Annotated in this window: 49 protein-coding genes, 2 tRNA genes and 1 pseudogene (2 of these 52 running past the window's edge); 26 read left to right on the top strand and 26 right to left on the bottom strand. The window is 64.5% G+C overall.

The genetic code is table 11. The annotated features are described in order from the left end of the window. A protein-coding gene (locus T8K17_RS25290; protein WP_322332473.1) for a DUF4041 domain-containing protein crosses the window boundary here: on the top strand, positions 1-1,123 show its 3' portion. Its footprint begins 353 nt before the window's first position; the window shows 1,123 of its 1,476 coding nt (coding positions 354-1,476); its start codon lies off the left edge, out of view; the stop codon is at positions 1,121-1,123. A gap of 13 nt (positions 1,124-1,136) precedes the next feature. Here T8K17_RS25290 and T8K17_RS25285 read toward each other — a convergent pair whose 3' ends face one another. From T8K17_RS25285 to T8K17_RS25245, 9 genes are all read right to left on the bottom strand, one after another. Next, positions 1,137-2,216, bottom strand: coding sequence for a hypothetical protein (locus T8K17_RS25285; RefSeq protein WP_322332472.1), 1,080 nt, complete (start codon positions 2,214-2,216; stop codon positions 1,137-1,139). Positions 2,217-2,284: 68 nt separating this feature from the next. Further along, a complete protein-coding gene (locus T8K17_RS25280) occupies positions 2,285-4,039 on the bottom strand; it encodes a Fic family protein (protein ID WP_322332471.1) in 1,755 nt (584 codons plus the stop codon). A 160-nt stretch (positions 4,040-4,199) separates the two neighbouring features. Continuing rightward, entirely contained in the window at positions 4,200-5,072 is an 873-nt protein-coding gene (gene istB / locus T8K17_RS25275; protein ID WP_028793182.1) for an IS21-like element helper ATPase IstB, read from the bottom strand. Next, positions 5,069-6,337, bottom strand: a complete 1,269-nt coding sequence (istA, locus tag T8K17_RS25270) for an IS21 family transposase (protein ID WP_028793183.1) — start codon at positions 6,335-6,337, stop codon at positions 5,069-5,071. Before istA ends, istB begins: the two co-directional genes overlap by 4 nt. A 986-nt stretch (positions 6,338-7,323) precedes the next feature. Then, complete coding sequence (locus tag T8K17_RS25265) at positions 7,324-8,199, bottom strand: HNH endonuclease signature motif containing protein (protein ID WP_322332470.1); 876 nt, start codon at positions 8,197-8,199, stop codon at positions 7,324-7,326. Positions 8,200-8,210: 11 nt separating this feature from the next. After that, positions 8,211-9,818: an ATP-binding protein gene (locus T8K17_RS25260; protein ID WP_322332469.1), complete on the bottom strand. Its 1,608-nt coding sequence runs from the start codon at positions 9,816-9,818 to the stop codon at positions 8,211-8,213. A 310-nt stretch (positions 9,819-10,128) separates the two neighbouring features. Beyond that, the gene (locus tag T8K17_RS25255; RefSeq protein WP_322332468.1) at positions 10,129-10,872 is read right to left on the bottom strand and encodes a recombinase family protein; all 744 of its coding nucleotides are present in this window, start codon (positions 10,870-10,872) and stop codon (positions 10,129-10,131) included. Between the two features lie 434 nt (positions 10,873-11,306). Beyond that, positions 11,307-12,008, bottom strand: coding sequence for a hypothetical protein (locus T8K17_RS25250; RefSeq protein WP_322332467.1), 702 nt, complete (start codon positions 12,006-12,008; stop codon positions 11,307-11,309). Positions 12,009-12,164: 156 nt separating this feature from the next. Beyond that, a complete protein-coding gene (locus T8K17_RS25245) occupies positions 12,165-12,488 on the bottom strand; it encodes a hypothetical protein (RefSeq protein WP_322332466.1) in 324 nt (107 codons plus the stop codon). Between the two features lie 350 nt (positions 12,489-12,838). Between T8K17_RS25245 and T8K17_RS25240 the strand changes: the two genes are divergently transcribed. The 4 genes from T8K17_RS25240 to T8K17_RS25225 all read left to right on the top strand — a co-directional run bounded on the left by T8K17_RS25240 (position 12,839) and on the right by T8K17_RS25225 (position 16,929). Continuing rightward, a complete protein-coding gene (locus T8K17_RS25240) occupies positions 12,839-13,855 on the top strand; it encodes a hypothetical protein (protein ID WP_322332465.1) in 1,017 nt (338 codons plus the stop codon). Between the two features lie 935 nt (positions 13,856-14,790). Next, a complete protein-coding gene (locus tag T8K17_RS25235) occupies positions 14,791-15,090 on the top strand; it encodes a hypothetical protein (protein ID WP_322332464.1) in 300 nt (99 codons plus the stop codon). 19 nt (positions 15,091-15,109) lie between these two features. After that, positions 15,110-15,259, top strand: coding sequence for a hypothetical protein (locus T8K17_RS25230; RefSeq protein WP_322332463.1), 150 nt, complete (start codon positions 15,110-15,112; stop codon positions 15,257-15,259). Between the two features lie 74 nt (positions 15,260-15,333). Next, positions 15,334-16,929: a type IV secretory system conjugative DNA transfer family protein gene (locus T8K17_RS25225; RefSeq protein WP_322332462.1), complete on the top strand. Its 1,596-nt coding sequence runs from the start codon at positions 15,334-15,336 to the stop codon at positions 16,927-16,929. Positions 16,930-17,139: 210 nt separating this feature from the next. Here the strand turns inward: T8K17_RS25225 and T8K17_RS25220 are convergent, their stop codons facing one another. Next, on the bottom strand, positions 17,140-17,265 hold the full coding sequence (locus T8K17_RS25220; RefSeq protein WP_322332461.1) for a hypothetical protein: 126 nt from the start codon (positions 17,263-17,265) through the stop codon (positions 17,140-17,142). 144 nt (positions 17,266-17,409) lie between these two features. Here T8K17_RS25220 and T8K17_RS25215 point away from each other — a divergent pair, with 144 nt between their 5' ends. The 3 genes and pseudogenes from T8K17_RS25215 to T8K17_RS26340 all read left to right on the top strand — a co-directional run. Next, entirely contained in the window at positions 17,410-17,853 is a 444-nt protein-coding gene (locus tag T8K17_RS25215) for a hypothetical protein (RefSeq protein ID WP_322332460.1), read from the top strand. Between the two features lie 127 nt (positions 17,854-17,980). Continuing rightward, on the top strand, positions 17,981-18,352 hold the full coding sequence (locus T8K17_RS25210; RefSeq protein ID WP_322332459.1) for a hypothetical protein: 372 nt from the start codon (positions 17,981-17,983) through the stop codon (positions 18,350-18,352). Next, a pseudogene (locus tag T8K17_RS26340) lies at positions 18,345-19,391 on the top strand (recombinase family protein); the annotation flags it as partial. The gene T8K17_RS25210 and the pseudogene T8K17_RS26340, both read left to right, overlap by 8 nt. Positions 19,392-19,881: 490 nt before the next feature. On the opposite strand, the gene T8K17_RS25205 reads toward T8K17_RS26340, so the two are convergent. After that, a tRNA-Thr gene (locus T8K17_RS25205) sits at positions 19,882-19,956 on the bottom strand. Positions 19,957-20,176: 220 nt separating this feature from the next. Between T8K17_RS25205 and T8K17_RS25200 the strand changes: the two genes are divergently transcribed. From T8K17_RS25200 to T8K17_RS25170, 7 genes are all read left to right on the top strand, one after another. Next, positions 20,177-20,377: a hypothetical protein gene (locus T8K17_RS25200; RefSeq protein ID WP_322332458.1), complete on the top strand. Its 201-nt coding sequence runs from the start codon at positions 20,177-20,179 to the stop codon at positions 20,375-20,377. 111 nt (positions 20,378-20,488) lie between these two features. Next, positions 20,489-21,772 carry a UDP-N-acetylglucosamine 1-carboxyvinyltransferase gene (murA, locus tag T8K17_RS25195; protein WP_322332457.1) on the top strand — a complete coding sequence of 428 codons (1,284 nt, stop codon included), beginning with the start codon at positions 20,489-20,491 and terminating at the stop codon, positions 21,770-21,772. A 4-nt stretch (positions 21,773-21,776) separates the two neighbouring features. Further along, a complete protein-coding gene (locus T8K17_RS25190) occupies positions 21,777-22,280 on the top strand; it encodes a DUF2948 family protein (protein ID WP_322332456.1) in 504 nt (167 codons plus the stop codon). 49 nt (positions 22,281-22,329) lie between these two features. Next, positions 22,330-22,992, top strand: a complete 663-nt coding sequence (hisG, locus tag T8K17_RS25185) for an ATP phosphoribosyltransferase (RefSeq protein WP_322332455.1) — start codon at positions 22,330-22,332, stop codon at positions 22,990-22,992. After that, the gene (gene hisD, locus T8K17_RS25180; protein WP_322332454.1) at positions 22,982-24,277 is read left to right on the top strand and encodes a histidinol dehydrogenase; all 1,296 of its coding nucleotides are present in this window, start codon (positions 22,982-22,984) and stop codon (positions 24,275-24,277) included. Before hisG ends, hisD begins: the two co-directional genes overlap by 11 nt. A 17-nt stretch (positions 24,278-24,294) precedes the next feature. Further along, positions 24,295-24,807, top strand: coding sequence for a UPF0262 family protein (locus T8K17_RS25175; protein ID WP_322332453.1), 513 nt, complete (start codon positions 24,295-24,297; stop codon positions 24,805-24,807). A 4-nt stretch (positions 24,808-24,811) separates the two neighbouring features. Beyond that, complete coding sequence (locus tag T8K17_RS25170; RefSeq protein ID WP_416153160.1) at positions 24,812-25,285, top strand: low molecular weight phosphatase family protein; 474 nt, start codon at positions 24,812-24,814, stop codon at positions 25,283-25,285. Positions 25,286-25,338: 53 nt separating this feature from the next. Here the strand turns inward: T8K17_RS25170 and T8K17_RS25165 are convergent, their stop codons facing one another. Then, positions 25,339-25,692: a DUF4326 domain-containing protein gene (locus tag T8K17_RS25165; RefSeq protein WP_322332452.1), complete on the bottom strand. Its 354-nt coding sequence runs from the start codon at positions 25,690-25,692 to the stop codon at positions 25,339-25,341. A gap of 127 nt (positions 25,693-25,819) precedes the next feature. Here T8K17_RS25165 and infA point away from each other — a divergent pair, with 127 nt between their 5' ends. From infA to T8K17_RS25145, 4 genes are read left to right on the top strand one after another with little or no spacing between them, the layout of a single operon-like run. Then, positions 25,820-26,038 carry a translation initiation factor IF-1 gene (gene infA / locus T8K17_RS25160; protein ID WP_028795326.1) on the top strand — a complete coding sequence of 73 codons (219 nt, stop codon included), beginning with the start codon at positions 25,820-25,822 and terminating at the stop codon, positions 26,036-26,038. A 22-nt stretch (positions 26,039-26,060) separates the two neighbouring features. Then, positions 26,061-26,690 (top strand): nucleoside triphosphate pyrophosphatase, encoded by a 630-nt coding sequence (locus tag T8K17_RS25155; protein WP_322332451.1) that lies wholly within the window; start codon positions 26,061-26,063, stop codon positions 26,688-26,690. Between the two features lie 47 nt (positions 26,691-26,737). Continuing rightward, positions 26,738-27,955 (top strand): ribonuclease E/G, encoded by a 1,218-nt coding sequence (locus tag T8K17_RS25150; RefSeq protein WP_322332450.1) that lies wholly within the window; start codon positions 26,738-26,740, stop codon positions 27,953-27,955. 13 nt (positions 27,956-27,968) lie between these two features. Next, positions 27,969-28,187: a DNA gyrase inhibitor YacG gene (locus T8K17_RS25145; RefSeq protein WP_028795329.1), complete on the top strand. Its 219-nt coding sequence runs from the start codon at positions 27,969-27,971 to the stop codon at positions 28,185-28,187. An 18-nt stretch (positions 28,188-28,205) separates the two neighbouring features. On the opposite strand, the gene T8K17_RS25140 is transcribed toward T8K17_RS25145, so the two are convergent. Both T8K17_RS25140 and T8K17_RS25135 read right to left on the bottom strand, forming a co-directional pair. Further along, positions 28,206-30,128 carry a methyltransferase domain-containing protein gene (locus tag T8K17_RS25140; RefSeq protein WP_322332449.1) on the bottom strand — a complete coding sequence of 641 codons (1,923 nt, stop codon included), beginning with the start codon at positions 30,126-30,128 and terminating at the stop codon, positions 28,206-28,208. Further along, positions 30,125-31,369 (bottom strand): putative 2OG-Fe(II) oxygenase, encoded by a 1,245-nt coding sequence (locus T8K17_RS25135; protein ID WP_322332448.1) that lies wholly within the window; start codon positions 31,367-31,369, stop codon positions 30,125-30,127. Before T8K17_RS25135 ends, T8K17_RS25140 begins: the two co-directional genes overlap by 4 nt. Positions 31,370-31,483: 114 nt before the next feature. Here T8K17_RS25135 and T8K17_RS25130 point away from each other — a divergent pair. Both T8K17_RS25130 and T8K17_RS25125 read left to right on the top strand, forming a co-directional pair. After that, positions 31,484-31,559, top strand: a tRNA-Phe gene (locus tag T8K17_RS25130). A gap of 167 nt (positions 31,560-31,726) precedes the next feature. Continuing rightward, a complete protein-coding gene (locus T8K17_RS25125; RefSeq protein ID WP_322332447.1) occupies positions 31,727-32,362 on the top strand; it encodes an exopolysaccharide biosynthesis protein in 636 nt (211 codons plus the stop codon). Positions 32,363-32,380: 18 nt separating this feature from the next. Here the strand turns inward: T8K17_RS25125 and T8K17_RS25120 are convergent, their stop codons facing one another. From T8K17_RS25120 to T8K17_RS25090, 7 genes are all read right to left on the bottom strand, one after another. Then, the gene (locus T8K17_RS25120; protein WP_322332446.1) at positions 32,381-33,742 is read right to left on the bottom strand and encodes a mechanosensitive ion channel family protein; all 1,362 of its coding nucleotides are present in this window, start codon (positions 33,740-33,742) and stop codon (positions 32,381-32,383) included. 140 nt (positions 33,743-33,882) lie between these two features. Then, the gene (locus tag T8K17_RS25115) at positions 33,883-34,056 is read right to left on the bottom strand and encodes a YqaE/Pmp3 family membrane protein (RefSeq protein ID WP_322332445.1); all 174 of its coding nucleotides are present in this window, start codon (positions 34,054-34,056) and stop codon (positions 33,883-33,885) included. 83 nt (positions 34,057-34,139) lie between these two features. Then, positions 34,140-35,789: an ABC transporter ATP-binding protein gene (locus T8K17_RS25110; protein ID WP_322332444.1), complete on the bottom strand. Its 1,650-nt coding sequence runs from the start codon at positions 35,787-35,789 to the stop codon at positions 34,140-34,142. Positions 35,790-35,792: 3 nt separating this feature from the next. Next, positions 35,793-36,728: an ABC transporter permease gene (locus T8K17_RS25105; RefSeq protein WP_322332443.1), complete on the bottom strand. Its 936-nt coding sequence runs from the start codon at positions 36,726-36,728 to the stop codon at positions 35,793-35,795. Further along, positions 36,725-37,666 carry an ABC transporter permease gene (locus T8K17_RS25100; RefSeq protein ID WP_322332442.1) on the bottom strand — a complete coding sequence of 314 codons (942 nt, stop codon included), beginning with the start codon at positions 37,664-37,666 and terminating at the stop codon, positions 36,725-36,727. The genes T8K17_RS25105 and T8K17_RS25100 overlap by 4 nt, the downstream gene beginning before the upstream one ends. Positions 37,667-37,719: 53 nt before the next feature. Further along, positions 37,720-39,204 (bottom strand): ABC transporter substrate-binding protein, encoded by a 1,485-nt coding sequence (locus T8K17_RS25095; RefSeq protein ID WP_322335002.1) that lies wholly within the window; start codon positions 39,202-39,204, stop codon positions 37,720-37,722. Positions 39,205-39,540: 336 nt separating this feature from the next. Next, entirely contained in the window at positions 39,541-41,586 is a 2,046-nt protein-coding gene (locus tag T8K17_RS25090) for a methyl-accepting chemotaxis protein (RefSeq protein ID WP_322332441.1), read from the bottom strand. Between the two features lie 265 nt (positions 41,587-41,851). Here T8K17_RS25090 and T8K17_RS25085 point away from each other — a divergent pair, with 265 nt between their 5' ends. From T8K17_RS25085 to T8K17_RS25075, 3 genes are all read left to right on the top strand, one after another. After that, positions 41,852-43,015 carry a phosphoserine transaminase gene (locus tag T8K17_RS25085; RefSeq protein WP_416153159.1) on the top strand — a complete coding sequence of 388 codons (1,164 nt, stop codon included), beginning with the start codon at positions 41,852-41,854 and terminating at the stop codon, positions 43,013-43,015. A 182-nt stretch (positions 43,016-43,197) separates the two neighbouring features. Continuing rightward, positions 43,198-44,775 carry a phosphoglycerate dehydrogenase gene (gene serA / locus T8K17_RS25080; RefSeq protein WP_322332439.1) on the top strand — a complete coding sequence of 526 codons (1,578 nt, stop codon included), beginning with the start codon at positions 43,198-43,200 and terminating at the stop codon, positions 44,773-44,775. 305 nt (positions 44,776-45,080) lie between these two features. Next, positions 45,081-50,288, top strand: coding sequence for an Ig-like domain-containing protein (locus tag T8K17_RS25075; protein WP_322332438.1), 5,208 nt, complete (start codon positions 45,081-45,083; stop codon positions 50,286-50,288). Between the two features lie 16 nt (positions 50,289-50,304). On the opposite strand, the gene T8K17_RS25070 is transcribed toward T8K17_RS25075, so the two are convergent. Further along, positions 50,305-50,709, bottom strand: coding sequence for a hypothetical protein (locus T8K17_RS25070; protein WP_322332437.1), 405 nt, complete (start codon positions 50,707-50,709; stop codon positions 50,305-50,307). Between T8K17_RS25070 and T8K17_RS25065 the strand changes: the two genes are divergently transcribed. Next, complete coding sequence (locus T8K17_RS25065) at positions 50,708-51,748, top strand: RluA family pseudouridine synthase (protein WP_322332436.1); 1,041 nt, start codon at positions 50,708-50,710, stop codon at positions 51,746-51,748. The two genes, T8K17_RS25070 and T8K17_RS25065, sit on opposite strands and share 2 nt — an antisense overlap. A gap of 120 nt (positions 51,749-51,868) precedes the next feature. Then, positions 51,869-52,768: an RNA polymerase sigma factor RpoH gene (rpoH, locus tag T8K17_RS25060; protein ID WP_322332435.1), complete on the top strand. Its 900-nt coding sequence runs from the start codon at positions 51,869-51,871 to the stop codon at positions 52,766-52,768. Between the two features lie 140 nt (positions 52,769-52,908). On the opposite strand, the gene T8K17_RS25055 is transcribed toward rpoH, so the two are convergent. From T8K17_RS25055 to T8K17_RS25040, 4 genes are all read right to left on the bottom strand, one after another. After that, on the bottom strand, positions 52,909-53,412 hold the full coding sequence (locus T8K17_RS25055; RefSeq protein WP_322332434.1) for a hypothetical protein: 504 nt from the start codon (positions 53,410-53,412) through the stop codon (positions 52,909-52,911). A gap of 40 nt (positions 53,413-53,452) precedes the next feature. After that, the gene (locus T8K17_RS25050; RefSeq protein WP_322332433.1) at positions 53,453-55,453 is read right to left on the bottom strand and encodes a hypothetical protein; all 2,001 of its coding nucleotides are present in this window, start codon (positions 55,451-55,453) and stop codon (positions 53,453-53,455) included. 103 nt (positions 55,454-55,556) lie between these two features. Then, the gene (locus tag T8K17_RS25045; protein WP_322332432.1) at positions 55,557-56,849 is read right to left on the bottom strand and encodes an adenylosuccinate synthase; all 1,293 of its coding nucleotides are present in this window, start codon (positions 56,847-56,849) and stop codon (positions 55,557-55,559) included. 39 nt (positions 56,850-56,888) lie between these two features. Further along, positions 56,889-57,671, bottom strand: partial view of an ATP phosphoribosyltransferase regulatory subunit gene (locus T8K17_RS25040; RefSeq protein ID WP_322332431.1) — the 3' portion only. Its footprint extends 378 nt past the window's final position; 783 of the gene's 1,161 nt are visible here — the last part of the coding sequence; its start codon lies off the right edge, out of view; its stop codon occupies positions 56,889-56,891.

Below are 57,671 nucleotides of genomic sequence, written 5' to 3'. Positions count from 1 at the left end.
GAAGGTCATCTACGATCGCCTGATGTCCGAGGTCGCAATCTTCGACGAGCGCCTCGCGTTCGCCGAGATGGGTGTATACGAGCCTCACTTCGACTTCACCGATAGCGAACAGTTTAAGGCAGAGATCGAGGCGGTACGGGCAAAGCAGAAGGCCATGGTCACCAATAAGACCGCCGCTACCTGTGCCATCAAGTGGTCAGTCGACGGATCTGCGTCCAAAGGGCAGACGATGACCAACAGAGCTATCAGGCTAACACTGCGGGCTTTCAACAACGAGTGCGATGCAGCCATCGCAAACGTCCGCTGGAACAACGCCAACGCAATGGTGCGACGCCTCGGATACGCCAGGGAACAGATCGACAAACTGAACGTGTCGAATCAGGTCACTATCGCCGAAGAATACTACCGGCTGAAGCTACTCGAACTAAAACTGACCCATGAGTATAGGGAGAAGCAGAAGGTCGAGCGTGAGGAACGCGCTGAAGCTGCCCGGGCCGCGCGCGAGGAACAAAGATTGCTGCGCGAGATCGAAGAGGCCGAGCGGGAAGAGGCTCGCTACCAAAAGCTGGTTGCGAAGGCGAAGGCGGAAGCCTTGGGCGCCGAGGGTGCGAAGCTCGAGGCATATCAGCGGCAAATTGAGATGCTTGAGGCTGATCTTGCGGAGGCCCACGCGAAGGTCGAGCGTGCTCAGGCCATGGCTGAGGTCACGACTTCGGGCTATGTCTACATCATTTCGAACGTCGGCTCGTTCGGGCCCGAGGTTGTCAAGATAGGGCTCACGAGGCGACTAGACCCGACGGACCGGGTTCGTGAGTTGGGTGATGCCAGCGTGCCCTTTGTGTTCGATACCCATGCGATGATCTACAGCGACGAAGCTCCTGCCTTGGAGCGCGCGCTCCATCTTGAGTTTGAAGGGAGGCGTGTCAATGCAGCCAACTATCGGAAAGAGTTTTTCCGAGTTGGGCTGGACGAGGTCGAAGAAGCTGTCGCCCGGCTGGCACCCGGTGCGTCGTTTTTCCGGGATATCGAGGCTCAGGAATATATGGAAACCGTAGCGCTTCGAAACACTAAGATCGAAGCCGATCAAGCCAGAGCTGAGTCAGTGTTTCCGGAGATGATCTGAAGCCTGCGTGTCGTTATCGAGCGAACAAAGAGCTTCTCGTTGAACGATCCCCGCCTTTTAGAGTTTCTAGCTTCCTGTCGAGATACTCCTGCAATCCGTTACAGGAGCTATAGAGTTTTCGGACTTGTTCGCGCCTCGCATCGAAAATGCCGGACTTTTGCATGTCTAGATCGTGAAAGATCGCGTCTAACCGACCAAACCAGCGCTTGTCCGGCGTGTCGCCGTCCTGTGCGGCCGCGGCGAGATACCGCTCCTCGAAGTCACGATAGCCCATCACGTCGAAGCGACGTCCGCCAATGCCAGACGTCGAAATCATCATGTCGCCGATCGCGCACTGCCAGTCGCGATAAATGTAGGCCTCTTTGATCCCGAGATAGACAGTGGCTTCCTCCGTCGTTGCGCGCACCAATCCTTCGGGAATATCGGATTTTGTGATGTTTCCGATCAAATTGGCACAGCGAAGAGCCAAGCCAAACTGATCGGCTGGCTCAAGATCCGATGGGCTAAGCCGGTCCTTTTCTCGGAGAAACTCTCGGCGAGCGGCGTCAATTTCAGTTGCGAGAGACGCGGTGCAAGCGCTGTCGGACAATAGATGTGGGGCGACTTTCCAAAGAGACGCGAGTTCTTCCAGTCGCTGCTGCTCAACGTGCTGGCCATCTGCAAGCGCGACTTCAATCCCGCCGATCACCTTACCCGCTTCGTCTGCCGATGCCGTCGTAGCCGGGTCCAGGTAACTGCGCTCCCGCCGGAATGCCTGAACCCAACCGAGAACCACAGCAAGCCGATAGATCGTACTAATACGCTTGTATTCAGTGAAGGGGGATGGCGGTGCGTCAGCGCGCAAATAACGGCCTTGTGCGGTATTTGTGATTTCGGAAAGCCGATTTCGAAGGCTGATCACAGACTCACGAAGTGGATCGGCGTATAGCTTCACAAGGTCGTGGCGTTGCCGCGCATGCTCGTCGGCCTTTTCCTGTGCATCGGTCTCGCGCTTCTGTTTTGAGAGATGTAGCGCCATCACGATGTCGCGGATGACGAGACCGATGATGACGCTACCCAATGAAATGAACGCACCGACGACCTGCGGCTCCACGGCTCCCTCCCCTGCAATCAACCCACGGTATAAAAGCCACCCTAATACCAAAATTAGGGCGCCGAATATCAGGTTGCCCGGTCGTGGGGCTCCCCAGTGTCGATCATCTCCCCACAAAGACCGCAAACGCCCTGATAGGTCCATCCTTCGTGAACCGTCGACCGTCTTGGCGTCACCTTTGCAATTCGGTGGTTGCCGTCACGTGCCTTGGTGCAGTGCGGCGGCCACATGATCTCGCGATTCCGTAAGGCGATATCCAGATCGCTCATCGAGCGGATTTCCGGCGGGCTGCCGAACACGGAAGCATAGAGCCGCTCGACATTGTCTGCTTCCTCGCCCGTTAACGCTTGAAATTCGTTCGTGCGGGCGCGCTGCGAGAGCTGGCCGTCGTTCTGGTGCAGAAAGCGAAACAGGAGGTCGATCATCCGCTCCGGCATATCAAACAGGGCTTCTATCTGGCTGCGGAACTGGTCGTATCGCCGCAGAAAATCCGCCTCGGCCGGAAGGTCTTCTTCAATTGTTTTGCGGACGCAGGCAAAGAGGAACTCGGCATGTAACGTCGCATCGAAGAAGCGATAAAGGTCTGCGGTATCGTTAAGCACCTCCACATTGAAGCTGGCGGTTGGCCTCCACTCGATAAGTGGGAGAAGCTGCTGCGAGTGTGATTCCAGCACACGGCGGTATTCATCAATCTGTTCAAGGATCGCCGCTGACACCGGGAAGGTGACGCCGGGCGGGTTGAAACCGCGCTGCGCTAAGACGTGGTGGATGAGATAGCGATGGATCCGCCCGTTTCCGTCCTCGAACGGATGAATATAGACAAAGCCGAATGCGAGTACGGCTGCGGCGATAACGGGGTCGATCTCGCGAGCTGGACCATGCTCGTAGGCAATCATGCCGTCTATGAGCGTCTCGAGGTCTTCCGGCCTGGCGCTTATATGATCCGGCAGGGGCATGCGTGTGTCGCGATCGTGCTCTCCGACGAAGCCGCCTTCTATGCGAAGGCCGAGCTTCATGAAGCGTGCTTTCCCGATCACGATCTTTTGCAGGCGCAACAGTTCGGCTAGATCAAGGGATAGCCGCCCCGCTTCTCCGATCGCCCGCCCCCATCGCTGGATTCGTTCCTGCGGTGGACTTTCACCCTCGATCGCGTAGCTGGATTTGGAGTCTTTGAGCAGGAGAAAAGCCGCCGTTCGAGCGAGAATGTCACGGGGCACGCTCGCGATCACTTCCTGCGCGCGGCTGGGTAAATTGAGATCAACAAACCGCCTTAAGGCCTCTGTCCGAAAGACCAGCGGGCAGAATGCTGGCGTCCCGGGCAAGTTATTTCTGACCCGGTGACGGCTGGAGTTCTCTCCTTCCACACCCCACTGCAACTCGGGATCGAGTGCCGGGACGTAGCGACCAGCTTTAGCGTCCGGAATATTGAGGCGCTCGCCGGTCAACCATTCATAAAGGAACCAGACGCGCCGGGCATAACTGCCGGTGGGCTTCTCGCGGATGAGTGCCTCGATCTCGGCAGGCCCGACGATACCGAACAGACGCTTTAAGAGGGCTAGATCGAGCCCCTCGTATTTCAGTGCAAAGGTGAGATGGCCTTCTAGGCTGGGAGCCGGTGCGTGACGCGGAGTGAGGATACGCCAGCCGTTTGCTTCGACGATGCGATGGCGTTCGCCTGTGGCGAACAGCGTTCGTGGAAGCGGCGCCTCGACCCCGCAGGCATCGATTAAGGCGCTATACCCTGCTGGCGTCGCGGCGTCAGGCAGCCGCTGCTCCTGAAAAACCGTTACTGGCCCCGAAAAATGATAAGTTCTCTGTTGCACTGTGAATAATGTCCCTTGGCCCTGAAAATTGATTCCATAATGGTCTCGTTCTTGAATAGTTAACAGTACCCTGACGAATCGTTTCTGTCCAGCTTCTCGCTGTCAATGCCGCCCGTAATTTCCCCAGAAGCGCCGAAGTAAATTTCCCCAGTTTCGCCGGTCAGGTTGTCGCGGTGATGTGGTCGTTTTTGGGCGGCCGTCCCCTTGGCCGTCGTAGCGGTGCTGGGGTCGGCGGTGTGATGGTAGCCTTGGAGCGGACGTGCTCGGGCATGAGGTCGGCGTGCTGGCGCAACCGGTAGCTGGAGCCTTCGATCTGGATGACCAGAGCATGATGCAGCAGGCGGTCGAGGAGTGCGGTGGCGACGACCGGGTCTCCGAACACCTCGCCCCATTCGGCAAAGCCGCGGTTGGAGGTCAGGACCATCGCACCACGCTCGTATCGGGCGTTGACCAGCTGGAAGAACAGGTTGCCACCCCCAGGAACGACGGGCAGGTAGCCGATCTCGTCAACGATCAGCAGAGCCGGTCGACAGAAGAAGCGTATGCGTTCCGTCAGCCGTCCCTCGCGCTCGGCGCGGGCGAGTTGCCCGAGCAGGTCGGCGAGTGTGCAAAAGTAGACACTGCGCCCTGCCTTCACCGCCTCGACGCCGAGGGCGATGGCCAGATGGCTCTTGCCGGTGCCGGGCGGGCCGAGGAAGTGGACGACCTCGCAGCGACCGATAAAGCCGAGTTGTGCGAGGGTGAGGATACGATCGCGGTCGAGCGACGGCTGGAAGGAGAAGTCGAACCCTGAGAGCGTCTTGATGGTCGCCAGTCGGCCCATGCGCAGGGCCGTCTTGATGCGGCTGTTCTCGCGCAGGGTCAGTTCCTCGGCGAGCAGCATGTCGATGGCCTCCAGAGCACCGATCTCCCCGTGCTCGAGGCGGCGCACGACCTGATCGAGGGCTTCCAGGGCGCGTGGCATTTTCAGACCGACCAGATCGTGGCGGATCCGCTCCAGGGTCGACGGGGTCAGATCACCTGGAGCGCTCATGACCGGCACTCCCGGGCAAGACGGCGAGCGACAGCGTCGTAGAACTCCAGGGAGCGCTGAGCGACCACGTCGCCGGTTCGGCTGACGACCACATCTCCGTCGGCTCCACGTCTTCGTCCTGTGGAGCCCCCTCCTTTTCGGTGTCCAGGAGCCACCCGGCGCTGGTGGCGGCCTTCCAGGACCGGATGGGTCGCGATCAACGTGCCGTCCTCGAAGATCCTGATCTCCTGGGCGAGCGTGTGCACCTCGACCGTGCGCCGCCGGGTGGCATCCGGAACGCTGTAGAAGTTGCCACCGACGCTTACCATCCCTTCCCGGGAGATCCGTCGCTCCAGACGTAGTACGGAGCGGAACGGCGCCAGAGGCAGAACCAGCAGGTGCGGCTTCTCCTCGGCGAACGCCTCGTTCACGACCCGCCGGGTTGTGGCATGCACCCTGGGATTGGCGACACTGTCCAGCCAGCGCCGCAGCTGCTCGTTCAGATCGTCCAGGTTGCGGAACGAACGGGCCAAGAAGAAGTCCTCGCGGATGTATCGGAACGGCCGCTCGACCTTGCCCTTGGTCTTGGCCCGGTAGGGCTGGCACGCGCGCGGGTGGAAGCCATAGTGGCGGGCCAGATCCACAAGGGCCCTGTTGTAGACGATGCCGCGCGGCTCCCCGTCAGCAGCTTCGCCGATCACCGCCGTCTTCATGCGGTCGTAGAGAAGCTCGCGTGGCACGCCGCCGATCGCGTCGAAGGCGGCGACGTGGCAGCGCAGCACTGTCGCTAGGTCCTGATGGGCGACGAACCGTGCCCAGATCAGGCGGCTATGCCCCAGGACCAGCGAGAACAGCCACACGATCCGCGGCTGTTCCGGCTCATCGGTGAACACCACCTGGAACTGAGCAAAGTCGACCTGTCCTTGCTGACCGGGAGGTGTCTCGAAGCGGATCTCATAACCCGGTGTCGGCGCGGGACGGATATCACGCAGATAATCCGTCACCGCCGTATAGCCGCCGCTATAGCCGAGGTCCCGCAATTCTCGCAGCAGCCGGGCGCCGGTCAGGCCAGGCCACGTCATCACGCGTTCGCGCAGATAGGGGGTGTACGGATCCAGCAGACGTGACCGTGGCCTGCGTGGGCCATAGCTCGGTGGCTCCAGGCCGCGCTCGATGTAGCGACGAACGGTCTTGCGGTCGAACCCGCTCTCCCGTGCGATCGCCGATATAGACAGCCCCTGCCGATGCAGTTCCAAGATCATGAGCATCTCTCCCAGTTTGATCACCGCCGAACTCCTCTCGCCGACCGAGAGGAGCATCGGCAACTCGCCGCCGCCGGTCATCCGGGGCGCGCCCCGGATGACCGGCGACACGCCAACTGGGGAATTTTCAAACGGCGGTTCTGGGGAGATTCACTCCGGTATCAACACTCGCTGTGAAAAGCGAGTCTAGAGTACCAATCGCGGCGAAGAGCGGTTATCTCAAGTTGCCCAGCCGAACACGACGCAAATGCCCCACATCCAAAATCAAGCTTGTGGGGTTCGAACCGGACATCACATGGGTCGAACAAAACGCATAACTAGGCCCTAATACACTGGTATTGTTTTATCTTCTCCCTCAACAAACCGGACATTGAAGCGGACATGCCCATCTAAACGCGCTCACGGTCATCTCCATTCGGCGCCGCCCGTGAACGGTCTGCTGGAACCCAACAAACAGGGCGTGGAGGGTTTGCAAGAACCCCGTCTAACTACGGGTCTGATAATTGCGCTTAAACCGTTATGCGCAATTAAAGTTGCGCATAGTGCGTTTTGCGCAATAACCCTCCGGCTATGCGCAACCACATAAAGTATCGTCCAGCACCGGGCGTTGCGGTGCGAGTGTTGAACCGCCGATACGGTTCGTTGGCGCGGGAGTGGGCTCGATGCCCCGGACGGGCCACAAGCCGGGGGGATGCAACGGGGGCGCGCAGCGGGCCACCTTGCCGAGGGAGCGCCAGCGAGTGAGCTCTTCCGGCGGGGGTACTACCCCCGCACATCTTGCGTTCCGCATTAACGACAACAGCAAGCACGAAACTTCAAATTCAGGTGCGATGTCACCTCACCCACCCAGCGTGTCAACGCTCCGCGGCTATTCAGATACTACATCAGGCCACAACCGAACAATGAAGTTGTCCTACGTGGCGTGCACCACAACGCGACGGACAGAGTCCACGAGGAAAGCGAGGTCGCTAAGGACGACCTGCCCGCACCCGGGCTTCAATTTGATAGACCTAGCCTTCGGTGTCAGCCGTCATGTCCTGAAGTAACTGGGGATCCATCGGCAACACGGTGGCAAACCCTCCATTACAGAAGGGAGCATGATCGGCGAGCGCTTGAAGGAGAACCGGACGCCAATGATTTCGATGATAGGTCTGTCTTTCCACATTCGCTTGCGTAAGCAAAAAACTCCGCACCATTTGAGCCCCTTCTCGGAACATCAGGTGAAGATGCACAATGTGGCTCACGAGCACGCCGGATATCTCCTCGCCAAACCTCTCACTCAAGTTGAGCGTGTTCGCTTGGTAGACGAGCCTATCGTACAAGACTGGGGGCATGCTGGCGACATTTTGATCGATAGAGAAATTGGCCACTAAGCCGCTATCTACGATGTCCACCTCGGCTTTCACGAAATCCTCGTCCGGCAAAATATCGAAATATGCGTGAGGGAAAAGTCGCCCCCCAGCCTCTTCGTCCTTTGCCTTCTTTATGTCATTACAGTCATGACAGAGCGGGATAAGATTTCTGGAATAGATGGCAAGTGGTTTGTATTTTGATTGAGGTAAAAAGTGATCTAGCTCGCCTGGTTTACCAATTCCACAAATCGGGCATTGGCTCACGCCCTTGAATGCTTGTTCTCGCACATGAGGGATTTTTCTCCCCTCATAGGTTTGCAAATACGCATGCGCTACAGCCTCTTTCAATGCATTAACGAGGCCCTGCCCCTTTAGAGAGTTCGATGGGATCGCCGGTGTTCGGTCATATTCATTATAGAGCGCTAAGATGGCATTAATTTCGGCGTCACTAGCGGCATAGCCCCGCGTGCCGCGGTACTCATACGTTACGAGGACCTTCTTAAGGTCGTCTTTCGCGCTTGCACGTGAGGGCATGGGAAGGTTTATCAATTCGCCCTCTTCTTCATCGCGAGCTTGGAGAGGATATATGCACGAGCCTGAGTGCTCAGCCCTGGATCGAAAAGGGTATCAATTTCCTCGATTTCCTCCGTACCCTTGACCAGAAGATTCAGAACCTCATGAAAATCAGTGTCCGCCACTGTGAGGCCAAAAATGTCATATGTAAGAACGCCTAGATTTTCGCCGAAGGTTTCAAGCCTAGGGTTCGAGAACTGCATCTCGTCGCCACTGCGGGTAACAATGCGGACGTGGCGAGCCAATGTTTCTTGAACAACAACGGGCGAATGCGTGGCCGCGATGCAGAATGCATTGGTTTCTTCAAGGATGATGCGTAAGGAGTGCATCAGAGCGGCCGCGAGGGGTGGATGCAAGTGGGTCTCCGGCTCGTCAAAAAGCACCAAGGATTTTCGCGTGGCGTTTGCGACCAGAGACGCTACGACATGCAACGCGATCTTGTGCCCGGTGCTACAATCCATGAAGGTTTGGCGAGGATTGTCGTCGAGCAACTCCACGGGTTCTAGTTCGCTGAGTTGGGAAAACGAAGGGTCGACAAAGATCGGTTCAAGCGCTGCTTGAAAGAGACTTCTCCTCCCCGTCGATTTGATCCGTTTGACCAACGCGTCGAACTCATCCGCCAGCTTGTCGATCGACTTCAGATACGTCTTTCGCTGGTGCCCCAATTCATTTTGCCTCGGCGCCTCGCGAATCCGGTGCGACTCATACGCGTCATACGCGAGGTTTTCTCGAGCCTCTTCGGCGATGTCACGCAGGCCGCAATAGACGAAACGACCTTGCCCCCTCTCGATCTCAAGCGACTGTTGCCGCTTGTCTCGTGCATCCAACCCCGGAACGGTGAAGTTGTCGAACGCGCTGTAGGACACCGTGATGACACGGAAGAAATTAAGATCTGGAGGAGTCAATTTTCCCATAGCACGAATGCTAGGACTCATGCGTGCATCCTTCGATGCGAAAGCTACGTGAGCCAGTCGTGCCAGGAGCGTGCTTTTTCCCGAGCCGTTGCGACCGATCAGCGCAACTATCCGCCTTGGAAGCAGAACCTCTTTGCGGCTTGGTCCCACACGACGATAAGGCGCTGAGTACATTTTAGGTTCTGGCGCATCGAAATTTAGGTTGAGTTCGTCCGATGCCTTACTCGGTCGGAATGAGAATTCGGTGGAGATATCCGGTAATTGCCCCGATGTATTGTTGAAGACCGCTGTTGCGTCATCGAGGAACCGCTCCCACTCGGAATTGTCGCGAAAAAGCGATTTCTCCCAACCGGGCTCGGCCATGAACTCGACACTGAGTTGCGAGTTCGCAATAACATCGTTCAACGCTGTAACGATTTCATGGCGATCGCTTGGCCGGATATTGGATAGGCGCTCGTAATAGTCCAGCGACGTCCCGACCGAGCAAAACTCCGGGCCTAGATAGTCGAATGGATCATTAACCTGTAACGGATCGGCAGCGGTCTGCCCACGTCGTAGAATTTTGACGCCGCCAATGTAAACAAGTTCCGAATCGTCGCCCTCTGGATTATAATAAAGACCATATAGAGTTCTAAAACTATAGTCGTTCCAATTGTCTTTCTGCAATCCATACTTATATTCTATTGACTTAAGAACTGTTTTAGACGCTGGGTATACGCCGATTAACATTGACATCACCAATCGTTGTATTTTCTTCAATTTAGTGAATTTTAGGCTAGCACGTCAATATCTCATGGTTGATACAAGAGAACCTGTCGACCCGAGCGAGCGCGTGATCCGGGTTGTTGGGGTCAACGCCCCTGCGGAGATGCTTGTTCGCAAGCTCGCTCGCCCATGGGGATCTCGCTATTGTCTACATGGCAAGGGGTTCTCCGGAAAACCTGCCCTCGGTCGCGTTCCAAATTCGGAAGAAGTTCTAGGCGGCCGTGTCCGAGGTAAGCCGCTTGATAGAGCGATCGAGCGTGGAGCGCGAAACACCGAGATGAGCGGCGACATCCGCGGGCCTGGCTCCCGGCTGACGAAGCCGTTTGCGGGCGTCAGCCGCGTCGGACGGCGTAAGGCTGCGGGGTCTGCCGATCTGGCTGCCCCGCTGTTTTGCCGCACGCAGGCCCTCGACGGTGTTCTCGATGATGAGGTCGCGCTGAAACTCCGCGATGGCGGAGAGCAAGTTGTAGACAAGACGGCCACCCATTGTCGTCGTGTCGATGCCCTCAGATAGCGAACGGAAGTGAACGCCTTCTGACTCGAAACGCGCAAGCAGGTTCGAGAGGTTCACGACAGACCGGCCGAGACGGTCGAGTTTGAACACGACGACGGTGTCGCCGCGCCGCAATTCCTGAAGCATACGGTCGAGCCCGGGGCGACGCCCTCTAGCGCCGGATACACCGTGATCGGTGAACACCTCTTCACATCCGGCAGCGCTCAACGCATTCAACTGTAAGTCTAGGCGCTGATCCTGTGTGGACACACGGGCGTATGCGATGAGCCGACCACTCGCCTCATCATCCGCGTCCAATTCGGAGTTTGGTTCGGCCATGCGGCCCTCCATGGCGGCGCAAAATCCATCGGTTTCGCTCTGGTCGCCGGAAGGGCGCAGCTCGTCGCTCTGATGCGGATAATAGGGCGGATTTCCGCCATTGCTCAAGTTAATTTCGTTCATCAATAAAGAAAAATCGTAGTTATCAATACCGATCGATTATGGCGAAGAGAATACCGTTAAGTCAATTCTCTGCGCACTTTAGGAAAAACGCGGATGAGAAAGATAGTAGCGATTACGGCTCTTCTCGTGGCAGCGTCAGTTCCTGCAACGACCCTGGCCGGTAGCAACAATGCAGGCTCCCTGTCGTCTTCTGGTGTTGCTGCGACAGAAAAGGGGGTGATGACCGGAAAGTCCGTCATTCTGCGGATTGGACCCGGCTTCAACCCATTCACGGCAGATAGCATCGCGCGCGTTCTGGAGAAGAACGGATGCCCGGCGACCGTAACGACGGAACGCGGCCTTCCAAAACATATTGGTGTGGAGATAGACGGAAAGGTGTCCAGATTCACTGAGGCTGGCAGCGCTGGGGCTGCCGCACTGCGTCGGTGCAAAGGCTAAAGCTTGTAGCCATTGATGGAGCCGGGAGGGAAAACGGAAGTCGGGCTCGCTCGGGGAGATTCGAGCGTCCCATGCTCAACCTCCTGATCTAAGGTCTCAGAGAATGACCGATACATCGAGCTGGCAAGTTGGTCGTCGAGCCCCGGCTCCATCCGCAATGCCTCTCGAACTTTTTCAGGCATGTCAGAGACAATCATCTCAACGCTATCTACGTATGCCGATGTGCCCTTGAGGTCATCGAGAGTGGCAAGCTGGCGTTTGACCTGCAAGATGCCGGCGCGAGTCTGTATCAGTGGGTCGGTGTCAGTGTCATAGACGAGTGCGTCCAGGCTGGCCTCGTCAAGCGAAGCGATAAATCCATCGATCTCGGCGAGTGCCTCGGCAGATGGTTCGGCCTTTGCCAGCCGGACCAACTCCAAAAGCCGTAGTTCCGACCCTACCAGCGCGTCTGTTACTGAGATCACCTCTTCTGTATGACGGTCCGCCGCGGTGATCTCGGCCACGTCCATTAGACCTTCGCGTCCGGATCTATCCGTCATCGCCTCAGGCACGCCGCCCAACTCTGCCCGCTCGCGAATATCATTGTATGTCTGGCTGTGAACGCGCCGCAGTTCCCGGTTCTTCCGCGCCAACTCGTCCTTCTGGTCGGCGACATCGGCACGCAGGCGTAGCCACTCCTCGTACTCGGCCGATGACATCGTTCGGTCCTGAACCTTCCGGCGCAGCACGTTATCCTTGGCTGCCTGACGTTCGTGCTCCGGCAGGGCGTTGATGCGCGCTTTCTCCTCGGGACTGAGGTGCTTCTCCTCGATTTCGGCGATACGGGTCTCGAGCCGGATAATGTTGCTCTGAAGTTACTCGATCTGTTCGAGCAGGAGTTCGATGTAGCGTGCCTGCTCGGCCTTACGCTCGTCAGCGGTCTTTGCCAGCTCGGTCTCACGGATGGCCACGGCCGATCCGGTCAGGATCAGGCCGGATACCGTCCCTGAGATCTGTCCTTTGAGAATCTCATCCTCAGCTCCGCGTCGCAGGCGCAATCGTGCATTGTCGATGTCATGTAGGGTGATCGTCCCAGAGAGTTCCGAGGCGTCCGGATCACCGCGCAAACCACCAAGTTCACCAGTGTTTGGTTTTGCCTCGGGGTCATGCGCTGACCGGAATGTCTCATGCAAACTCATGGCTCAAATGTTGTCCTCCCCAATCCATCGGCGAGCCTCAACTCGAGGTACGCCGTTACATGGATTGTATACAATATATATTAGTATTCCGTTAACTACAGGCCTTGGTTGCTATCGCATGCCTGCTCGCCTTCAAGCTACCGGTCTGTTTTCAGGAATGAAGACTCATAGTCTTGCCGAGCATACTGCTATCACGATTTCATCAATATCTACGATGACGTGTTCATCCTGCGGCGCTACCGTCGCCTTGGGGGATTTCTAATCCATCCATCTTTCTAGCAACTCCCGCCACGGCTGGGCGGCGGGAGCGGCCAGACTGTTGTCATCAATATTTGGAGATTAGATCGCGTATGGAGAGAGTAACAGAAGCACAGAAGAAGCTCGCCCTGTTGTACTGCGCGCTCTTCGATCTGAAAGGGAAGTCGCGCTCCGCGAACACGGGTTTCGACCTGGGCAAAGGGCAATCTTCGATCGTCGTAACCCGCAAAAAGATTGCCGAATGGCGCGATGGTGCAGACCGCACGGGAGGCACGTTAGAACTGTCCAAAGCCGTCGCGTCAGAATTCGAGCTCCAGGATGAAGCGGGTGAATATCTGGACTACGACCTGATCGGTGGGCAGCTAGGGGCGATGAATTTTGCGGAAATGCTGAACATACCCCGACATATCAGCCACTTTGTGATCGATGACCTATATGCCCGGATGCTCCCTACATTCACGATCTTCTCGATGGAGCGCGACGTTGCCGATGGTTTCATGCGTGCGTATGGCGGTCTCTATACCATCTATAGACTCGAGTATATCGACGAGCGAGAGCCTGTCGTTCTCCAGATGCCGCTTTGCATTCGATACATGCTGGGCAGCGGGAAACCACAGTCGCCGAGCGACTTCCGAATTCGGTGCAAAATGGACATCCCGAATGTGGAAGGCGGGCGAGCCAACAACTTTGAGTATGACGGCACCGTCGCACGCACTGCGGAGGCCTGGTTTTGGGCACTGGAGATCCGCGAGCGCGAGCGCGGTGCAAAGGACATGGTGTTCATCACGACAAATTTGCCAGAAAGCAGAGGTGAATTGCCGTACCTGCAAGGTCGCATGTTATCGAGCACGCAGGACCGGAGAGGCATTAATCACTGGCCGGTTCTGATTGTAAAAAATCACCAATACGGCCTCGAAAAGGATCCGCGCCATGTTGGATATTATAAGGTAGCAGCACTCTCCAATACGCCGGACGGAGCTTCTACGGACGCTGATGGCGAGCGACGCTTCTTTGAAACTGAATGCCGCGCGGTCCCGTTTGAGGAGTTTTCTGTGCCTTGGGTGCTAAAAAAGCTGGTTACAGCAGAGAGAAGTCTGGGTCCGCGCTAATCGTTCAGCCACTTGGCAGGACACAGCACGCGGCAGAACAACGACAAATCAACGAGTTCTGCCGCGCGCCCACCCTACATATGTGTATACAAAAAATTTGCTAAGAGCTGGGAAGCTACTTAGATTGACACGCCTATATGGCGAAAAGCCCGCAGGAAAGCGCCCTGCAAAGCTATTTAAGCAATTGAAAATCAAAAACTAACCAATTTAGAGAATTTTACCCCCACCTCTCACCCTGAATACGCAAGCGCTCACACCAAATTCTACGTATTCGACACTGCGCACTCTGAAAATGAGGATGAGAGGCAACCACAAGGGAGGCCTGTCATGAGCACATGTCCATCAAACAGTCTCGTTCCCCGGTTTGCCATCTGCCAATTCTACCTAAACCATGGCTACTGTCGCTGTCGGGTCGCCACCCTCGTAACCGACGAGGAACTGAGCAATTCCGAGTTCGTTCGGGACATCCGGTCTCACGCCGCGAGCTACCACCTGGGCGCTGAACAGTTTGTTCTGAAGCTTCTCAACGACTACCGCGACTTTCCTGGGGCCATCGTCAACGACCAAGGACAGGAGGTCATCGTAGCACTTTCAGTGCTGGAAGACATAGCCGCACGGCTGGACTGGGTTCGGGAATGGGCCTGCACCTCACCGCCACCGCGAGGGCGGCTGCATATCCGAAAAGAGGCTCGGGAGCGGGCTCGCGCTATCGCGACGATCTTGCGGGCAGCCAACCCAGCCAAAGCGCGCTTCTGGGGTGTTCGCGGAACAAATGACAACGAAGACAGACCGATCTAGTGCCGCTGCGATCGCGTCAGACCCGTTCAAAGAGGCCGCTTTGTGCGGCCTCTTCTCGTTTATCCGAGGAGAGGTCTGACCGGAGAGCGTAAAGTGAATCCATCGCCTTTGTCGCAACAGAGAAAGGGGAGGCCGATTTGAACGTACCCGGACAAAACAAAGGAGCCAATGAAACAACCTACATGGCGGCCGTCCGTTGGTTCTCATACACAGTGGCTTTTGTGGTGACTTTGCTCGGGACCGGGCCGTTCTACAATCTGACCATCTGGTTCATTCATGATTACGTCGTTCACCAATATGGGTATTGGATCAGCACCCCCATTCAGCTCGTCTGGATGGTCGTGAGCGGTGTCCTGATCTTCACCTTCTCGGTGGCGACAGTCTCGACCGGCATCATTACCGCAGCGACCGTCCTGTTGCTGCGTTTCGCAACCTGAAGAAGGGGCACATCGAGCGATGTTCACGAAGAAGATTCCGGTAGACCGAGGGTCCGTCAACATCCAGCGCGTCGGCTACAAGACCGTTGTCGACTGGGAAGCTATCGGCGGGGCGCTGGCACTGCTGTTCATCCTTTTCATCGTAATTGGCGCGATCGGCGGCAGCTGATCGACGAACCAGAACGGAAATGAGGGCGGGGCATTTGCCCCGCCCTTTTTCTATTCACGGAATGGGGATCGCAGATGGACAATGCATCCACACCATACGGATCGGCTGCCTTCGCGAGCCGCTGGGACATCGCACGGGCTGGCCTGTTCCGCCAGCACGCCAGCAGCTTGTTCACGGGGTTCTTGGGCTCACGTAGCCTTTGGTACGGCGGCATGGGTGGCGTGCTGCTCTGCGCCGGGGCGCGCGGAGGTAAACTCGCTTCGTACCTCGCTTACAGCCTGCTCCCCGGCGTTCTTCGGGACAACTCGGTCGTCGTATTGGACCCCAAGGGCGAGCTGGCGGCCATCTCGCAGAACCAAACGGCCGATGGCAAATTTTGCGCGCACTGGAATCCCATGTCGCTCTGCGGGCTGCCATCCTGCCGCATCAACCCGCTCGATTATGTGCGGATCGATAGCCCGAGCCTTGTCTCGGACGTGAAGGTCTTTTGCGCGAATATCATACCGAACAGCGGTAGCCCGGGCGGAGTGTACTTCGAGGGGCGCGCTCGGGAATTTTTGGAAGCGCTTGCCCTCAGTCTAACCGAGACAAACAAGGTCCTGACCTTCCCGGACCTATACCGTGCCATCAATCTTATCCCTGCGGGCGGCAGTGCGTGGCTCGACGTCGCCTTCCGGATGTCCGAAAGCCGTTTCGAGATCGCGCGGCGCGTCGAGGAAGAAATTGCGGCTTCGCGCTCCAGCACGGGCAACGGATTTCCGGGAATTCTCGGCGAGTTACTCAAATCCTTCGCTGCTCTGAGCGATCCGGTTCTGATGGCAAGCGTCTCGCCGCCCTTCAACTTTTCGATGGAACAGCTCACGAGTGGACCCCAGCCATGGCAGGTCTACTTGATGCCGCCTGCAGAATTCATCGAGGCATGGGCTCCGGTCATTAAGGCCATTCTGGTTTCCGGAATGATCTATAAGGCGAGAGCACCATCAGCCACACAGCAGACGTGGGTTCTAGACGAGTGCGCCTTGCTCGGCGGATTTCCTTTAGTTGCAAAACTCTTCTCATATGGCGCAGGCATTGGCGTGCGTCCGGTCGCAGTGTTCCAGAGCACGAAACAGATGCGTGCGATCGCACCCGAGGCCGAGACGATCATCACTGCGAGCGCGGCGTTGCGGTGCTTCTTCGCAGTTCGGGATCTGGATACCGCCACGATGGTTTCGAGAATGCTTGGATCAGAAACGCTGGCGCATGAGGATTCCGCGCGCCAGGAGATTGCCCGCCATGGCCGTCATCTGGCCGTGCAAGCGCTGATCGGCGGGCAAGACCCGATGGAAACGGGTCTCAAGATTGCGCATCACGCCCGCAATGCAGCACTGCCCGCCAAACGGCAACGATATCTGCGAAGCCCTGACGAGATCCTGAACACACCGGCGGGCAAGATGTATCTGTTCGCCGATGGCCTGCCGCATCCGATCTACGCGGACCGCAGGCCTTATTACGAGGAGCGTTCTATGGCGGGAAAGTTCCATCCGAACCCTTATCACCCGCCGATGGACCGCGTCCGTGTTAAAACCTTCTGGGGTCATTCCTGGCGGCCGGTGATTACTGAGCCAGTGCCGGAACGCTTCGCGCACATGCCCCAGTATGCAAGCGGTCGCTGGTCACGCATCGGATAATCATCCGGCGGGCGGCCTCGGCCGCCCGTCCATCCAATCAATCAACAGGAGACCGCCATGACCGGAGCGCCGGACACGGGCCGCGCTGCATTTTCTTGGCAAAATCGGGATCACCTTCCGGGCCAGAGTTCAGCATTGGACCACGTATCGCCCGTGTCCCAAGCCTTCGAGCCCGAAGGCGAGGACATGGCGCCGGAGGCGCGGCGCGAGTCATTCATGGTCAGGCGCGAACGGCCAGAACCGGAATTGCGGCCTGGCCCAACCCTTGCCCTCGATGCCGACCGAGAAGCCTTCGATGCCAATTGGGAGCGCGAACGTCAGGACGCCGAAGCTCATGACCGAGCGCGGCGTCAGGCAGATTTCGCAGCCTCTCGCTCGGTGAGGCCACCGGACCAGCAGCACGACCGATGTGCAAGCTTCAACGCCCGAGGCCGCGAATAGTCAGGGCCAATTCTATTTACAGCCAAGGAGGTAGCTACCATGGAGCGTGACCACACTGAACAGACCTCGTCGCGAGGGCCGCAGCACGAGCAACCGCGAACCGAACCGCATCAGACCGAACAGCCGCAGCCCGAGCAGGAACACTCGCACAAGCAGCCTGCCGACACTCTGCGCGATGGCCATCTCAAGTCTGCAATCTGGCGGAATGAAACCGAGAACTCCGTCATGCACTCGGCGACGTTCAGCCGGACCTATCGCGATCAGGACGGCAATTACCGGGATTCACAAAGCTTCGCCGGAGCCGATCTCCTTCGTCTTTCCGAACTCGCAAGGCAGACCTACACACGGTCGAATGAACTCCAGCGCGAAGCCATTCGCGAAAACAGCGAACGGGAGAGTGAAGAGCGGAAGGCGGAATTCAAGTGTCAGCGCGGCGAAACGCATGACGCCATTCGCAATCAAGAACGAGACCAAGAAAGATAGTGAGAATCCAGATGAGGTTCTCCTTGCGGGGCGACACAAATTAAAGTAGATATTGTTCTCTTTTTGTTCTGTCGCTACCAAGGAAAGGAACGCGACATGGGGTGTTGATTTGACGAAGGAGATGGCAATGACGCTGGAAAAAACACAAAACCCAATCGGGCTCCAAGAGCCCCGCTCTGCGACCAGCCCACTCTCCCTCGAATTTGACGCCACCGAGTTCGCGCACTTCTTATCCGAAGCCGACTGGAGCGACGAGCAGAAGGCGGAATATATCACGCTTATCTGGAGTATCGTTTGCGAGTTCGTCGCTCTCGGCTTCAACGTTCATCCGGTGCAGCAGGCACGGGTTTCCTGTGGAGAAGTCCCAGATTTCTGCGGGAAATCGGCGTCTTTGCGCCCTGGCATGGTAAACTCCTCCCATGGTGATTTGATCGAAGAATTTATGCGCTTGAACAGGCCAAAAGCCGGTTCACGTGCGGGAGGAGTCATTGATGAATAGCGTCACGAATATCAGCCGACCGGCCAAAGCCGTCATCTACTGCCGGGTCTCTGGAAAGAAGCAAACCAAGGACGGCTCCGGGCTTGATAGTCAGGAGTATCGCTGCCGTCAGTATGCCGAAGCGAAGGGCTATACGGTCGAGGCCGTATTCCCAGATGACGTCTCAGGCGGCGGTGATTTCATTAACCGCAAGGGCATGGTCGCACTGCTGGCTTATCTCGATGCCCGGGCTCACGAACGTTACGTTGTAATTTTTGATGATCTAAAACGCTATGCAAGAGACGTCGAGTTTCACCTGAAACTACGCCGGATCATGACCGAGCGTGGCGCTGTGCGCGAATGCCTTAACTTCAATTTCGAGGACACGCCCGAAGGCAAATTCAACGAGATCATCTCTGCCGCTGCCGGTGAGTTGGAACGTCTCCAGATGGGGAGGCAGAACAAGCAAAAGGCCATGGCCCGTGTCGAGCAAGGTTATGCGGTGCGCTCAGTTCCACCGGTGGGCCTTAAATACGTAGCGGCCAAGGGCGGCGGAAAGGTGCTCGTTCACGACGAGCCAATTGCCTCCATCGTCCGGGAAGCCCTCGAAGGCTTCGCCTGCGGGAGATATCAATCGCAGTCTGAAGTCGTTCGCTACCTAGAAGCTCAACCGGAGTTCCCAAAAGATCTGCCGGGTGGGCGTATACGGCAGATGACCGTCAAGCGCATGCTCGAGCAAATCCTGTATGGTGGATACGTCTCGGCTCCGAGTTGGGGTATCTCCATGCGCGAGGCGAAGCACGAGGGGATTGTTTCTAAGGAGACGTTCTGGCGCATTCAGGAACGTCTCAAGATGCGTCCTGTCATGCCCGCGCGGAAAGATATGAGCGAGGATATTCCGCTTCGGGGCGCGGTCGCATGCTCGGCGTGCGGATATTCGCTGACCGCAGGATGGAGCAAGGGCAAGTACCAACACTATCCCTATTACTTCTGTCACCACCAGGGCTGCGCGGAGAGAGGCAAGACGATCCCAGCGGCGAAGCTGCATGGACGCTTCGAGGAGGTTCTTCGAACGCTCCAGCCCTCGCGTCCTTTCCTCGACCTAGCAGCGGCCCTGTTCGCCAAGGCGTGGGATGCACAGGCAGCCCGGTTGACGGCAACCACCAAAGCCTATGCGAACAAGGTACGAGAGCTGGAAGTCGAGATTGGCAAGGTCGTCGATCGCATGATGGAAGTGTCGAACGCTCGCGCCCTGAAAGCCTTCGAAGACCGCATAGAGGCGTTGGAGAAGGACAAGCTTGTCGCGCTTGATCTGGCCTCGCGGAAGGCTGCGCCCGCACGCCCGTTCGCGGAAATGTTTGAACTCTCGATGCGATTTCTCGCAAACCCTTATGATTGCTGGAAAATTGGCGGCCCGGACGCCCGCAATTTAGTGATGAGACTGGCCTTTGACGGGCCTGTTGAGCACAGTCGAGAAACAGGCTGTTTGAACACCAAAAAGTCGAATGTTTTTAGGGTGTTAGACGGTCTTAGCATGTCAGAAAGAAAGGTGGTGCTGCCGGAGAGATTTGAACTCTCGGCCTCTCCCTTACCAAGGGAGTGCTCTACCCCTGAGCTACGGCAGCATCCTGCGGCGGGCTGAAAGCGTTGGCGATGGGCGCCGACCCGCGAGGCGCGCATACATGCCAGAGACACCTGCGGGGTGCAAGTGCGTTATCGCCGGTTTATGACATGCCGTGATAGGACGGACCGCCCGCGCGCCGGATCGGCCGCTGCAGGGACCGGCACCGCCCCCACACGATGACGGCGCGCGACAGCATGAAACCGCAAGGATCGGAGAGGAGCATGGATCGCGACAAGCGCCGGACCGGCCCGGCGAAATCCTCGACGGACGGCGCCGCCGGACCCGCGGCCGCAGGCGCCAAGGACGACCGCACTGCCCGGCTGGAACAGGCCCTGCGCGCGAATCTGCGCCGCCGCAAGGCGCAATCACGGGCAAGGGCGGATGCGGAGCCTCCCGCGAAGGATGCCGCCGACCCGGAATAAATGGCGGTATGCCACGGTTTCGCCCGAATGGGGGTGCATCCAGAAGGCGTCGTGCTTGAGCCCTCCCGCCCCCGTCGGTTAGAACCGACCAAACAACATGTTGTGTGATCCATGGACCAGATTCGCGTGCGGGGCGGCCGGCCGCTCCACGGGACGATCCCCATCAGCGGTGCCAAGAACGCTGCCCTTCCGCTGATGGCGGCGAGCCTGCTGTCCGGCGAGCCGATCAAACTCACCAATGTTCCGGATCTGGCCGACATCGCGTCGATGACCAGCCTGCTGCGCCAGCACGGCGTCCGCATCGAGCGCGACGGCGGCGACATGGCCATGGACGCGGCCCGGATCGACAGCACCGTGGCCCCCTACGATCTGGTCCGCAAGATGCGGGCCTCGGTCCTGGTGCTGGGTCCCCTGGTCGCGCGCTTCGGCCAGGCCCAGGTCTCGCTGCCGGGCGGCTGCGCCATCGGCAACCGGCCGGTCGACCTGCACCTCAAGGGTCTCGCCGATCTCGGCGCCGAGGTGACCATCGAGGCCGGCTATATAGAGGCGAAGGCGCCGGGCGGCCGGCTGCGCGGCGGCCGGGTCACCTTCCCCTTCGTCTCCGTCGGCGCCACCGAGAACCTGATGATGGCCGCTGCCCTGGCCGAGGGCGAGACCGTGCTGGTCAACGCCGCCCGCGAGCCGGAGATCAGCGACCTCGCCAAGCTGCTGACCGCCATGGGCGCGCAGATCGAGGGTGCCGGCACCGACACCATCCACATCCAGGGCAAGCCGGATCTGGGCGGGGCCGAGCATAAGGTGGTGGCCGACCGGATCGAGACCGGCACCTATGCCATGGCGGTCGCCATCGCCGGCGGCGACGTCGTCCTGACCGATACCGAGCTGGACCTGATCGACGCGGCGGCGGAGACCCTGCGCCGGGCCGGCGTCACCCTGGAGACGGTCGAGGGCGGCGTGCGCGTCGCCCGCGACGGCGACCGGGTGCTGGGCGTCGACATGATGACCGAGCCCTATCCGGGCTTCCCGACCGACCTGCAGGCCCAGTTCATGTCGTTGATGACCGTGTCCCGGGGCGCGTCGATGATCACCGAGACGATCTTCGAGAACCGCTTCATGCACGTGCCGGAACTGTCGCGTATGGGCGCCAACATCACGGTGCACCACGCGTCCGCCATGGTGCGCGGCGTGGAGAAGCTGAAGGGCGCGCAGGTGATGGCGACCGATCTGCGCGCCTCGGTCTCGCTGGTGCTGGCCGGGCTCGCCGCCGAGGGCGAGACGGTGATCAACCGGATCTACCATCTGGACCGCGGCTACCAGGATCTGGTGGGCAAGCTGTCCGCCTGTGGCGCCGATGTGGGGCGCGTCGCCTCCGACCGCGCTGCGGCGGAGGAGTAGGCGCATGGCCCGGACGCCGGCGATCAGGCCCTTCGGGGATCAGGGGCGGGACCGTCCGCTGCGGGTGCGGGCGGAGGATCTCGAGGATCTCACCGTGGTCGCCGCCTATCTGCAGGACGCGATCGTGCCGGTGTCGGAAATGAGCTTCCTGGCCGACGAGAACCGGTTCGTCCTGGTGGCCGGCCGGTTCCGCTGGGAGATCGCGCCGGACGGCACCGTGGCCGAGGGCCAGGACACGCCGTTCGAGCGGGTGCATACCGGCATCCGCTTCGAAGGGGTGCGCAAGGTCCGCACCCGGGGCATCGACCGACGCGATCCCGGGCAGATGCTGAACCTGCTGTCCCTGGCCTATGGCGAGGGCGTGGTCGACCTGGTGTTCGCCGGCGAATCGACCATCCGGCTTGACGTGGACAGCCTGTCCTGTCACGTGGAGGACCTCGGCACCCCCTGGCCCACCGTGTTCCGCCCGTCCCACGACGAGGGCGAGCACTCGGACGGGGCCGCTTAAGGCCGCACACGTGCCGACGGCGCAAGGTTTTCAACGGGACGACACAGCCGTGAATGCGAACGACAAGCTTGTATTGGCCGTGCCCAAGGGCCGGATCCTGAAGGCGATCGCACCGCTGATGGCGCGGGCCGGGGTCGAACCGGAGGACGCGTTCTTCGACGAGGACGCGCGTCAGCTCCAGTTCGCCACCTCCGATCCGAACCTCGACATCATCCGGGTGCGCAGCTTCGACACCGCCACCTTCCTGGCCTTCGGCGCCGCCCACCTGGCGGTATCGGGCTCGGATGTGCTGATGGAGTTCGATCATCCGGAGATCTACGCACCGGTGAACCTGGATGTCGGCCACTGCCATCTCGCCGTCGCCGCGCCGGCCGATCTGGCCGCCAACGAGGATCCGCAGCGCTGGTCGCACCTGCGCGTGGCCACCAAGTATCCGAACGTCACCCGCCGTTATTTCGCCCGGCGCGGGGTTCAGGCGGAGTGCATCAAGCTGAACGGCGCGCTGGAGCTGGCCCCGAATCTCGGCCTGTGCCGCCGCATCGTCGACCTGGTGCAGACCGGCTCGACCCTGAAGGCCAACGGGCTGGTGGAGATCGACCGGATCGCTGATGTAAGCGCCCGTCTGGCGGTGAACCGCACCGCGCTGAAGACCCGGCCCGGGCCGGTGAACGACCTGATCGGCCGGTTCCGGGAGGCTGCCCGTGCCGCGTAGGCTGGCGACCGGGGAGCCGGGCTTCGCCGAGGCGTTCGAGGAACTGGTCAACTCCAAGCGGGAGACCGAGGCCGAGGTCGGCGACGTCGTTTCCGCGATCATCGACGCCGTCATCGAGGGCGGGGATTCCGCGCTGATCGGCTATACCCGCCGCTTCGACCGGTTCGATCCGGCGGAGACCGGCCTCGCCATCGGTGCCGCCCAGATCGAGGCGGCCGTCGCCCGCATCGACCCGGAGACCCGGGCTGCGCTGGAACTGGCGGCCGAGCGGATCGAGAGCTTCCACGCCCGCCAGCTTCCCACCGATTTCGAGGTCAACGATCCGGCCGGCCTGCGGCTCGGCCTGCGCTGGACGTCGATCGACGCGGTCGGCCTCTACGTGCCGGGCGGAACGGCGGCCTATCCGTCGTCGGTGCTGATGAACGCCCTGCCTGCCAAGGTCGCGGGCGTGTCGCGCCGGGTGATGGTGGTGCCGACCCCCGACGGGGTGGTCAACGATCTGGTGCTCGCCGCCGCCCGCATCGCCGGGATCACCGAGATCTGGCGGATCGGCGGGGCCCAGGCCATCGCCGCCCTGGCCTACGGCACCCAGAGCATCGCCAAGGTCGACAAGATCGTCGGCCCGGGCAACGCCTATGTGGCCGCCGCCAAGCGCCATGTCTTCGGCAAGGTCGGCATCGACAGCATCGCCGGCCCCTCGGAGATCCTGGTCGTGGCCGATGCCGACAACGACCCGTCCTGGATCGCCATCGACCTGCTGAGCCAGGCCGAGCACGACACCAACGCCCAGGCCATCCTCATTACCGACGATGCCGATTTCGCCGATGCGGTGCTCGCCGCCGTCGAGGATCACCTCGTCACCCTGCCGCGCACCGAGATCGCAGCGGAGAGCTGGCGCGCCCACGGGGCGGTGATCGTCACCAAGTCCATGGACGAGGTGCCGCCGCTGGTGGACCGGCTGGCGCCGGAGCATCTGGAACTGGCGGTCGAGGATCCGGACGCCCTGTCGAACCGCATCCGCCATGCCGGCGCGATCTTCCTCGGCCGGTTCACGCCGGAGGCGGTGGGCGACTATGTCGCCGGTCCGAACCACGTGCTGCCGACCGCGCGCACGGCGCGGTTTTCCTCGGGTCTGGGCGTGCTCGACTTCATGAAGCGCACCACCACCGTGGCCGCCACGGCCGAGGGGCTTGGCGCGGTGGGGCCCGCAGCGATTAGACTGGCGGAAATGGAAGGCCTGGATGCCCACGCACGGTCGATTGCCGTTCGATTGAACCGGCGCTGAACAGCTAAGGAGGGCGCATGTCGGGTGACGGCTCCGACACCGCGCCGCTGGATCCCACCGGCGACGACGCGCGCATAGTGCACATCTCGCTCGACGAGCGCACGGTGATCCGCCGCAGCGCCGAGGTCGAGCAGGAGCGGGCGATCGCCGTCTACGATCTGCTCGAGGACAACCGCTTCCGCCCGCACGAGGCCGGCGCCGGGCCATACCATCTTCGGCTCTCCGTTGAGGAGAACCGGCTGATCTTCGACATCCGGGATACCTCCGACACGCCGATGACCCGGGTCGCCCTTCATCTCGCCCCGTTCCGCCGAGTGGTGAAGGACTACTTCCAGATCTGCGAGAGCTATTACGAGGCGATCAAGCGGCTCTCCCCGTCGCAGATCGAGGCGATCGACATGGGCCGCCGCGGCCTGCACAACGAGGGCTCGCAGATGCTGCGCGACCGGCTGGACGGCCGCATCGCCCTCGACCATCCCACCGCCCGGCGGCTGTTCACGCTGCTCTGCGTTCTGCATATCCGGGGATGAGCCGGTGTCCCTGAGCGATCCCTTCGCCACAATCCAGCAGCCCAGCGCCGTGCTCTTCGCCTGCAGCATGAACGCGGTGCGTTCTCCCATGGCCGAGGGCATCCTGAAGGCGATGGCCGGGACCCGGATCTATGTGGACTCGTGCGGGGTGGGGCGGGGCAACCTGGATCCGTTCGTGATCGAGGTCATGAACGAGATTGGCATCGACATGGGCCGCCACCGGCCGAAGAGCTTCGACATGCTGGAGGACGGGTTCTTCGACGTGATCGTCTCGCTTTCGCCGGAAGCCCAGCACCGGGCGATCGAGCTGACCCGGACCATGGCCTGCGACATCGAATACTGGCCGACCCTGGACGTGACGGTGATCGAGGGCAACCGCGAGACGCGGCTCGACGCCTACCGCGCGGTGCGCGACAGTCTGGTGGAGCGGATCAGGACCCGGTTCGCGTATCTGAACCAACCGCACCCGTCATCCTGACGCAAGTCAGGATCAAGCTGCCGGCGCCAGTGCACCGCAGATCCTGATTTGCATCAGGACGACGGGTGCGGGGATAGCTCGCTCTTCCCATTGGCCGCCTCCAGCAGGACATCCGCGTGGCACGGTCCGTCCAGCGGGCACCAGCAGGCGAGGTGCAGGCCGCGGAGGTCCTCCAGTCGGGACAGGATTTCCGCGCGCCGCTCGGGCGCCACGTCCCGGTGCGCGCTGCCCTCGAGCCAGGCCCGAAAGGCGGCCACCACCGCCGGGCGCCAGTCCCCGGTTCCGCCGGCTTCGTGGAACCAGTGCGGCGTGAACGGGTTACCAAAGACATGGGGACGGGCCACGCTGCGCGCTCCGGGCGGCAGGCGCCATCCGGCCTTGCGGCTGAGGCGCAGGCGATCAGGCATTCGTCCGCTCCCTGCGTCCTGCGTGTTTCACGCGCGATGGTCTCGGGTGAGTTTCGGGAAAACAACTTGACCTTTGAAGCCCGCGCCCGCACTTAAGGCACGCTCAAAACCGCGACAAGGAGCGATAATGGCAAAAGAAGACATGATCGAGTTTTCCGGCACTGTTGCCGAACTGCTGCCGAACGCGATGTTCCGCGTGAAGCTGGACAATGACCACGAAGTCCTCGCGCACACCAGCGGCAAGATGCGCAAGAACCGCATTCGCGTGCTGGCCGGCGACCGGGTCAATGTCGAGATGACCCCGTACGACCTCAGCAAGGGTCGGATCACGTTCCGGTTCAAGTAATCGGACTGGGCTGGTCGGAGCGATGACCGCCCCACTGGTATTGCGCCCGCCTCAGGGCGCCCCGTTCATCCTCGCATCCGCTTCCCCCCGCCGCAGCGACCTGCTGGCGCAGATCGGGCTTGTCCCCGATCGGGTGGACCCGGCCGAGGCGGACGAAACTCCCTTCCCCGCCGAGAAACCGCGCCCCTATGCCGCCCGCATGGCCCGCGCCAAGGCCGACGCGGTCGCTCCCCGGCATCCGGGATGCTTCGTGCTGGCGGCCGACACCGTGGTCGCCTGCGGCCGCCGCATCCTGCCCAAGGCGGAGAGCGCCGCCGAGGCGCGGCGCTGCCTCTCGCTGCTGTCCGGCCGGCGCCACCGGGTGCTGGGCGGCATCTGCGTGATCGACCCCCAGGGCCGCGCCCATGAGCGGGTGGTGGAGACGCGGGTCGGCTTCAAACGGCTGTCCGACGCCGAACTCGCCGCCTTTCTCGCGTCAGGCGACTGGTCGGGCAAGGCCGGCGGCTATGCGGTGCAGGGTTTGGCTGCCGCCTATGTCGATTTCCTGAACGGCTCCTATTCCAACGTGGTCGGTCTGGCCCTGGCGGAGACCTACGCGCTGCTGACCGGCATCGGTTTCGCCCATTTGCCTGCCGACGAGGCGCCTGCGTGAGCGCCTGCGGCCGCGCTGTGATCCATGCCGCGCCCGGATGTGCCCGGGTGCTCTTCTTGCAGAACGAGGAGATCGTCGAGATCTGGGTGGAGGGCGACGACAACCCCATCCGGATCGGCGGCGTCGCTCTCGTCACCGCCCGCACCGCCGGCGGCGCCTCGGTGGCCGAGCTGCCGGACGGATCCGGGTATCTGCGCGACGGCAAGGTCAACGACGGCGCCAGGGTCGTGGTCCAGGTCACCGCCGACGGGTCGGGCGCCAAGCGGGCGGTCCTGCGCCGTCGGGTGGAACTGGCCGGCGACGGTGTCGTGCTGACCCCGTTCCAGCCGGAACTCGGCATCGCCTCGGCGATCAAGGCCAAGGGCCGCCGCGCCGCGATCCGGGCGGCGGTGCAGCCTGCCCTGGCCGACGGTCTCGGCGCCATGATCCGCAGCGAGGCCGCAGAGCGGGACGTCGAGGATCTGGCGGCGGAGGTCTCCCGTCTGGTGGATCTCTGGCACGCGATCGAGAGGGCGGCGCAGACGGCGGCCCCGCCCTGCTGGCTGCTACCCCCGCCGGACCTGCCCACCCGTGTCGCCGCCCATCGGCCCGGCATCGCGATCGAGCACGACCGCGACGGTACCGCCTTCCGCGACGCCGGCGGCGAGGAGGCGCTGGACCGCGCGCTTGCCGGCACGGTTGCGCTGGCCGACGGCCTGTCCCTGGTGGTCGAGGAGGGCGAGACGGCGACTCTGGTCGACGTGAACCTGGCGCGCTCGCCGCGGGGCGAGGCGCTGGTTCAGGCCAACCTCCAGGCGGCGGCCGGTGCCGCCGCCATCGCCCGCCTGCGCGGGTTGCGCGGCACGCTGCTGATCGACTTTCCGCGCATGGGCGGCCGTGGCGACCGGGACCGCGTGGCCGAGGCCCTGAGGGGGGCGGTCGCCGACGACCCGGCCGCCTGGCAGGTACTGGGCTGGACGCCCGGCGGCATGTTGGAATGCCTGCGCGAGTCGCCCCGCCGCTCCCTGTCGGACGAGCTGCTGGTCCCGCCGGGCGACCGGCGGCTGTCGCCGCGGGCGCGGGCCTGGGCGGCCCTGGACCGGCTGCGGCGGGAGGTCGGCGGGATCGCGCGGCCACGGCTGCGAGTCCCGCCTGAGGTCGCCGGTTGGCTGGAGGGACCCGGTGCGATTATCGTTGCGGCGGAACGTCGGCGCCTCGGGGCGCTGACGGTCACGGCGGATCCGGCACTCGGACCGCAGGACTGTGCGATTGACGGCGACGGATAGCAGGCGAGGGACGATGGGCGAGATCCATCCGATCGGAAAGGCGCGGAAACTGAAGTGCCCGATCTGCGGCAAGCCGAGCGAGGCGACGGTGCGCCCGTTCTGCTCGCCGCGCTGCAAGCAGGTCGACCTCGGCCGCTGGCTGGGCGAGACCTACCGGATTCCCAGCGAGGACGTGCCGGACGAGACCGAAATCGACGCGCTGGTCGCCCGGCTGGAGCGCGGCGAGGAATAGGGGGCGAACGCCCGTCCGCTACCCGTCGGCCTGGACCCAGAACTGATACATCCCGAGGAACACGTCCGGATAGTCGACCTCGAACGTGTCCCAGGCCTCCAGATCCAGGCCGCCGGGGTCGGACGGATTGCGCCGCCGGTACTCCGCCAGGATCGCCGGGTCGGGCAGCTCGAAGCCGAGGAAATGCAGCCCCAGCTCCTCCAGCGCGCCGCGGATCCAGAGCGGGTTCACCGTGTGCTCGCAGGTGTGCAGCAGCGCGTCGCGCACGCCTGACGCCGCGTAGAAATCCGCCGAGCGCAGCAGCGCCCGCCCGGGATGGTCCTCGGCCAGGGCGTAGGTCCGCCGCCGGGCCGCCCGCACCCGCTTCATCGTCTCGCCGCGCTCGGGCACGCCCTGGCGAATCTCCTCCAGCGGCAGCCGGGCGCGCCGGCTGTAGAAGGCCAACCGCATCAGCCCGCGCGGCGCCAGCAGCCGGCGCAGCACCCGCCAGCCCCGCATCGGCTCGTCCAGGTGATGCAGCACGCCGGAACTCTCGATCAGGTCGAACCGCTCGGAGACAGAATCCATCTCCAGGATATCGGCCTGGGCGAAGCGGATGTTGCGCACCCGCAGCTCCCGCGCCATGCGCCGGGCATAGGCGAGCGAGGCCCGCGACAGGTCGACCGCCAGCACCTCGGCATTCTCGTAGCGCAGGGCGGTCTGCAGCGCGTGGCGGCCGGTCCCGCAGCCGGCGATCAGGATGCGCGGCAGGGCCTCCTCGGTGCGCACCGACTGCGGCAGGGCGAGCACCTGGGCGAGATGCCGGCCGATGGTGGTGCGCGGCCGGCGGGACAGGCTCAGCCAGCGCGGGTAGGGATTGTCCTCGTACTGGTTCTGCACCGCCCGGGAGACCGCGTCGGTGAACGTCGCCTCGCTCACCTCCTCGCCCAGGCGCCATTCCTCGCGCGGGTGGATCAAAGAGCGGCGCAGCAGCAGGGCATAGGGCGAGGTGTCGTCGGCCGGCATGCCGCCGGCCTCGCGGTGCAGCGCGCCGACCTCCGGATCGGTCTCCAGCGGCATGTACATCGCCCGGATCAGGGCCCGGTGGGGCGTCTTCTCGCCGGCGGCGTGCAGGTCGGCGAGGCGGATCAGCAGGTCGCTCTCCTCCTCGGTCTCGAACCAGACCCATTCCGCCGCCCGCGCCTGCAGGGCGATGGCGGCCAGCCACGCCGCATCGACCCTGCCAAGATTGCCCGCGACGGCGCTATCCAGCAGCCAGGCGCGGGTGCGGGTCAGCCAGGCCTCCATGCCCGGATGGGCGACGATCGACCAGGACAGGGCCGACAGGATCAGCTCGTCGGCGAGGAAGGTGGTGATCGGCTTGAAGCCGGCGCCAGCCGGCCGTTCGGGAAAGCCCGCCTCGGCCGCTTCCATGCCCCGGCGGATCGCCGGGTGGCTCGCCCACAGGCGGATCGCCGGGTCGGACAGCGCCTGCTGGTCCACGTCCGGATCTTCCTGCAGCGCCGACAGGGCCGCCCGGGCGCCCGGATGGGCCTTGTCGTAGGGACAGCGGCGCAGGGCCCGGATCAGCGCCTCGCGCGGCTCATAGGCTTCCGGCTCCAGCCGCCAGGCGTCGACCCGCGGGTCGAGCGCGGCCCGCGGGTCGCCCGATGCCTCCAGCGCGGCGGCCAGGTTGGCATGGGCTGCCAGGTAGTCCGGTTTCAGACGGACGGCGCGGCGGAAGCAGGGGATCGCCTCGGCCAGGCGGCCGGCGGATTTCAGCGCCACGCCCAGGTTGTTGTGCACGTCCGGCAGCTTCGGCTGCATCCGGATCACCGTCCGGTAGGCGTCGGCCGCCTCCAGGAAGCGCCGGGCGCGGAACAGCATGCCGGCATGCTGCAGGGCGCCGGCGACGGCGGCATCGGGACCGGTCGAAGCCGGACGGCGGGTGGGGGCCTTCATCGCGGATGCAGGTCGAAGGCGACGGAGATCCGTTCGCCCGCGCCCTCGAACGGCACCGTGCGGTGCCAGACATAGGACGGGAAGAGCACGATCATGCCCGGCCGGGGACAGACCCGGTGGACGGTGGCGGTCCCGCGGTCGGGGATGCCGTAGCCCGGGTGATTGAACTCGATCCAGCCTTCATGGTTCGGGTCGTCCTCGCTCAGAACCTCGGGCATCTCCACGTAATAGACGCCCGACAGCCAGCCGAGATTGTGGATGTGGCCGTCCTGATGGCCCTGCGCCCGCAGGATGTTGCCCCAGACGTCCAGGGCATAGCCGCGCGGCCGGCCCTCGATATGCGGATGGCCGGGCAGGGCGGGCAGGGCGGCGCCGTAGGCGGCGATCGCCGCGTCCAGGGCGGTGTGGAAGCCGCGGATCGCCGGATGATCGTGATTCAGCAGGTCGGTGACGATGGACCCGCCGCGGATCGCCCGCTTGTTGGGGTCGTAGTCGTCGCGCCGGCGCGGATGGGTGCGGATGGCGTCGGCGAAGGCGGCGTTGAATGCCTCCAGCGACGCGTATCCCTGGGGCACCGGCAGCGTCATCGGCCGGGTGAGCGTGCCGAATCCGGTCAGCGCGTCGGCCGGCGCCGGGCGGCCGAGGTCGAACAGCGCGCTCGTCTTCAGGGCCAGCGCGCGGATATGGGTCGGCCGGCTCGCCAGCACCTCTTCGCACAGGTCGAGCGCCGCTGCGGCATCGCCCAGCTTGAGCTGCGCGGTGGCCCGGTTCATCGCCACCGGGATGTCAGCCGGCCGCGCGGCCATGGCGCGGGCATAGGGCGCCAGGGAGCCGGCCGCGTCGCCGAACGCGCCCTGCCGCAGGTTGCCATAGGCGAACCACAGGGCGGCGGCCGACGGGTTGACCGCCATGGCGCGGCGATAGGCGCGGGCGACCACGGCCTTGTCGGCGCCCTCCACCTCGTCCAGCAGCCGGGCGTCGAGTTCCAGGCCGGCCGGATAGTCCGGGGCGGCCCGCAGGGCGCGGTCGACCATGGCGCGGGCCTCGCCCGGGGCGCCGTCGCGCATCCGGGCGCGGGCCAGCAGGCAGTTGGCCACCGGGTTGTCGGGCTGGGCGTTCAGGATGGCCTCGCACAGGGCGGCACCTTCGGACGCCTGACCGGCGTTGAAGTGACGGATGGCGAGGCGGAGGGCATCGGCGATCTGCATGGCACGGGCAATGTACGGGGCGGACCCCGTCACTTCAACGCTCGCCCGCGTTCCCGAGGTCTTCCGCGCCGGCGATGAATTTTCCCGATGAGACGTGCTGGACAGGTCGGATCGTGGCCGCTATATACGCCGTCGCGCTTCGGCGCCGCCCAGGTAGCTCAGTTGGTAGAGCAGCGGATTGAAAATCCGCGTGTCGGTGGTTCAAATCCGCCCCTGGGCACCACTCCCCTCTTTCGCTTCGACAATTCGACCCGTTAGCGGCTTGTCCGCGCGGCTCTTCCGTGTTCGGGAACCCGGCGCTGTCCCTGGCGTTTGTAGGGTTACCCACGGAGCGTCTGGCCGGCCGGTTCGGCCCGCGTGCCGCGTCAACCGGAGCCGAGCAGAGGTCTTATGACCGCATCACCGTCGGAAGGGGAGCACGGGCTCTCGCCCGACCATCCGCTGACCGATATCGTCGACCGCATGGCGGATACCGCCCAGGGCGAGCGCGTCACCGTGGGCGAGACCCTGGAGGCGTTCGGGCGCCGGTCGTATCTGCCGCTGCTGATCGTTCCGTCCCTGGCCGTGATGTCGCCGCTGTCCGGCGTGCCGCTGATGTCCTCCCTGTGCGGCGCGGTCATCGCGATCATCTCGGCGCAGATGATCTTTCCCGGCCTCGGAAGCCTGTGGATTCCGGATATCGTTGCCCGGCGCAATGTCAGCGGCCGGCGCGCCCGGGCCGCCATCGGCAAGCTGGGGAAGATCGCCCGCTGGATGGACGATCACGCCCAGGTCCGGCTGAAATGGCTGATCGAGCCGCCGGGCCGTACGGCGCTGGAATGCGTCTGCCTGCTCTGCGGTCTGGCGATGCCGTTCCTGGAGTTCATCCCGTTCTCGTCGTCGGTGGCCGGCGCGGCCGTCCTGCTGATCGCCGGCGGGCTGCTGACCCGCGACGGGCTGTTCGCCCTGGCGGGGCTGGCGGTGATCCCGATCTTCGGAGCCCTCCTGGCCATCGGTCTCGAGACCCTGGGACTGGCGGGCGGCTGACCGTCCGCCGCCCCCGGCTCAAAGCCTGCGACCGCCTCCGGCCAGCAGATCCTGATCCGCCTCGGGAATATCCGCGTCCGCGGCGTGGCGTTCCAGGGATTCCGTGTCGTTCTCCAGATCGCCTTCCGACGTGGTCGCCGATGCGCCCGACTCGTCGGCGAGCGGGGCGGGCGACGGTTTCGTCTCGGTCTCGGCCGCCGCGCTGGCCGTGCCGGCGCCGGAGGATGGGTCCAGCATGGTCACCGGCACGCCCTGCGGGAAGATGACTTCGCGCGCCTCGTCCGGCATGGAGATGCCGGCCTCGGTCAGCGCCTTCTTGATCAGTCGCAGCAGGGCGGAGCGGATCTTCAGCACCGAATAGGCGTGGCCGTCGAACCAGAAATAGGCCCGCAGATTGACCGTGGCGCTGCCGAGGGACTCCACCAGGACCAGCGGCTCCTCCGGCTCCTCGAGCACCGCCGGATGGTCGACCATCACCGTGCGGATGAGCTCCTGGGCGGCGGTGATGGAAGCGTCGAAGCCGATGCCGATTTCGAGGTATTCCTGGCGGGCGGCCGCGGCGCTGAAGTTGACGATCGTGCTCTTGAAGACGGCCGCGTTCGGGATCTGGATGTGGTTGCCCTCGCGCGACAGCAGCAGGGTGCTGCGGGTGTTCATGCTCTGCACCGTGCCCTCCTGGCCGCCGACGACGATGTAGTCGCCGCGCCGGAACGGCTGGCGGATGCTGAGCAGCAGGCTGGCGAGGAAATTCTCGGCAATGTCGCGGAAGGCGAAGCCGACGATGATGCCGACCACGCCGGCGCCGCCGAGCAGGGACAGGGCGAGCTGGGTCAGCCCGGCAACCTGAAGCACGATGTAGAGGCCGATCAGGAAGACCGGGATCGACACCGTGCGCGCGATCACGCTGCGCAGGAAGGGCGAACTCACCTGACGGCGCAGGGCCCATTCCACCAGCCGCCCCACCAGCGTCGCGGCATAGAAGGCCAGCGGCAGGATGACCAGCGCCAGCGCGATCAGCGGCAGGCTGGCCAGACCGGTATAGAGCAGCGCGCGGACTTCGTTCAGCGCCGGCTCGAACGACCAGTCGGTCTGCGGCGTCACCGTGATCCGGTTGACCACCGCGACCACGTCCTGGGTATTGGCGGCGAGGTTGCGCGCCCAGACCCGGTGCTCGTCGGTGCGGGTGCTGCCGTCCAGGAAGACCACGCCCTCGCTGGTGCGCACCCGGACGTCGCTGTACCAGTCGGTCGCCCGCAGGATGCTGTCGATGCGCCGGGAGATGGCGTCGTCGCGCGCCACCGGCTCGACCGCGACGGCGCGCGGCATGTCAGACGGCGCGCTGACGGTGGCGGACCCGTCCTGCGCATGCGCAGGGGCCATGGCTGCCGGCATCCCGACGAGCAGGGTGGCGGCGACGAGCAGGGTGGCGGCGACGAGCAGAGGGAGGATCGTCAGAATAAAGCGAGAACGCGCCGGGGAGCGCGTCGGGCGGCACCGACCGATGCCGCCGCGTCCCGCAGTCACGGAGCCGAGGGGGTTCGCTTGGCGATCACCCAGACGCCGTGAACGATTCCGGGGATGTAGCCCAGGAGCGTCAGCAGGATGTTGATCCAGAACTGAGCGCCGATGCCGACCGTCAGGAAGACGCCCAGCGGCGGCAGAAGGATGGTCAGAAGAAGTCGCAGAATGGTCATGTCTTACCCGCCCACATTTTTCATCAGTACGGGAACAACGCGGCGCCCCGCTTCGGGTTCCGAGACCGACGCCGCGGCCGGGGTCAGCCGGCTGCGAGGGCGGCGGCACTGCCGAAGTCGAATCCGCGGCCGGGGGCGGCGGCGAACAGGGCCCGGGTGTAGTCGTGCTGCGGGTTGCCGAACACCTCCGCCGCTTCGCCGTACTCGACCACCACGCCGCGATGCATCACCGCCACGGTGTCGCAGACCTGGGCGGCGACCCGCAGGTCATGGGTGATGAACAGCATGGCGAGGTCGAGCCGGCGGCGGATGTCGTCCAGCAGCTCCAGCACCTGGGCCTGCACCGACACGTCGAGGGCGGAGACCGCCTCGTCGGCGATCAGCAGGTCCGGCTCCATGGCGAGCGCGCGGGCGATGCAGATGCGCTGGCGCTGACCGCCGGAGAACTGGTGCGGGAAGCGGTCCAGGGCGCTCGGATCCAGGCGCACCAGGGACATCAGCGAGCGGGCCCGCTCATAGGCCTCCTTTTCGCCCATGCCGTAGTTCATCGGCCCCTCGACGATCGACGCGCCGACAGTGCGGCGCGGATTGAGGGAGCGGTAGGGGTCCTGGAAGATGATCTGCACCCGGCGGCGCAGGGCGCGCAGGCGGCTCTGGGAGGCCGTCGCGATGTCGTCGTTGTGCAGATAGATATGGCCGGAGGTCGGGTCGATCAGCCGGGCGATGCAGCGGGCCACTGTCGACTTGCCGGAGCCGGACTCGCCGACGATGCCCAGGGTCTCGCCGCGCCGGACCTCGAGCGAGACGTCCTTGGCGGCATGGACCGCGCGGGCCTTCTGGAAGAAGCCGCCGCCGCCATAGGTCTTGCACAGCCCGTCGGTCGCCAGCACCACCGGCGCCTTGGCGACACGGGCGCGCCCGTGCGGCGTAAAGCTCGGCACCGCGCCGATCAGCATCTTGGTGTAGGGCTCCCGCGGCCGCTTCAGCACCGCCTCTGCCGGACCTTCCTCGACCACCTTGCCCCATTGCATCACCGCGACCCGGTCGGCGATCTCCGCCACCACGCCGAAATCATGGGTGATGAACAGCACCGCCGTCTCGTGGGTCTTCTGGATTTCCTTGATCAGCTTGAGGATCTGCTCCTGGGTCGTCACGTCGAGCGCGGTGGTCGGCTCGTCGGCGATCAGCAGCACCGGCTCCAGCACCAGGGCCATGGCGATCATGATGCGTTGGCGCTGGCCGCCGGAAAGCTGGTGCGGGTAGGAGGCCGCCATGCGCGGCGGATCGGGAAGCTGAACCTGCTCCAGGATATCGAGGATCTTGGCCTGGCGCGCCGCCTGGTCGAGCGAGGTATGGGTGGTCAGCACCTCCTCGATCTGGTCGCCGCAGGTCATGGTCGGGTTCAGGGCCGTCATCGGCTCCTGGAAGATCATGGACATGCGGGCACCGCGCAGTTCGCGCAGCCGCTCGTCGCTCGCCTCCAGCACGTTCTCGCCCATCAGGCGGATGGCGCCGCCGCTCGGGGTGAGCTGGCCCTTGGGCAGCAGCCCCATCACGCTGAACGCGGTGACCGACTTGCCCGAGCCGGACTCGCCGACGAGGCAGACGATTTCGCGCGGACCGACGGAGATCGAGACGCCGTCGACCGCGTGCCGGCGGTCGTTGCCCTCCGGCAGGTCGACGGTGAGGTTGTCGATCTCCAGGATCGGCTGGGTCTTGTTCTGATCGTTCATGGTCTACAGCCGCTTGCGCATGCGGGGATCGAGCGTGTCGCGCAGCCCGTCGCCGAGCATGTTCACCGCCAGCACCGTGATCGCCAGGAAGATGCCCGGGAACAGGATGTTGTGCGGGTAGACGCGGAACAGCAGCCGTCCCTCGGCCATGATGTTGCCCCAGGTGGGGGTCTCCGGCGGGATGCCGACGCCCAGGAAGCTCAGGATCGCCTCCACCAGGATCGCCGAGGCGCAGATATAGGTGCCCTGGACGATCAGCGGCGCGATGGTGTTGGGCAGCACGTGGCGGATCAGGATCAGCGGCACCCGGGTGCCGACGGAGATCGCCGCCTCCACATAAGGCTCCTCGCGGATCGACAGCACGATGGAGCGGACCAGCCGCACCACGCGCGGGATCTCGGGGATGGTGATGGCGAGGATCACGGTCACCAGACCGGCATCGGCGAGCGAGACCAGCGCGATGGCCAGCAGGATGCCGGGGATCGCCATCAGCCCATCCATGACCCGCATGACGATCCCGTCGAGCCAGCGGATGTAGCCGGAGACCAGGCCGATCACCAGGCCGATGGCCAGGGACAGGACTGCGACCAGAAGGCCGACCGCCAGCGAGACCCGGGCACCGTAGATCACCCGGCTATAGGTGTCGCGACCCAGGGTGTCGGTGCCCATCCGGTAGGTCCATTCCCGCTCGGTCCCGTCGTTGAAGGTCTTCAGATGCTCCACGCCCGGCTTCTTGTTGCGCCAGGCGGGATCGATCTCGCTCGGGTTCATGGTGTCGAGCAGCGGCGCGCAGACCGCCATCAGCACCATCAGGCCGAGGACGACGGCGCCGAACATGACGCTCGGGTTGCGGACGATCTGTTCCCAGACGGTCGCCCGGCGCGAGGCCGCTTCCGCCGAGGCGGCGGAATCGACGAGATTTTCAGTCCCCTCGGTCAATAGCGGATCCTCGGGTCAAGCAGGCTGTAGGTGAGGTCGACCAGCAGATTGACGACCACGTAAACGAACGAGAACACGATGATGATTGCCTGGATCGTCGGATAGTCGCGACCCAGCACCGCATCGACGGTGAGCCGGCCGAGGCCGGGGATGTTGTAGACGCTCTCCGTCACCACCACGCCGCCGATCAGCAGGGCGATGCCGATGCCGATCACGGTCACGATCGGGACGGCCGCGTTGCGCAGCGCGTGCTTGAGCAGCACGGTGTTGGGCGTCAGCCCCTTGGCATAGGCGGTGCGGATGTAGTCCTCGCCGAGAACCTCCAGCACGCTGGCCCGGGTGATGCGGGCGATCAGCGCGATGTAGATCACGCTGAGAGTGATGCTGGGCAGGATCAGGCGGTGCAGGAACGGCCAGAATCCGTCGGCGATCGACTTGTATCCCTGGACCGGGAACAGGTCGACCTGCATGGCGAACAGGTAGATCAGGATGTAACCGAGCACGAAGACCGGCACGGAGAAGCCGGCGACCGAGAAGGCCATCACGGCCCGGTCGATCCAGGTGCCGTGCTTGTAGGCGGCAAGGACGCCGATCGGCACCGCCACCAGAATGGTGATGATCAGGGTCGTCGTCGCCAGGGCAAGGGTCGGCTCGACCCGCAGCAGGATGAGCTCGGAGACGTCCTTCTTGAAGAAGTAGGACTGGCCGAAATCGCCCTGGAGGATGTTCCCCATCCAGATGCCGAGCTGGACGAGCAGCGGCTCGTTCAGGCCCAGGCTCTCGCGGATCTGCGCGACCTGCTCCGGCGAGCCGTTATCTCCGGCCAGCACCGCCGCCGGATCACCCGGCGTCAGGCGCAGCATCAGGAACACGAAGACCGCCACCATCCCGAGGACCGGGATGGTGGCGAGCAGACGTTGGACAAGGAATCCGAACATATGCGGTTAAGGCTCCAGCGTCAGGTAGCGTCAGGAGTCGAACTGCCGCGTCCCTATTCGGACTTGGCGATGTTCCAGAAGATCGGGAACGGGCCGCCGAGCACGCCGCTCAGCTTGTCGCTCCGCCACGCCGGGACCTGGTACCACTGGCCCGCATGGGCGTGGGTGCCGATTTCCATGGCGCGCTTCTGGATCTCTTCCGCGATGCCCTTCTGCTTGGCTTCGTCGGTCTCTGTGGCGAACGCCTCGCGGAGCTCCTCCATCTTCTCGTCGCAGGGCCAGCCGAACCACGACTTCTCGCAGTTCGTGTTGAAGCCGGCGGCCGAGATCGGATTGAGGATGTCGGCGGCGGTCCAGGACGTCAGGAAGACGTTCCAGCCTCCCTCGGACGGCGGCTCCTTCTTCGCCCGGCGGGCGACCAGGGTCTGCCAGTCCATCGCCTGCAGATCGACGTTGAAGCCGGCCTGCTTCAGCTTGTCGGCGGCAACCGGCCCGAGGTTGTTCAGCACGTCGACGTCGGTCGACTGCATCACCACCACGGGGGTCCCGTCATAGCCGGCTTCTTCGAGCAGCTTCTTGGCGCCCTCGATGTCGGACTTCATGACGATCTCGGTGCCGGCTTCGGTCGCGAAGGCCGTGCCGCAGACGAACATGGCCGGGCATTCCTTGTAGTAGTCAGGATTGCCGATGGTGGCCTGCACGAAGTCGACCTGGTTGATCGCCATCAGGGCGGCCCGGCGCAGCTTCACGTCGTTGAACGGCGGATGCAGCCAGTTCATCCGGAACATGTACTGGTTGCCCAGCGGGTTCAGGATCTTCGCGGTGATGTCGTCGTTGCCCTCGAACAGCGGCAGCAGATCGGTGGGCGGGGCTTCCAGATAGTCGACCTCGCCTTCCAGCAGGGCGTTGACCGCGGTCTGGTGGTCCTTGATGGAGACCCACTCGACCCGGTCGACGTTCACCACCTTGCCGCCCGCCGCCCAGCTCGGCTCCTCGGAGCGCGGAACGTAGTCGTCGAACTTCTCGAACACCGCGACGTCGCCCGGCTTCCACTCGTCCTGCTTGAAGACGAACGGACCGGAGCCGGTGTAGTCGGTGATCTGGTCGCCGGCCGGTGTATCCGCGACGCGCTTCGGCATCATGAACGGCACGTTGGAACTCGGCTTGGCGAGCGAGGCAATGACCAGACCGTAGGGTTTCTTCAGAACGATCTGGAAGGTCTTGTCGTCCACCGCCTTGAATTCGGCGACGAACTCCAGGAGCTTCTGGCCCATCGAGTCCTTCGCGCCCCAGCGTTTGATGGAGGCGATGCAGTCCTCGGACGTGACCGGCGCGCCGTCATGCCATTTCAGGCCGTCGCGCAGGGTCATCGTGTAGGTCAGCTTGTCGTCGCTGACGGTGTAGGTGTCCACCATCTGCGGGTGCACCTTGGTGTCGCTGTCCATGGCGAACAGCGTGTCGTACACCATGTAGCCGTAGTTGCGGGACATGTAGGCCGTCGTCCAGATCGGATCGACGATCTTCAGGTCCGAGTGCATCACCACGCGCAGAGTGGTCTCCGCCGACGCCGTCCCCAGGGCGCCGATAGACAACGGAAGTGCAACGGCGGCCGCGAGCGCGGTTCGTGTTGCGGTCCCAAGTAAAGAGTGTCCCCAGTTCATTCAGCCCCTCCTTTGATGGAGTTTCTTTGGAGGGCGAAGCGTGCGGGCATTCGGCCGGCGAGTCCAGAGAGCTTTTTCGCAGGTGCGGTATAAGCTTGCCCCGATCGACGGCGTCTTCGCGCACTCTCGGCTCGCAGGGTCCGGGCGTCGTCGTCGGGGGCGGCGGCGGGCCGGGGCGAGAGCCGGTCGCCGCGGCGACCGGCTTGCGGGCCGTCAGGCCGCCTTGACGTCGGTCAGGAAGCGCGAGATCTGCGAGCGCAGGCTCTCGCTCTGCTGGCTGACGTCGTTGCTGGCGGCGCGAACCTGGACTGCGGCGGAACTGGTTTCCTGCGCGCCGGCCTTCAGGGCGACGACGTTCTCCGCTACCCCCTGGGTGCCCCGGGCGGCGTCTTGGACGCTACGGCCGATCTCCTGGGTCGCGGAAGACTGCTCCTCCATGGCGACGGCGACGACGGCGGAGATCTCGTCCAGGCGCACGACGGTCTCCGAGATGTGCCGGATGGCCTCGGCCGCGCGGATCGATTCCTCCTGGATCAGTGCGATCTTGTCGGCGATGTCGACGGTGGCCTTGCCGGTTTGCTCGGCCAGGGTCTTCACCTCGGTGGCGACCACGGCGAAGCCCTTGCCCGCATCGCCGGCCCGCGCCGCCTCGATCGTGGCGTTCAGCGCGAGCAGGTTGGTCTGGTCGGCGATGGCGCGGATCAGTTCGATGATCTGGCCGACCTCCAGTGTGGCGGTCTCCAGGCTCTTCACGGTCCGGTCGGTGTCCTGCGCCCGGTCGGACGCCTCCTTGGCGATCTGCGTCGCCCGGCTCACCTGGCTGTTGATCTCGACGATCGAGGCGGCCAGTTCCTCGGTGGCGGAGGCCACGGTCTGCACGTTGGCACTCGCCTCCTCGGAGGCATCGCTCACCGTGACTGAGCGGGCCATCGTGTTCTCGGCGATGCCGGACATGGAGTGGGCGGCGGCATCCAGTTCGGTGGTGGCGCTCGAGACAGTCTGAAGCATGCCCTGGACCGCGCCCTCGAAGGCGGCCGTCAGTTCGTCCAGGCGCTTGGTGCGGGCCTCGCGGCGGACCTGCTCCGCACGCTGCTCGGCGGCCATCGCGTCGTTCTGGATCATCTTCTCCTTGAAGTAGAGAACCGCCTCGGCCATCTGGCCCACTTCGTCCTGGCGGGCGGTGCCGGGAACCTGCACCTCAAGATCGTGCTCGGCGAGCCGGCCCATGACTCCGGTTAGCTGGGTGATCGGGCGGGAAATACCGCGACCGATGACGATGGCGATGCCGACGCCGAGCAGGAAGCTGGCGATGCTGACGACCGCGACCTCGATCTCGGTCAGCCGGATCTGCCCCAGAACGTCCTGCTCGATCTGCGCCTCGATGGCGCCGGCGGTCTCCAGGAACGAGCCGGTATTCTGGGCGATCGACGCGGCCCGTTCGGTCATCTGGCCCTCGACCAGGGTGCGGATCGCGACCTCGTCGGTATGGGCCTGGCGCAGGGCGGTGCGATACTGCTCGAACAGCGACCGCACCTCGGCGAGCAACATCTTCGCCCGATCGGTGGCGACCACCGTCTCGAGCTTGCCGAGCGCGGCGGCGGATTTGGTCAGTTCCTCATCGACCTTCGGACCGATGGTGGTGTCCTTGCGCCCGACAAGGGTGTTTGAAAGGAGCTGGAGCAGCAGCACATGCTCGCGCGCCTTGCCGGTCAGGATGGCCGAGGGGAGGTCGCCGTCGGCGAGGAAGTCGGTCTGGATGGCATCGAGATCCTCGACCAGCTTCGCGCCGGCCGGGGTCATTTTCTCCGCGACCAGCATCTTGAATTCGCGTTCCAGGTCGGCCGCATGGTCGAATTCCTGAAGATAGGCGGCAAGCGTGGTCTCGATGACATCGATCCGCTCGGCGAGCTGCTGCTCGATCTTCATCGCGCGCAGAGCGCCGATATCCTCATGGATCAGCGCTGCGATCGCGCGGACCCGTTTGGCGTCGGCGTCCTTACCTTTGCTGGCGAATTCACGGGCATGGGTGTTGAGGCGGGCGAAGCGGGCCTCGATGCTGCCCGCGAGTTCGGCCTCCCGGGCGACCCGGGCGAAATGGTGCACGTCGGAGGAAACGCCGATCAGATTGGCATAGGTCAACATCGCTCCCGCCACGAAGACGGCGATAACCGCGGCGAACCCGAACAGCATGCGGGCCAGAAGGGTGCGATGGGGACGGACTTTACGCGGCGCCGCCATCGTCTCGTTTACCGGAGCCATATTCGACCTCCATGGGGTTGGGACGTCCCTTAATCGCCTCGGTGGCCTCCGCCCGATATCCCCAATCGGGGAGTGGAGCCGGAAGAAGCGACAGGCGGATTCAACCGCGGTGCGCGGTCGCAGGAGGGCTGGGTATCGGCATGGCGTGGGTGATTTGGCTCCATCCCGGCAGGCGGTCTCGGCCGTTGACAGAGGGGCAAAGGACACTAATGTCCGCTGCGGGCCGTCGCTCCCCAACGAGCGATAACATTGAAGGATGACGCCAATGAAGCCGCAGCAGCTGCCGCGGGTACCATTGTTCTCGTCCGGACCGTGTGCAAAGCGACCCGGATGGGGCCCCGCTATACTTTCCGACGCCGCCCTGGGGCGGTCTCACCGTTCCAAGATCGGTAAAGCCAAACTCGGCGACGTGATCGACCGGTCGCGCAAGATCCTGGGCATTCCCGACGACTACCGCATCGGCATCGTGCCGGCCTCCGATACCGGGGCCGTGGAGATGGTGCTGTGGTCCATGCTCGGCGCCCGCGGCGTGGACATGCTGGCCTGGGAAAGCTTCGGCGCCGGCTGGGTCGCCGACGTGACCAAGCAGCTCAAGCTCGACGACGTGCGCGTTCTGGAAGCCCCGTATGGCGAGATCGTGGATCTGGCCGAGGTCGATTTCTCCCGCGACGTGGTCTTCACCTGGAACGGCACGACCTCGGGCGTCCGCGTCCCGAACGGCGACTGGATTCCGTCCGATCGCGATGGGCTGACCATTTGCGACGCCACCTCTGCGGCCTTCGCCATGGACCTGGCCTGGGACAAGCTCGATGTGGTCACCTGGTCCTGGCAGAAGGTGCTGGGCGGCGAGGCGGCCCACGGCATGCTCGTGCTGAGCCCGCGGGCGGTCGAGCGGCTGGAGAGCTATACCCCGCCCTGGCCGATGCCCAAGTTGTTCCGCATGACCAAGGGCGGCAAGCTCAACGAAGGCATCTTCAAGGGCGAGACCATCAACACCCCGTCCATGCTGGCGGTGGAAGACGCGATCGACACCCTGGCCTGGGCCGAGGAGATCGGTGGGCTGCCGGCGCTGATGCAGCGCTGCGAGTCGAACCTCGCCGCGATCGAAGAATGGGCGGCGGGTTCCGGCTGGGCCGGGTTCCTGGCGGCCGACAAGTCGATCCGGTCCTGCACCTCAATCTGCCTGTCGATCGTCGATCCGGCGTTCCAGTCCCTGTCCGACGAGGACCAGGCGGCGGCCGCCAAGAAGATCGCGACGCTGGTGGAGGCCGAAGGGGCCGGCTACGACATCGCCGGCTATCGCGACGCCCCTCCGGGTCTGCGAATCTGGGGCGGAGCGACGGTGCAGACGGCCGATATCGAGGCGCTGCTTCCCTGGCTCGACTGGGCCTGGGGCGAGGTGAAGTCCGAGCTCGCGAAGGCGGCTTAGGGCATCTCCCGCTCCGTCTCAGCCACTGGGTCCCGGCCCGGCCGGGATGGCTTCGGTAGACCATTCTCACGACGTCATCCTGGGAGACCCCCGACATGATCCGGGGGCTGCCCGGGACCCAGCGGCCTTCCTCAAATCCTGAGGTTCGGCAGAGCGCCGTGACCTTTCAATGGGAGACCCCCATGCCCAAGGTTCTGATTTCCGACAAGCTCAGCGAGCAGGCGGTTGAGATCTTCCGCGCCCGCGGCATCGACACCGACTTCCGCCCCGGCCTGTCGGCCGACGAGCTGCTGTCCGTTATCGGCGAATACGACGGTCTGGCCGTCCGCTCCGCCACCAAGGTCACCGCCGAGGTGCTGGCCACGGCGACCAACCTGAAGGTCGTCGGCCGCGCCGGTATCGGCGTCGATAATGTGGATACCAAGGCTGCGACCGAGCATGGCGTGGTCGTCATGAACACCCCGTTCGGCAATGCCGTCACCACGGCCGAGCACGCCATCGCGATGATGTTCGCACTCGCCCGCCAGATCCCCCAGGCCAATGCCTCCACCCAGGCCGGCAAGTGGGAGAAGTCCAAGTTCATGGGCGTCGAGCTGACCGGCAAGACGCTGGGACTGGTCGGCTGCGGCAATATCGGCTCCATCGTCGCCGATCGGGCCCGTGGCCTGCGCATGCGGGTGCTGGCCTACGATCCCTACCTGTCCGAGCAGAAGGCGGTCGAACTGGGGGTCCGCAAGGTCGACCTGGAGGACCTGTTCGCCGAGGCGGACATCATCACCCTGCACACCCCGCTGACCGACAGCACCCGCGGCATCATCGATGCCGAGGCGCTGGGCAAGATGAAGAAGGGCGTGCGGATCGTGAACTGCGCCCGCGGCGGTCTGGTGGTCGAAGAGGATCTTCGCACCGCCCTCGACAGCGGTCATGTGGCCGGAGCCGCCTTCGACGTGTTCGTCACCGAACCGGCGACCGAGAACGTGCTGTTCGGTCATCCCAACGTGGTCTGTACCCCGCATCTGGGCGCCGCGACCTCGGAGGCCCAGGAGAAGGTGGCACTGCAGATCGCCGAGCAGATGAGCGACTACCTGCTGACCGGCGCCGTCAGCAACGCCATCAACGTGCCCTCGGTCACCGCGGAGGAAGCGCCGATCCTGCGGCCGTATATGCGGCTGGCGGAACTCATGGGGTCGTTCTGCGGCCAGCTCAACCGCTCGGCCATCCGCTCGATCCAGATCGAGCTGGAGGGCCACGCGGCGGGGCTGAACGCCGATCCGATCAAGGCGGCGGCGATCACCGGTGTCCTGCGCTCCCAGGTCGACAGTGTGAACATGGTCAACGCTCCGACCATGGCGAGCCAGCGCGGCATCGATATCAGCGTGACCCGTCACGACCGCGAGGCCGACTACCAGACCCTGCTGCGTGTCACCCTCACCACGGAGACCCGCACCCGCGAGGTGGTCGGAACCCTGATCGGCGGCGACAAGCCCCGACTGGTCGGCGTACAGGGGATCGGCGTGGAGGCCGACTTCGCCCCGCGCATGCTGTATGTCCGCAATTACGACAAGCCGGGCTTTATCGGCGCGCTGGGCTCCATGCTGGGAGAGGCAGGGGTGAACATCGCCACTTTCCATCTGGGCCGGCGCGAGTCCGGCGGAGAGGCGATCGCCCTGGTCGAGGTGGACCAGGAGATCGACGAGGCCGTGCTGGGGGCGGTGAAGGCGCTGCCCCATGTCGTCCGGGTGGACGCCCTGAGCTTCTGAGTATCCTGAGAGATCGATCGTCTCCACCGCAGGCGCATCCGGCGCCTGCGGTGGCTTCGTCATGGGCGCCAGACGGTCTCTCTGTCTCTGCCTTGCTATTGAGACTCCGAGAAGTCGTCGTCTTGAGAATAGCAGAATATTCAGTCGGCAATCAGGTCTGAGTAATAAAATATTCTAATTGAGAGAGTAACGTCTTAAAAATCTACCCTTGAGAATGTTGTTAATTTGATATTCTACTATAGAGCATAGCGCGACTCGGCCCCGGTTTCCCGATTTGAGGGAATCGGAAACAAGGCGGACGCCCCATGGATGCTCGACGACGACTGACTGGTCCATCGTTTGACACGCCCGGCCGACCGGAGCGCAACACCCGTGCGGCGCTCTCGATTTTCCGAAAGCGGCGTTGCCCTAATAATCTGAAAAGAAGAGAAACTTCTCTGCGGGAAATCCTCTTCGTCGATCTCGCGGTCGGCAGAGCAGTTCTTCTCCTGAAGGGGGTGCGGCCGGGAATCGAGGTGGTCTATCTGCCGGCCGATGGAAACGCGTTGGCGGCTATGGCTGCGGCAATTACCGGGGGAGCACCCGTCAAAGCGCTGCACATCCTGTCTCACGGCGGGCCGGGCTCGCTTAGGTTGTGCGGCGGAAACCTGGATGTGGCCGGCCTGAAGGCGTCGGGCCGGCACGCGGGCATCGTTCGCTCGGGCCTGGCAGAGGGCGCCGAAGTCCTTCTTTACGGCTGTTCGGTCGCCGCCGGGAAGCCGGGCGCGGCTTTCGTCGCGGAGCTGGAAGCGACGTTCGGCTGCACCGTTCGGGCCTCCGACCGGCCGGTGGGCGGCGTGGAGATGGGCGGTTCCTGGCCCGAGGTCGCACGGGTTCCCTTGGCATTCGGCGCAGAGGTGCGGGCCGCCTATCCGGCACGTCTCGCCACCCAGCCATATTCCGACATGGCCCTGTTCCGGTGCTATCCCCGGCTGATTCACTACGAGGAAGGCGTCGTCAGCATCCGTTTCGGTATGCCCGGAGAGCATGCCGACACGACACCCAACACCCAATCTTCCGATGAGGACGTGGTCTGGAGCTCGCAGGTCTCCAGGTCGACAATCCAGGCGATCCTGGCCCATCAGCCCCCCGACTGGCCGATGGAAATGGCGCGTGTCCGGAGCCGCTTCACGCCAGACGAAGCGGACGATCGGGGTCGGATTGAGGAAAGGGGGATGGCGGAAGACCCTTTGCCCAGCGTAGCGCTCGCCAACGACACCTACGCCCTTCCGGCCTTCAGTGTGGACGTGACCCCGCCCCGGACGCTGGGTCCGCCTGATCTCGTGGCGACAAGTGATCTGGGCCTTTCATCGACCGACAACATCACGAGCTCGGTCACACCGGAATTCACCGGGTCGGCCGTGAGCGGCGATATCGTCAGCATCCTTGTCGGCGGGGTGACTGCCGGCACCGTCACCGCCGTCGACGGTTCCTGGACCTTCGTCCATTCCCTGACGGCCGGATCCTACGCGATCTCCGTCCACGCGACAGACGCGGCCGGCAATGTGGGGGCCACATCGTCCGCCCTTGGCCTGACGATTGACACCTCCGCACCTGGACCGGCTCAACAACCGGATCTTCTTCCCACCAGCGATTCTGGAGCCAGCAATACCGACAACATCACCAGTCGATCTCAGCCGTCGGTTGTCGGTATTGGCGGGTTGCCAGACGCCCTCGTCCACATCCTCGTAGATGGCGTGACCGCCGGAAGTGCGGCGGTTAACGGCGCCGGGCGGTGGACCTATACGTTCGACGAGCCGATTGCCGACGGGGCGCATGTGATCACCGCCGTGGCCAGCGATATCGCCGGAAACGACGCGGCGCCCAGCGGCGGATTGGCGGTGGTGGTCGATACAACCGCTCCCGCTCTGTCCGCGCCGGATCTGGCGTCGGCCTCGGACTCCGGCGTCTCGCCGTCCGACAACGTCACGAACTCTCCGACGCAGCAGCTGACCGGTACCGCTTCCGACGGGGACAGGATCAGCATCATGGTCTCTGGGTGGACGGTCCAGACGGTGACCGCCGAGGACGGGGTCTGGTCCTCCACGCATACCTTCGGCGAAGGCGTCCATTCCGTCTCGGTTCAGGGCAAAGACCTGGCAGGCAATCTCGGCGCACCGTCCCCCGCTTTGGTCCTTACGGTGGACGCGACGGCGCCGGCTGTTCTTGCCGCACCGGACCTGCTGGCGATCAGCGACACCGGGCTCTCCGACCAGGACAACGTCACCCGGTCGACAATCCAGCGTCTGGCCGGCGCTGCCGCGGACGGCGATATCGTCAGCATCCTCGTCGACGGGGTGACGGCGGGCACCGTGACCGCCTTGGACGGATCCTGGAGTGCCACACAAAACCTGGGGGAGGGAACGTACGAGATCGCCGTTCAGGCCACCGACCGTGCGGGAAATGTCGGCCAGGTCTCCGACGCGCTGACCCTGACGGTCGATACCACCGCCCCCTCCACTGCACCCGTCCGGCCCGATCTTCTGGCCGAGAGCGACAGCGGGGCCAGCGCCGTGGACGATGTGACCCGTATCGCGCGGCCCACCCTCACCGGGGCGGGGGCCGGTCCTGATGCCACTGTGCGCATCCTCCTGGACGGCACGGGGATCGGCACGGCGGTGGCGACTGGGAGCGGGGAATGGACGTTCACGGTTCCAGACGCCCTGCCCGACGGAGTTCACGCCATCACCGCGGTATCGGAAGATGCGGCGGGAAATCAGAGCCCGGTCAGTCCACCCCTCTCGCTCACGGTCGATACCGGCGTCGTCGCGCCGGATCGGCCGACGTTGGCGACCGCCAGCGACAGCGGAGCCAGCAGCCAGGACGCCGTGACCGCCGTCGCCAGACCGACGGTCCATGGCAGCGGGGCGGAGGCCGGCGCCTCCATCGACATCCACGATGACGGCGTGTCCGTTGGCAGTGTGACGGCCTCGGCCGACGGCACCTGGAGCTACACCTTTGCCGGCGCCCTGTCTGAGGGACTGAATGCCATCACGGTCGTCCAGGCCGATCTCGCCGGAAATGTCAGCGTCGCATCGGCCCCCTTGGATATCACGCTGGACACCACGGCGCCGGCCGCTCTGGCCGCGCCGGATCTGGCAGCCGGGACGGATACGGGCGTCTCCGCCACAGACAACACGACCGCGTCTGCGTCCCAGACCTTTACGGGCGCCGCTTCCGACGGAGACCGGGTGCACCTGATCGTCGATGGGGCAACGGTCTCCACGGTCGCCGCAAGCAGCGGGTCGTGGACCGTCACCGAGACTCTGGCGGAAGGCAGCCATGACGTGACGGTCGGCGTCACCGACGCGGCGGGCAATGACGGACCTCTTTCCGCCGCGCTGCGCGTGACGGTGGATAGAACGGCCCCCCCGGCTGCCGGCGCTCCGGACCTGGATGCGTCCAGCGACCACGGTGTCAGCAGCACGGACAACCTCACCAACACGGCGACCCCAACCTTCTCGGGGCAGGGGGCCGTTCCCGGCGGGGCTGTGCAGATTCGTGTCGGCGGCGCCACGGTCGGATCGGCAGTCGCGGATGCGACCGGCGCGTGGCGTGCCACGGTCTCCGACCCGCTGCCTGCCGGATCCCATGCCGTCACCGTCGTCGCCGAGGATATCGCGGGCAATGAAGCCCCTGCCAGCGCCACGCTCGACATCCAGATCGACCTTATCGCTCCGGCCGCGCCGGGCGTGATCGCCGTTCCCGACCTGATTGCGTCCAACGATGACGGGGCCAGCAGCACGGACAATGTGACGTCCGTGACGACGCCGACCTTCGTCGGATCAGGCGTCACTGCGTCCGCCGCGCACGCCCTGCTGGCGAACGGCGTGATCGTCGGCTCCTTCGTCAGCGAGGCGGACGGAACCTATACGGTCACCGCAGGCGCCCTGGCGCCGGGCAGCTATGGCATCACCGTCCGGGAACTGGATCCCGCTGGAAACGCCTCGGCCGACTCGCCGACGCTCGCCCTGACCATCGCGGCCCCGCCCGGCGCCGGCGACGGGTCGCCGGGCGGTGGCGGCGGCGGCGCGTCTCCCACCCCGGCGGCCCCGTCGACGCCCACCACCTCCGTCCCGGCCACCACCACGACAACGACCGTCACCACGACGACCAGCACCGGGGGTACGGTCACCACCCAGACCCAGACAATCCAGAATCCATCGACTACCGCAACGGCATCCGCCGCCATCGTGCAGGGCTCCGCCGCCGCCGGAACTGGGGTCACCGCCACGCTGCCGGCTCAGACCTCGATCGTGGCCGAAGGGCCGAGCGCTTCCCAGACGCCCTCCGACGCGCTGTCCACCCTCATCGCCGCCGTGGACGCCCGACAGCCGGGGAGCGGCGCGGGGGTCATCTCGGGGTTGAGGACCTTCTTCGGTCACCTGGCCCCCGGTGCGACCCTCGATGTGCGAACCCTGGTGCCGACGACGTCCGCGGCCAGCCTGTCGACGCCGATCGTCATCTCCGGCTCCGCCTCGGGGACCGGCAGTGGGTCGTCCGAAGCCTTCGTCATCGACGTTCGCTCCCTGCCGACGGGATCGACCGTCCAATTGGACAACATCGAATTTGCCAGCATCATCGGCTCGGCCACCGTGAACGGCGGCAGCGGAAACAATTTCGCCACGGGGGATAGCGCCTCCCAGTTCATCTCACTGGGTGAGGGCGACGACACCCTGCTCGGCGGCGACGGCGACGATACGATCGGGTCGGGCGCTGGCGACGACAGCCTCGACGGCGAAGGCGGGAACGATGGGGTGTTCGGCGGCGAGGGGAGCGACACGGTGATCGGCAGCGGCGGCGCCGACGTGGTCTACGGCAACCAGCAGGCCGACATCCTGTACGGCAACCGGGACAGCGACACCTTGTTCGGCGGTCAGGATGCCGACGCGCTCTTCGGCGGGCGGGAGGACGACATTCTCTACGGCAACTTCGCCAATGACAGCCTCTCGGGACAGGTCGGGAACGACACGCTGTTCGGCGGCCAGGGGGACGACCTGATCCAGGGGGGCGTCGGGGACGACCGGCTGGTCGGCAACCGACACGACGACACCCTGTCCGGCGGCACCGGCGACGACCGTCTCTCCGGCGGCGACGGCGACGATGCGCTGTATGGCGGGCCGGCCGGCGGCGCCGCCGGTATCGACGTCCTGGACGGCGGAAACGGCAATGACGTTCTGTCCGGTGGCCAGGGCGTGGACTGGATCTATACGGGCTCGGGCCGGGACACGGTCTATGTGGGCGCGTCCAACGGGTACGACGTCATCGTCGATTTCGACAGCGCGGCTGGCGATATCATCGTGATCGTGAGCAACGTCAACGGCTCGGGCCTGGTCGGTTTCGCTGCCCTACGCTCGGCCGCCAGCGACAATCCCGACGGTCACGTGGAGGTCGATCTCGGCAATAGCAACTTCATCCGGATCATGGGGCTGACGACGGCTCAACTCACCTCGGACATGTTCCAGTTCTTCTGACCGGATCCGGGCCGGGTCAACGGTTCTCCGGAACCAGCGTCAGCAGGCCGAGGCGGGCGCCGGTATCGGCGTCGAGCAGAAGGGCGGCGGTGTCGCCGCCGGACAGCGTCAGCCGGACGATCAGCCGGCGGCCGTCCGATTCCACCGCCACGACCCGAGACCCGGCGGGGATCGCGACGTCGAGGTCGCCCGGAGCTCCTAGGGCGGCGGTGACCGAAGAGGCGGTCGCTGGCCCGGCGGGCGCGACCGCGGCGCTCTCCTCACCCGCACCGGACAGCCGTTTGGCGATGGTGACGCCGATCACCGCCAGTCCGACCACGATCATGATACCCATGACGACACTGGCGATCTTAACGATCCCGAGATAGGGGACCTCGCGCCGCTTCTCGCCGGAGGGGCCTTCGCCTATGGTGCCGCTCATGAGCGATGATCCCATCCTGTCTGATCCCGACGACTTGGCGCCGGATGCCGAGTTACTGGTTGTCGATGCTTCCGGCGACGCCCTGGCGGCGGTACCGGCCGATCGGCTCGACCGCTGGCTGGCCGGGGCGGTCGAGCGTCTGGAAGACGCGCCGCTGCTGTCCAGATCCCGATTGAAGTCGTTGATTCAACAGGGAAATGTCAGCGACGGCCCGACGACGATAACCGACCCCTCGGCGGCGGTCAAACCGGGCGCGCAGTACCGCATCACCTTGCCGCCGCCGGAGGCGGCGGAGCCGGAGGGGCAGGATATCCCGCTGACGGTGGTGTTCGAGGATTCCGAGCTCATCGTGATCGACAAGCCGGCCGGGATGACGGTCCATCCGGCGCCCGGCTCGCCGCGCGACACGCTGGTGAACGCCCTGATCGCCCATTGCGGCGACAGCCTGTCCGGCATCGGCGGGGTGCGCCGGCCCGGTATCGTCCACCGCATCGACAAGGACACCTCCGGCCTGCTGGTCGTGGCCAAGACCGACCGGGCCCATTCGGCGCTGGCCGCGCGCTTCGCCGCCCATGACATCGACCGGGCCTATCGGGCGGTCTGCTTCGGCCACCCGGTTCCGCCGGCGGGAACCATCGACGCCCCGGTCGGCCGCCACCCCAGGGACCGCAAGCGCATGGCGGTGGTCGACGAGGCCAAGGGCCGCTATGCCGTCACCCATTACCGCTCGCTGGAGAGGCCGGACGGGGCGGCCCTGCTGGAATGCCGACTGGAGACGGGGCGGACCCACCAGATCCGGGTGCACCTGAGCCATATCGGCCATCCGCTCATCGGCGACCCGATCTACGGCCGCGGACACGGCGCCCGGGTGTCGCGCATCCCGTCCGGGGCCCGCGAGGCCGTGCGTCATTTTCCGCGCCAGGCGCTGCATGCGGCGGTGCTGGGGTTCGAGCACCCGGTAACCGGCGAGCCGCTCAGCTTCGAAAGCCCGCTGCCGGACGATCTCATCACGCTTCTGAGAGCGCTCAAGCATAGCTGACGCTTTGCCTTCAAATTGCCATCTGGAACCCTAAATATAGCGTCTGCGGGAACGAGCCCTCGTGCCCGCGGCTTTCTAAAAAGCGACTTGGACTAGAAGAGCGAACCAGAAGGACACCGCATGGCGTCGAGCGGCAATACACTGCCCACCATCAGCGTCGAAGGCAATCTGTCGCGGTATCTCCAGGAGATCCGCAAGTTTCCCATGCTCGAGCCGGAGGAGGAGTACATCCTCGCCAAGAACTGGCGCGAGCAGGGCGACACCGACGCGGCCCACAAGCTGGTCACCAGCCACCTGCGTCTTGTGGCCAAGATCGCCATGGGCTATCGCGGCTACGGCCTGCCGGTCGCCGAGCTGATCTCCGAGGGCAATGTCGGCATGATGCAGGCGGTAAAGCGCTTCGATCCGGAGCGCGGCTTCCGTCTGGCCACCTATGCCATGTGGTGGATCCGCGCTTCCATCCAGGAATACATCCTGCACTCCTGGTCGCTGGTGAAGATGGGCACCACCGCGGCCCAGAAGAAGCTGTTCTTCAACCTGCGCAAGCTCAAGGGCCAGATGCAGGCCATCGAGGACGGCGACCTCTCCCCCGACAAGGTCACCGCCATCGCCGAGCGTCTGGACGTGACCGAGGCGGACGTCATCTCGATGAACCGCCGTCTGGCGAGCCCCGACCATTCCCTGAACGCGCCGCTGCGCATCGACGGCGAGGGCGAATGGCAGGATTGGCTGGTCGACGACGACCAGGTCAGCCAGGAGACCCGTCTGGCCGAGGACGAGGAACTGCAGAAGCGCCGCCTGCTTCTCAATTCCGCCATGGAGACCCTGAACGACCGCGAGCGGCATATTCTGACCGAGCGTCGGCTGCGCGACGATCCGACCACCCTGGAGGATCTGAGCCAGGAATACGGCATCAGCCGCGAGCGGGTCCGCCAGATCGAGGTGCGGGCCTTCGAGAAGCTGCAGAAGTCGATCAAGAACGCGGCGATGGAACAGAAGCTCCTGCAGGAGCGCGTCTGAAGCCCCGGAGCACATCACGATCAGATGGAAACATCCGATCGTGTGAATTTGCCCTATCTTGAAAGGGTTAGACGACGCTTTACGGTTCAGGTCGAGTCGATCTGGACCGATCGTGTTCCAAGGCGGGCGCGGCAGGGCTCCTACTCGCGCCCGCCCGCCCGGCGGCCGGCCTTCTTGCCGGCCTCCTCTTCGTCCTTGTCGTTGCTGCCCGCCACGCCGGGACCCCATTCCTCCACCAGATCGCGCTGACGCCGCCGCAATCGCTGCATCCGCTGGTCGGCGCGCATGGCGATGAACATGCCGACGATCCCCGGCGCCACGAAATAGATCGCCCAGCCGATCGCCGCCGCCCCGAACATGACCAGCCAGGTGAAGGGCGAGGCCATGATGGAGAAGGCATGCTCGTAGCTGTGGTCCCGGGTCCACAGCTCGACCATGAACGGCAGGACGCCCGTGAAGTTCATGCAGCCGACGCAGAGCGTGGCGTATTTCTCCCGGCGCCGGTCCGTCAGCATCGCGGCCATGGTCGGGATCATCCCGACCACCACCAGCATCATCGACGGAAGGAACAGCACCGCACCGACGGCGACGATGACGACCATGATCGTCCGGGTTGCGGCGGAACTGGCGGCGTTTGCGCTCATTGCGGGCTAGGGGTCCTGGGTCAGCGGAAAGTCGGGCAGGTTAGAACATGTACATGACGATGATGGCCGTGGAGCCCAGGCTGCCGACCACGCCGGAGGTGACGGCCGCCACCTGCTCGCCGAGCTCGGAGGCCATGTGCTCCCGGTTGTTCAGCTCCAGGGAGAGCTGCTCGATCTGCGCGCCGCAGTAGCGGTGTTCCTGCTGTGCCTGGGCATAGCCGTGCTGGTCGCGCTGGATCGCCTTCTGATCGGCGTAGATGGCCTGCAGTTCCAACAGCATCCCGGTCTCGGCGGCGCGGGCGACATTGGCCTCGATCGCCTTGCGCTGCTTCAGGTTGTGGAAGCTGTTGACTGCCGGCTCCATCAGCTCGGCGAACCAGGCCGCCAAGGTCGGCGCCGGACCGTTCTTGGCCATCGCTTGGATCCGGGCGAGCAGGGACAGGGCGGCCAGGATGTGGTCGGTGCCCCCGGGGGTGTTGTTCGACAGCGCCCGAAGATGCCGCTCGTCCACGTCGGTGGTGCGCGCGGCGGCGAAGGCGGCGATATGCCGGTCGACCGGCGTGCGCGGGCGGTCCCGCCCTTTGGACGCGCCCTCCAGGGCGGGCACCAGGCGGTCGATCGTGGTCACGAAGAACGGCTCGATCAGCGGCGACTGGCAGTGCAGGTTCTTGTTGAGCTCGTACAGAACCCGCTCGATCCCATAGCCGACGCCGACCATGCTCAGGGGGACCGGCAGCTTGTCGAAGAGGCCGTAGATCTCGGCCAGGTCGGAGCGGCTGCGGGTCTGCAGCGACATCCAGGCGCCGATGAACTTGCCGTTGATGAAGTCGGCGACCTTCTGGCGGATGTCCTCGCGGTCGAAACCGATGGCGAGCGCCGTGCCGACACCGTCCACGTGGGCGCTGAATCCCTTGTGCCGCAGCGGGGCGTTGGCATCGAGCGCCATGCAGGCGCGGGTGACCAGGCGGGGGTTTTCCGAATCCGGCGTCTTCGCCAGGATCTGCTGGCTGCCGAGCGTCTTGGTGATCGCGTCGGTGACCCGTTCGTCGGTCAGGCTGCGGCGGATCCAGTTGTCGAAATCCTGGCCGCGGACCACGTCGCCGGCGACCATCCAGTTGCGGCCCAGCGCCTCCGCCACCGACCGCACGTTGTCGTGGTCGCGACCGGCGATGGTGATCGGCCGCGCGGCCTTCGGCGGCAGCTTGGCCTGCTTCGGGGTCAGGCGCCGCCCGCCGATCCACAGCTCGACCTCGCGTACCGACCAGCGGTCCTTCGGGTCGTCGGCCAGCAGGCCGCGCAGCAGCTCGACCATGTTCATCTGGATGCGGTGGCCGGCAGTCAGCGCCGCATAGGAGCTGATCGCGATCTTCCGCTCGATGATCTCCGTCGGCGACCACTCGTGGACCGGATTGCGGCCGAGCAGCAGGAAGATGACGCAGACGCCGATGGCGTAGAGGTCGTCGCTGACGCCGCCGCGGCCGCGCGCCTCCGGATCGGCCATGCCCTGTTCCAGGGTCTCGCAGAAGACCGGGTTGTTGAGGCCCGGCGGTGCGGTGAACGCGTCGCCCAGGATGATGTGCCGCTTGGCGCTGTCGGAATAGAACAGGTTGTCCGGGCGGATCGCCCGATGCGGCACGCCGCGCGCCGACATGTCGCGCAGCACCCCCATGGCGGGGGTCAGGAAGTTGCGGGTGATGACGTCGTCGCTCATCGGCTGGATCGTGTCGGAGACCTTCGACGCGATACGGCCGCCCAGCGGCTTCTCGTAGACCACCGTCGCCAGCCGCCGGTTGAGCGGACGCCAGGTGACCACGCCCCATTCGACGAAGCGGATCAGCCCGTTGGTGACGAAACCCCGCATCGTCTCCAGATCGTCGTGCCGATGCGGGATCCGCGGGTCGCAGGCATAGGCGATGAGCTCGCCCTGGCTTTCCCGCCGGGCTCTCGCGGCATAGGCGGCCGCGTTCTGGATGTTGAACTCAGGGAGCGGGCGATCGGCGTCGATCTCGATCCGTTCCCTGAGGACGATTGGCTCCGCCACGTCAGGCTCCTCCAGCCGCGCGAATCAGGCTGCGCGGCCGAAGTCTAGCACGCGGTTCGGCGAGGTCGAAGGCCTGCACCGGCCGCCTGTTGCGTGGTTAAGATCAGTCGGCGAACGGATCTTCCATGAGGATCGTGTCCTCGCGCTCCGGCGAGGTCGACAGCAGGGTGACCGGCGCGCCGATCAGCTCCTCGATCCGGCGGATATACTTGATCGCCGGGGCCGGAAGCTGGCCCCAGGAGCGCGCGCCCTTGGTGCTCTCGGTCCAGCCCTCGATGGTCTCGAACACCGGCTCGACCCGCTGCTGGGCGCCCATGCCGGCGGGGAAGTAGTCGATGGTCTCGCCGTCCAGCTTGTAGCCGACGCAGACCTTCAGTTCCTCCAGCCCGTCCAGCACGTCGAGCTTGGTCAGCGCGATGCCGGTGATGCCGCCGGTGCGCACCGCCTGGCGGACCATGACGGCGTCGAACCAGCCGCAGCGGCGCGGACGGCCGGTGACGACGCCAAACTCCTTGCCGCGCTCGCCCAGGAGCTTGCCGATCTCGTCGGTCAGCTCGGTCGGGAACGGACCTTCGCCGACGCGGGTCGTGTAGGCCTTGGCGATGCCCAGCACGGTGCCGATGGAGGTCGGGCCGATGCCCGAGCCGGTGGCGGCCTGACCGGCGACGGTGTTCGAGGAGGTGACGAACGGATAGGTGCCGTGGTCGACGTCCAGCATCACCGCCTGCGCACCCTCGAACAGGATCCGTTTGCCGGCGCGCCGCGCGGCGTCCAGCCGCTCGGAGACGCGGCAGGCATAGGGCAGGATCTGCGGCGCGATGTCCATGAGCTCGGCGACCAGCGCGTCCGCGTCGATCTCCGGCTGGCCGAGGCCGCGCAGATAGGCGTTGTGGTGCTCGGCGAGATAGGCGGCCTTCGCCTTCACGGTCTCCGGTTCGGCCAGGTCGCCGACGCGGATCGCCCGGCGGCCGACCTTGTCCTCGTAGGCCGGGCCGATGCCGCGGCCGGTGGTGCCGATCTTCTTGTCGCCGCGCGCGCTCTCGCGGGCCTGGTCGAGCATCCGGTGCACCGGCAGGATCAGGGCGGCGACCTCGGAAACCTGGAGATCGTCGGGGGTCAGGACGATGCCCTGTTCCTCGATCCGCTGCTTCTCGGCCACGAAGGCCCAGGGATCGACCACCACGCCGTTGCCGATCACCGACAGCTTGCCCTTGCGGACCACGCCGGAGGGCAGGAGGCTCAGCTTGAAGGTCTGGTTGCCGATGACCAGGGTATGGCCGGCGTTATGGCCGCCCTGGAACCGCACGACCACGTCGGCACGCTCCGACAGCCAGTCGACGATCTTGCCTTTGCCCTCGTCGCCCCACTGGGCGCCGATCACCGCGACATTGCTCATACCGTTGTCCTCAGTCTTCCGGGCCTGTGCGGCCCCAAGTCAGTTCAGCGCGGCCACCTGGCCGTCGCGGAGAATGAAACTGCAGCCCATGCGCCGGGCTTCCGCCTCGGCATCGTCCACCGGCGACAGGCCGGCCACCGTGATCCGGCCCTCGGCGCGAAGGGCCGCCGCCTGATCGCGCGGCGTGCCGTGCGGGACGAAGACCGTCTGCGGGCGTTTCGGATCGGGCAGGGCCTGGAGCACGCGCTCGAGATACAGGGTGAAGCCGGTGGCCGTGCCCTTCGGATCATGGTTCGGCCGGTAGCGCCCGCCGCGGCCCATCTCGGCGCGCACGCCGCGGGCGAACAGGCTGAAGGCGATGCCGGTGTGATACTCGAATCCGCGGTTCTCGGCCGGATCCAGGGTGATCGACAGGTCGGGCAGGACGGCGACCACCAGCTCGACCACGTCTGTCAGCCGGTCCAGGGCTTCGCGGGCGTCGGCCGGCAGATCGAGCCTGGCCAGAGCCTGCATCGCCTCGGTGCGCGGTCCGGCGGCCTCCAGCAGGCCGACCAGCACCGGGGCGCTGTCGCCGGCCAGGTCTTCCACCGCGGCCACGTCCTTGCGGTCGATCGCCTGGCGCAGGGCCGACAGGTCCTTGGCCGGCAGGCCGAGCTTGGCGAGCACAGACGGCACCAGGGTCGGCACCATCAGGTCGAGGGAGATGCGCTCCACGCCGACGGCGCGCAGGGCCTCGATCGCCACCAGGATGATCTCGGCATCGGCCTCGGCGGTCGGGCTGCCGATCAGCTCGGCACCGACCTGCACGACCTCGCGCTCGGG

This window comes from Thalassobaculum sp. OXR-137 (assembly GCF_034377285.1).
Lineage (GTDB): Bacteria > Pseudomonadota > Alphaproteobacteria > Thalassobaculales > Thalassobaculaceae > Thalassobaculum.
This window is presented reverse-complemented; position numbering and strand designations above follow the sequence as displayed.

Excerpts from the sequence above, each read along its gene's own strand:
- T8K17_RS25245 (WP_322332466.1), bottom strand. The coding sequence starts at position 12,488 with ATGAGTTTGCATGAGACATTCCGGTCAGCGCATGACCCCGAGGCAAAA.
- T8K17_RS25070 (WP_322332437.1), bottom strand. The coding sequence starts at position 50,709 with ATGAGCGGCACCATAGGCGAAGGCCCCTCCGGCGAGAAGCGGCGCGAG.
- T8K17_RS25200 (WP_322332458.1), top strand. The coding sequence starts at position 20,177 with ATGGATCGCGACAAGCGCCGGACCGGCCCGGCGAAATCCTCGACGGAC.
- T8K17_RS25225 (WP_322332462.1), top strand. The coding sequence starts at position 15,334 with ATGGACAATGCATCCACACCATACGGATCGGCTGCCTTCGCGAGCCGC.
- T8K17_RS25055 (WP_322332434.1), bottom strand. The coding sequence starts at position 53,412 with ATGAGCGCAAACGCCGCCAGTTCCGCCGCAACCCGGACGATCATGGTC.
- T8K17_RS25140 (WP_322332449.1), bottom strand. The coding sequence starts at position 30,128 with ATGAAGGCCCCCACCCGCCGTCCGGCTTCGACCGGTCCCGATGCCGCC.
- T8K17_RS25155 (WP_322332451.1), top strand. The coding sequence starts at position 26,061 with ATGACCGCCCCACTGGTATTGCGCCCGCCTCAGGGCGCCCCGTTCATC.
- T8K17_RS25120 (WP_322332446.1), bottom strand. The coding sequence starts at position 33,742 with ATGGCCCCTGCGCATGCGCAGGACGGGTCCGCCACCGTCAGCGCGCCG.
- T8K17_RS25065 (WP_322332436.1), top strand. The coding sequence starts at position 50,708 with ATGAGCGATGATCCCATCCTGTCTGATCCCGACGACTTGGCGCCGGAT.
- T8K17_RS25230 (WP_322332463.1), top strand. The coding sequence starts at position 15,110 with ATGTTCACGAAGAAGATTCCGGTAGACCGAGGGTCCGTCAACATCCAG.
- T8K17_RS25145 (WP_028795329.1), top strand. The coding sequence starts at position 27,969 with ATGGGCGAGATCCATCCGATCGGAAAGGCGCGGAAACTGAAGTGCCCG.
- T8K17_RS25215 (WP_322332460.1), top strand. The coding sequence starts at position 17,410 with ATGGAGCGTGACCACACTGAACAGACCTCGTCGCGAGGGCCGCAGCAC.
- T8K17_RS25100 (WP_322332442.1), bottom strand. The coding sequence starts at position 37,666 with ATGTTCGGATTCCTTGTCCAACGTCTGCTCGCCACCATCCCGGTCCTC.
- T8K17_RS25110 (WP_322332444.1), bottom strand. The coding sequence starts at position 35,789 with ATGAACGATCAGAACAAGACCCAGCCGATCCTGGAGATCGACAACCTC.
- T8K17_RS25250 (WP_322332467.1), bottom strand. The coding sequence starts at position 12,008 with ATGTCATCGGCCGAGTACGAGGAGTGGCTACGCCTGCGTGCCGATGTC.
- murA (WP_322332457.1), top strand. The coding sequence starts at position 20,489 with ATGGACCAGATTCGCGTGCGGGGCGGCCGGCCGCTCCACGGGACGATC.
- rpoH (WP_322332435.1), top strand. The coding sequence starts at position 51,869 with ATGGCGTCGAGCGGCAATACACTGCCCACCATCAGCGTCGAAGGCAAT.
- T8K17_RS25090 (WP_322332441.1), bottom strand. The coding sequence starts at position 41,586 with ATGGCTCCGGTAAACGAGACGATGGCGGCGCCGCGTAAAGTCCGTCCC.
- T8K17_RS25175 (WP_322332453.1), top strand. The coding sequence starts at position 24,295 with ATGTCGGGTGACGGCTCCGACACCGCGCCGCTGGATCCCACCGGCGAC.
- T8K17_RS25095 (WP_322335002.1), bottom strand. The coding sequence starts at position 39,204 with ATGCACTCGGACCTGAAGATCGTCGATCCGATCTGGACGACGGCCTAC.
- T8K17_RS25255 (WP_322332468.1), bottom strand. The coding sequence starts at position 10,872 with ATGAACGAAATTAACTTGAGCAATGGCGGAAATCCGCCCTATTATCCG.
- T8K17_RS25240 (WP_322332465.1), top strand. The coding sequence starts at position 12,839 with ATGGAGAGAGTAACAGAAGCACAGAAGAAGCTCGCCCTGTTGTACTGC.
- T8K17_RS25125 (WP_322332447.1), top strand. The coding sequence starts at position 31,727 with ATGACCGCATCACCGTCGGAAGGGGAGCACGGGCTCTCGCCCGACCAT.
- serA (WP_322332439.1), top strand. The coding sequence starts at position 43,198 with ATGCCCAAGGTTCTGATTTCCGACAAGCTCAGCGAGCAGGCGGTTGAG.
- T8K17_RS25220 (WP_322332461.1), bottom strand. The coding sequence starts at position 17,265 with ATGAGCTTCGGCGTCCTGACGTTCGCGCTCCCAATTGGCATCGAAGGC.
- T8K17_RS25085 (WP_416153159.1), top strand. The coding sequence starts at position 41,852 with ATGAAGCCGCAGCAGCTGCCGCGGGTACCATTGTTCTCGTCCGGACCG.
- infA (WP_028795326.1), top strand. The coding sequence starts at position 25,820 with ATGGCAAAAGAAGACATGATCGAGTTTTCCGGCACTGTTGCCGAACTG.
- T8K17_RS25190 (WP_322332456.1), top strand. The coding sequence starts at position 21,777 with ATGGCCCGGACGCCGGCGATCAGGCCCTTCGGGGATCAGGGGCGGGAC.
- T8K17_RS25045 (WP_322332432.1), bottom strand. The coding sequence starts at position 56,849 with ATGAGCAATGTCGCGGTGATCGGCGCCCAGTGGGGCGACGAGGGCAAA.
- T8K17_RS25265 (WP_322332470.1), bottom strand. The coding sequence starts at position 8,199 with ATGCCCTCACGTGCAAGCGCGAAAGACGACCTTAAGAAGGTCCTCGTA.
- T8K17_RS25210 (WP_322332459.1), top strand. The coding sequence starts at position 17,981 with ATGACGCTGGAAAAAACACAAAACCCAATCGGGCTCCAAGAGCCCCGC.
- T8K17_RS25165 (WP_322332452.1), bottom strand. The coding sequence starts at position 25,692 with ATGCCTGATCGCCTGCGCCTCAGCCGCAAGGCCGGATGGCGCCTGCCG.
- istB (WP_028793182.1), bottom strand. The coding sequence starts at position 5,072 with ATGAGCGCTCCAGGTGATCTGACCCCGTCGACCCTGGAGCGGATCCGC.
- T8K17_RS25115 (WP_322332445.1), bottom strand. The coding sequence starts at position 34,056 with ATGACCATTCTGCGACTTCTTCTGACCATCCTTCTGCCGCCGCTGGGC.
- T8K17_RS25075 (WP_322332438.1), top strand. The coding sequence starts at position 45,081 with ATGGATGCTCGACGACGACTGACTGGTCCATCGTTTGACACGCCCGGC.